Raw genomic sequence first — 57,671 nt, forward strand, 5'->3', positions numbered from 1 at the left:
TACAGACTCTTGATCAGATGCTGGACAGGCTCCGTCCGTTGACGGAAGAACGTTCTTACACTGCGTGGGATGCCGCACTGATTTTGCTGCGTGAGGGTCTGGAGGCCATCCTCGTGCTCGCAGCTCTGCTGGCGTATGCCAAAAAAAGTGGCGAAGCCGTGGCTGGACGGTGGATATGGGCAGGAGCTGGAACGGGGCTGGTGCTGAGCGGAATTCTGGCAGTGCTGTTCACCACACTGGTGGCAGCAGCCGCATCGGGCAGCATGCGTGAGCTGCTGGAAGGTGTCACCGGACTGGTAGCAGTCGTGCTGATGCTGACCGTTGGTAGCTGGCTACATAGCAAATCCAATGCTGCCGCATGGAACCGCTTTGTGGAAAACAGCGTGGGCAACGCATTGGCACGGGGAAGCCTGTGGTCGCTATTTGCGGTTTCTGCGCTCGCAATTCTGCGTGAAGGAGCCGAGACAGCTATCTTTTATGTCGGTATGGCTCCAGCCATCGAAACCTCGCAATTGCTGATCGGCATTAGCTCGGCGATGTTTATTCTGGTCATTCTGGCGTTTGCGATCATTAAATTTAGTGTACGGTTGCCGATTCGCGCCTTTTTCCTGACTGCCACTGCACTGATTTACTATCTCGTATTCCGATTTCTGGGCGAAAGTATTCATTCGCTTCAGGTGGCTGGCAAGCTTTCGGGGCACACTGCCTCCTCGCTTCCGTCCATTAGCTGGCTGGGAATGTATCCAACTTGGGAAACATTTGTCCCACAAATCGCTGTACTGATCTTTATGGTATGGCAGCTTGTGCGTCAGGAAATGCGCAGCTCCAAGCAACATTAAGTCGATACTACCCTACTCATCATGTAAAAAAACGCCAAATCACAGGTCCGATTTGTATCGGTTCCCATGAGTTTGGCGTTTTTTTTATATACTTCAGCATTTTGCATCATTCGATTCCCAACGCTCGTAAGTACAATATATAGACGAACTAAAGCGTTTCGATCTATATATTGCTGATTTAAAAACGCTCTTGGGATTTATGCAAAATGCCCACTTATATCACATCCTCAGGCAACGGAATCATGCGCTGATGACGCAGCAGGTCCGTGCGGTCACCGTGTTCACGAATGACATGTACCTCCCCACGAAAATCGAGCAGCTCCGCCGGGGTAGCATGTCCCAGAAATTGTAGTGGACTATAGCTTAATCCATAGGCTCCTGCATTCGGAAAAGCAATATAATCGCCCTCGTGAATCGGAGGAAGCTGCGCTTTTTTCACAATACAATCCTCGGGTGTACAAAGTGGACCGACAATGCTTACCGTCTCCAGCTCCATGGATGCTTCTTCCAAAGGCCCTCCTGTTCGGCTTGCAATCTCTTCTAATGATTGTTCGACAGCAACAGCCGTTTGAGCAGAAACGTCTCTCTGCCCCATCTGTAGGGTTGCTTCCAACTCTCGTTCTTTGGGTTCTTTCGATTCTCCCACTTGCCTGCGCATAATTCGTACCGGGTAGTTGTCCCTAATGCGGCGTCCTCGAAAAGTAGCTGCGGCGTAGTGATTCATGCCACCATCAGCCACGACAAACTTCTCTCCCTTGGATTCCTTTGTATACAATGCTCGGCAGACATACATGCCCGATTGAGCAACCAGATACCTGCCGCTTTCGATGATTAGTTTAACCCCGGGCATGCGGGTTCGGGTCTGCTCCGCGAGTGCGTTCAGTCCGTCAATGACGTGATCCATATCGAGCGGCTCCTCATGAGCAAAATAAGGTACGCCAAACCCGCCGCCCAAATTGATCGTATGCATTGCCACACCATACTGAGCCTGTACCCGTTCTGCCAACTGCAGCGTATTCGCAAATGAAGCTAAAATCTGATCCGATTTCAACATTTGCGTACCTGTATATACCTGAATACCTTGAAAATGGACGTGTGGGCAATCTTCCAGTACCTTAAAAAAGTGATCCAGCTGTCCTTCATCTACTCCAAAGGGGCGCGGAACGCCGCCCATCTTAATCGTTGCTCCAGACAGATCGTTATCAGGATTGATGCGAACCGCTGCCCTGACAAGCTGGCCCGCTTGGGCCGCAATGTCCTCCAGCAGACGCAGCTCCCTCACCGATTCGACATGAATACAGCCGATTCCATAGGCTATCGCCTCGTTCAGCTCGGCTACTGTTTTTCCCGGTCCGGCGTACAGCACGTCTTCCGCAGCATACCCAGCCTCCATAGCGACGAACATTTCTCCGGCCGAAGCAATCTCAACACCACAACCTAACGAGCGCAGCAACCCAGCCAAGGCTACGTTACCATTAGCCTTGAGCGCGTAATGTACACGCACAGCCGGGTGCAATCGGGACAGCAACGAGCTGACATGAGCATGCAGCGCGTCCCCGTCATAATAGTAAAATGGCGTCGGATGCTCGCCGAATCGTTCCAGTAAGGCTTCGTCCTTTTTATCCATCTACTGAATTCCCCTCCTCTCTTTGCCTTGATACTCCGTATTTTGCATCATTCGCTTCCCACCGCTCGAAAACACAATCATGCTCATACTGCATAGATCGTCTCGCCCGAGCGTGCTGCTTCATGAATGGCTGCCAGCAGTCTGACGCGTTCCGCAGCCTCGCGAAATGGTATGGGCTCCGCTTCTCCCCGGATGATACCGCAAAAGGTATTCAACTGATTGACATAATAGTTCATAGGCTCGAAAACCGTTTTGGTATGCGAAGATGTCTGTGATAACACAGGCAGTGCGTCCGCATCCGTTATATTTGACGCGATATTCTTTTTGATCTCCGTCTTGAGTGTCATTTTATAAAAGCCTAAATTTGCTCGAAAGCAGTCCTTTAAAGTGACTACTGCCGAATCAAAGGTCAGTACATGAGCACAGCGATAAGGGCGCTCGAATGAAAAGAGGGCAGATGCCTCCAATCCACTCGGATAACGGGCTTGCGCACGAAATGTCCAGTCACAACCATGCGGACCATCGAAATCCGATTGACTGTGGAATTCCGCCTGATCTAATCCAACGACGGCCTGGAGCAATTGGAGCCAGTACACGCCTAAATCCCAAAAACATCCCCCACCCTGCTCCGGACGGGATCTGTAATTGTCCGCATGCCCTTCTTTTGCCGGAATACATAAACTCGTCTCTATGGAGCATAAACGACCATAACGCCCCGATTCTACGATCCTCCGCAGCTCACGCTGCCACGGATGGTGCTGCACCATGACACCCTCCAGCAGGTGAACGTTACTCTGCTCGACTATAGCTGCCAAGGGTGCCAGATCAGCCGTATTCAGGCATAACGGCTTTTCCACCAGCACATGCTTATGGGCCCGTAGTGCTTTGCCAATCCACTCGGCATGCAAGTCGTTGCTGAGTGCAATATATACAGTGTCGATCTCCGGGTCCTTTAGCATATCCTCAGCATGCCGATAAACGACACTGACGCCAAAACGATCTGCCATTTCTCCTGCCTTGGCAACCGTGCGGTTCGCAAGCGCGGTCACGCGTGCCCCTGCAACATGTCGGATCGGTTCCAGCAACGCACGGGGAGCAATGGCAGAACAGCCAATGATCCCAAAGCGAATATCTCGCATCGCAGGCTCTTGCGCAGCCGCCGCAGCGTTCATGACCCCTGCTCCATTCCCGGTGAGCCTGCTAACATTTGGATGCTATTCACATAGGACTCTATATAACGCGGCGTTCGACTGCGCAGCTCTACGATCCTGCGATGCATATCCTCCAGTATCTGAGCACTGCCGTCATAGGTTTGTATCCACGTATCGTACCGCATACCAAGTCCCAGCCGTTCCCATAGATCTGCATTATGCTTTTCATGCACACCAAATGGCTCCAGCATGATGAGTGGAGTGGCTGTAGCGAACGAATCGGTTAGGCTGCCACCTCCTGGCTTGCTGACAATGGCCTGGACATGACAGGCTTGGTCCAGCATGCTATGGTAATCCGGTCCGACCTGATACACGGTCTTCTCGCCCTTTTTCACCTCTCCGAAAGGTGGAAATGTATGCTCCCCGGCTTCATTTCGCTGCCATGTCCTCCACTGCGGATCCATCTGAAAATAGCGTATACTGTCCCGCTGTTCATCCGGTTGATCCTGATCATACAACAGCAGATCCAGCTCCCAGCCCGCTTCTTCTAACCGTCCAACCTTGTCACGGTAGGTGCCCATCCCCCAACCGCCGCCATGTACGAATAAGCGGGATTGCCGTTCTTCAAACGGAACATACTCCACAGCCGGAATATCAATATAGTAGCTGACTCTATTGTTATCATTTTCAAAAAAGGTCGTTTCTCCACAGCCATCTGCAAAATGCGGATTATGCTTGGCTAGATTCTTCCAAGATGGGGAAGGCGTCGAATCCATGTACACGATGTCCACATGCACCGACTCAGGTTCTCTGCGCTTGCGATACTCCTCCAACACATACATCCAATGACCGGATAAGCATATAAAATACCGCCGATCCTCCTCCATCCATTGGTTCAACAGCACTTCCATCGCAGCGAGATCCAGTGAATTACGCATATCCTGCGGAACCTTCTGCGACATTAAGGCCACCGCAAAATTGTCATGGTAAGCTTTGCGGCTTTTGTCGACCTTAAGACGAGCCGATTCCGGCAGTACATTTTCAAATACATGAATCGCCGTATCCATGCCCAGCCTGCGAAGACCCGCTTGCAACAACAAGCCAGGGGTATAAAAGCCCAATCCGAAACCGGAACATAAAATCGTTACCTTCATAAGCTTATCGGTACTCCTACGCATGCTCATACGCCTCCCGTTTAATTCAGCACTGTAAAATGATGCTCTGCCAAAAAACGCTCCAGCTTTGTAGTCAATCGCATTTTTTCCTCATCGCTCGCGGCAACCAGTTCCAAATAAAGGCGCCCCTTGCCTCGTGCCCGTTCGCTTCCAGCGGTTTCTTTTTCACCATTCAAGTCCGGCTTAGCCGTGCCAATCCCTTCTGATCCGCCACCGCTGGCCCCAATTCCGCTCACACGAACCTGCTTGGCAGGCGATCTGCCTCCGCGCCCGGTTGCATTTCTGCTTGGCGTGCTTGTATGGCCCACAATCTTGTTCTCGCCATCTCGTCCACCTGTGTTCACATATAACGTATTGGCACCCAGAGGCATGACACCTTCTTCACGTTCACCTGTGAACAGCAATCCTTCACCTTTCAGCCCCTCCAGCAGTTCTTCATAGGATAGACTGCCATCATGGGACAGTGAATAATTCGTCAGCGTGCCACGCATATTTTTTCCGGCCAGAAAAGTATCAAGCTGATGCTTGATCAAGCTCATCGACTTTCTGGCATTAATTTCGATAATAGGCTCCAGCTTCCCACCACGAAGTGTCATGGAATCAATGCAAACATCGCCGTAATAACCATCCTGATACAATTGCCGCCCCACGTCCTGCATTAAGCTAAAATAGCCCTCGCGCTCCAGTCGCTCCAAAAAAGCCCCGTCCGGCGACAAGGATTCCCGATAGGAGAATTGTGTGTTAGCCAGCCATTGTACAGATATGATATCGACACTTCCATTATCACCAATCGTAAATTGGCATGAAAAATCCTGCTCTTTCTCCTGGAAAGGCTCCAAAAGGAAAAGCACCTGTTTGCCTTTGCGCTCCTGTCCACGTAAATACGACACGATCCGGTCCAGCATTTGTGTCGAGGTAATGTGCAGGTTTCCTTTGCCCGATACGCCAAAATCATCCTTGATTAAAAAGCTTCCATCCCGCAGCAGCTTACGCCCCGCCTCAGCGACATCTGCAAACGAAGTCACAATATAACCCGGGTTGCGCAGACCAAGGCTGCGTTTCAGATCAGAGGAATACGTTTTGGCATTTACCTTGCGAATCGTTTCCAGCGGTGGCTGATGTAGTGTTATTCCCCAAGCACGTGCAGCCTCCTCCACATGCGGTAAACCCGCAAACGGGCTAAGCACACAGCCTTCCAGTTGAGGAAATCCCTCTCCGGCATCGGCCTTGCGACTACCCAGCAGTTCAAATACGGAAGCGGTCGATACATTGCCTGCACGCTCCATGCCATCGGTCAAATCCCGTTCGTTGACAGCCGGATGAAAGCCCAACTGCGCGATATACTGACGATGTACGGGCGAAATGGCATAACGGGTCAATAACGCATCTCCCGGCTGGCAAAAGCTGAACAGCAGTTCATCCATGGCTGCTACAATCGCTGAAGAAGCCCGGTCAGGCAGGGCTGGCAGGGAAGCTAACTGGGCATCCCGCCAGTAAGCCTCCGCTTCGAATGTTCCCATATACAAATGACGCTGATTCGGTATCGCATTCATATGATTCGCTTCCTTTCCTGCTTCATTATTGGCCCACTACACGGTAGCGCTACTGACTCGCGCTCGTATAATCACGTAGAGCAAACTGCCATATCAGGCGGATGATCGCCAGCAGCCAGAGAGGTGCGAGAAATGCCCATACCACCAACCCGGGTTCCATTTTGCCGAGAATGAACATGGGCGGAAAATTACAAATGACAAACACCGGAAGCACGAACAAACCGATACGCTGAATCAGATTACTGTACACGGCCATCGGCACATAGTTTGTCTCGAAAATGCTGTTGGACAGCTCCGTAACGCCGTTCGTGCGGATAATCCAGAAGGCCAGCAGTTGGGGGAGCAAAAATACGGAGTATGCCGTAAGCACTCCGCATCCGAGCAGCACAGAGAACCCTCCTGCGGTTTCAAAATTAAACGGCAATCCGAGTCGATACCAGCCGATCCCCGTCATAATTCCGCCGCCAATTACATTTGGCACGGTATAGCCCAGTTCAAATTGACGCAGTGTCACCATAAATTGCAGCGATACGGGTTTGGTCATGAGCACATCCAGTGAGCCGGTACGAATTTTGTCAGGCAGGCTTGTAAAATTACTGTAGAACAATCCACTATAAAATCCGCTCATCATCGTAAACACGCCGATATATAACAATATGGCGTCAGGAGACCAGCCGTTAATGTCCGTCCCGGCGCGGTATGGTACCGATGCGTACAGCAGCTTGATGAGTAAATAAGCCGTTTCAACCAGAAATGCAGTTATAAAATTAATGCGGTATTCCATCTGCGACATGACGGAAAACTGGACAAACTTCCAGTACAGTCTGATGTAGCGCCTAACGTTTCGGAAAACATTTTTCATGTTACCCCCCCACCGAGACAAAGCGTTTGACCCCGGCTTGCCACACCCAGCGTGATAGGGCCGCCAGCGCTACAATCCAGAGCCATTGTACGCCAATGCCTTTAGCGGCTTCCAGTACAGTCAGCTTGCCCGTCAACGCATTCACCGGAAAAAATACGGTGTAGCTGAACGGTAGCAGACTGAACAGACGGGCCAAAACATCTCCAAAAATCGTCAGCGGAAACACGGTACCGCTAGCTACGTAAATGACAAGCGATAGCGTATAAAATAGTCCCGCCGATTCCGTCACCCAAAAGGCTATGCCGCTCAACGCATAATAGACCACAAAATTAAGCACAAGCGCTCCCGGCAACGCCAATATGTAAAGCAAGATGTACGATAGCCCGAAGCTGATTTGTCCTTCCAGGCTAAGACATAACAGCAAAATAGCAGCCGCCAGCAGCACGACCGCGGACTGTATGACTTTGCCTCCGATAAACCGGCAAAAACGGTAAGCGAAATAATGCACAGGCTGTACCATGAATTTTGCCAGTCCACCTTCCTTGATATCTGTAGCAATTTCATATTCAAAGCCCGTAGCAATCAGTTTTCCAGTGACTCCCGCCATGACCACATACACTAGCATTTCTGGCAGAGAATAACCCAGCACTCTTGCTTGTCCCGAAGAACCAAATACAGCTAGCCAGAGAAAAATTTGCGTCATGATGGGCAGCATAAATCCCGCCATTTGGAGCCAATAATTAGCCCGATACTCCATTTCATTTTGCATGCCGAGCTGGAGTACCTTCACATATTTGTTATTTCGCATCGGCCAGCCTGCCCCCATCATACAAATTGGCTATCCCCTCTTCCAGCGGGACGTCCTCAATCGTAAAATCAACGACAGGCAGTGCGTCCAAAATCTTTTTGGACCAAGCCAAGGTATCTTCTGCATCCAGCTCGAATACCGCCTCCAGCTCCGAGTTGGAGCGAAGTTTGCCGAGGCTCGCCAACGTTAGGTTGGATACAGGGGTCTCCAGTCGAACCTTGAGCAATTTACGGGCACCGATGACCTCGTTCACCTTGTGTAAGTCTCCGTCATAGACCAATCTGCCCCCGCTGATAATGATGGATCTACTGCACAAATCCTCAATATCCTTCATATAGTGGCTTGTCAGCAGGATGGTCGTCCGGTGCGTGCGGTTATAGGCTTTGAAAAACTCTCGAATCCGCCGCTGAGAAACAAGGTCCAGTCCGATGGTCGGCTCATCCAGCAAAATGACCCGTGGACGATGCAGCAGCGCAGCGATCAGTTCCATTTTCATACGCTCACCGAGAGACAGCCGCCGAACCTGCACATGAAGCTGCTCCTCCACCCCAAGCAAAGTGACCAGTTCATCCAGTGCCTCTTTATAACGGTTTTCATCGATTTCATAGATAAGCTTGTTCAGCTCGAATGACTCGCTTGCAGGCAAATCCCACCAGAGCTGGTTTTTCTGTCCCATTACAATGGAAAATTGACGTTTAAACTCTTTTTGTCGTTTCCACGGGGTAAAGCCGAGTACCGATGCCTCCCCGTCCGTGGGATGGAGAATGCCAGACAGCATTTTGAGCGTCGTTGTTTTGCCTGCCCCGTTTGGACCGAGAAATCCGACAATTTCCCCCTCCTCAATGCTAAAGCTGACATTTTGCACAGCCTCTTTGGTCAGCTGCTCACGCCTGAACAAGTTTTGCAACGATTTGCGCACGCCCGGCTCCTTTTTGTAGTACGTAAATGTTTTCGACAATTGGTTTAATGTAATGGACGGCAATTAATCCCCCTCCTCTTTCCTCTGTGCAGGACACCTGGATGAACGGTCTGATACGACCGAATGCTTGGACTACTCGGCTGCTTGCTCTGCTAAAATCATCAGTTCCTCCAGCATATGCCGCTGTCTTTCAATTAAATGCAAAGCTCGTTCCGTAATCTCAGGCATCCGATGCTTGCGCAGTTGAAGCCCTGTTTTGTAAATATGCAGATTAAGCTTGTGCCAATCCGCGTACAGCCCCTGTGCCAATTCAATTACATGCTGTGTTTGTGGCCCCAGCGTGGCTTGGTGCAGCAGGCAATAATCAGCTGTATAATCCGTCAAATGAAGAGCACTGCCCAATCGCAGATTGTAATAGATTTCATGACAGTACGTCCGAAAATCCTGATCCTCCATGTCTGCCAACAGACGGAAGTCATCAACAAATGCCCGGTACCCCTCATCTCCCCGCTTGACCTGCTTGCCTGTTACAGCTTTCCCCGTTTGACTGACCGACTCATTAGACGTAGGTACGCCTCTCCAGATGGCTTCGTGTCCAGTCAAATACTGTCGTATATGGTGAGCACACGCAGCATGCATCTCACTTGGCGAAAGCGGGGCAGGCTGCTCCACCAGCCATGCATACTCAATAATGCCCTGCATCAGATCGTCGAGCCGGGCTGAGCCCACATAAGTCATGGCATGTCCCGAGGAATCGAGCAGGAAGCTATCATTCACCTGTGCTGTCCGTTCTTGCAAGTCCAACCCGCACAACTCAATCACGTGGCCCCTTGGGTAATTTTTCACATATACATCGTGATAGGTTAAAGCGGTGCTTGACGTATGCAGCATGGTACCGTAGCCCGATGTAAGTACCCGCAACAAGTCGGTTTCATCACTGACACCAGCGACCCACGGTTCCACCCGAATAACAGGTCCACCACTGGCTGCCATTTCTTGAAGCTGCTCCGGATATTTCTCAGGCCCGAAGCGCTTCAAATCTCCACCATACTCTGCGCACATACTCCCACACAGCATGAATAGCTCGGATTCGGCCATGGTCACCCCGTACCTCCGCAATGAGGTACGCAGGGAAGAATATACACAATGCTTCCCTGGAAGAGCGTTTGCCACTTCTTCTGTACCATAGTCCACAACGGAATTTTGACGAGTCTCCATATCGGATCCCTGCATCAACCTTGTCTTTTCGGCGCCCTTATGCATATTTGCTCAGCAGACGCTCAATGCCTTGCAGTGTAGATAGATGCTCCAGCACTAGATCGTCGTCCTCCATCGTAATATCAAGCTCATTTTCCAACTCTACAATTAATTCCACAGCGGATAAGGAATTCAGCCCCAAGGTTCGCAAATCTTGATCCGGAGTCAACTGTTCCAGCTCGCCCGGAGCCAGCTTCAAAATCTTTTCCAGCAAGGGTACTACATGGTATACATCTGTTTTCATTCTTGATTCCCTCCCATTTATGAGCATCCTAATCCAGCAATGATACCTTCCAATTTGTGCGCATACGCATCAGCTTCCTGCCAGCTGTCTGCCAAAATAAGTGTGAAAATCCGGTTCACATAGCCCCGCTTCACAGGGATACCAGACAATGTACCCGCTGTATACACAAACACCCCTTCTGGACGTTCGGGCGTATAGAGCAAGCCCTCCTCAGCGAGCAGCCCGCACAAGCGGCTGTAGGTGAGAGGTGTGGCGGTAACGTTACGATAATAACGGGATAATGTTTTGTGCTGCTCTCCCAGGACGGATGACAAAAACGAAATATAGGTAGACAACGTAAATCTACCATTTATCTCAATGACTGGAACCAGCAAACCTTCTTCGTCAACAAAACCGTCAATAGAGGCCATTCCCGTATACCCAATGGAATAGAGATACGTACCCAGCTGATAGGCGCAGCGTCTCACTTCTTCCTCCAGCGCATCGCCAATCTCAGCCGGCACTTGAGATCCGATATACACGGTGCCATCCACGTTTTGCCTTTTTAGCGAAAACATCGTCACACCACCGCCCTCGTCAATACAGAGCTGGTAGTTCAGATCCATCTGCTTATTGTGCCAGCGCTCCACCAGCCAGCCGCCGGATGATGGCGACGAGCCGCCAAAGCGCCTCATCACACTCAGCAGCGTGTCCAGCTTGGACAGCTCGTCCAGCATATACATGCCTTGTCCCGAGGCACCGTGCGGCTGCTTGATAATCAGCTTCACAGGTCCATCCGATAAGTCAGCCAGTCTGGCACACTCCCTGCGGATCGCCGATTCGTCTGTACATACAGCGCCTTCGCTGACAGCAAAACCAAGCTTTTGCGCGGTCAGGCGGCTGAATATTTTATCATTCACCTGAGCACTGACCGCGGATGGAGCGCCGATCAACTCCAGCCCGCAAAGCTCCGCAATCGCTTCCTCCTGCGGTGTGACCGCATAGGGGACGAGCCACGCTTTGGCTCCACTGCTGCTGTGGCCTGCATCTGCAACCGTACGCAGTCGTGCCAAAAGCGCCTCATCCGCCAGCACCAGCTCTGAAATCGGCGTTAGCGGATCAGAAGGCTCTGGCACCTCAATACGCGGCAGGCTAAAGCCCAACCGTTGAAGCATGTCCAGAAACGCCTCATCCGGATATTCCCGAAGTACAATGACATCCTGACTTCGACATAGCAGAAGGTTCATTTCCTCCATCCGGTTTACGACCTGCTGTTCATCCCGGTCTACCATGCCCCCCTTGCGGGGGGATGGATGCCATACTTGCTCTGCACCGATATTAAACAGCCAAATCAGGACTCCATGGTCCCGTTCATGCGCAAGCGCTTCCACAAGGTTAATTGTTTTAGTCGTCACGACTTATCATCATCCCTCTCTCTTCCATCCAGTAACAAACAACATTCATAGAAAGCTAAATGTATTTCAGAGAGCCTGCCCCGTGCAGATACAATACGCTGCATTTGGAGCACACCGGAGTCAATCCTTCATGATTAATCTTTTGACGGGTTTTCTCATACGCTTCCGAGTTCCATATCTCCTTCAGACTGTGCTCACGCATGCTTCCAATCGTGAACTCACTGAAAAATTTGCAAGGCATGACCTTCCCGTCTGGTAAAATATCTGTTCTGGAGGTGAGCGCCAAACAATGATTGGAACAACGGCTGACCATTTCCTCACCATGTATAAATTTATCAATTTCCTCATAATCCAAACCGGGCTGATAGCGCACGCGAATGTTCCATACTCGCTCATTGATCCGCTGTAGTTCCTGCATCAGAGGATCGATGTTATCCGGGTTGATTTTATATTTGAAAGCATGCCAGCTACTAATATTTTTTTCTTCGAGTTGTCGGAGCCAAGAAAAATTACGTGTAAAATATTCATCCATTTTGAGGGAGGTCTCTTTGGAAATGTACCAGGGGAACGTCAGCAGCACCAGATCCAGCCTTTTGTCCTCCAGCATTTGCAGAAATTCGTACATCCGTCCGATCATGTTATCGTTAATGACCGCATGGACAGTTACCCGTCCCTTGTACAATCCCTGGTCGCGCAGTTCAATCAGCTTATCCATCTGCCGCATTGTTTTTTGAAAGGTGCCTTTACCGCGAATTAGGTCGTGTTCTCTTTCAAAACCTTCAATCGCTATTAATAACTCCAGATTTTCGGACAAATCCAAAATCCGGTCCAAATATTTATCAATAAGTAATCCATTTGTACAAAAGGTCATTTCGCGCCGATCTTCCGCCAGCACGTCCAAAATTTCATCAAAACGCCGATGAAACATTGGTTCGCCGCCCCACATGTACAGTCTGGACTTGGCTTCCTTGGTTTCGCTCAAAATTTGCCGGAGCATGTCTGGAGCAAGATCCATGTTTTGTTCTTCTTTATCCATTTGGTGATGGTAGCCTTCCTCGTTCCATTCAAAGCAGTGGGTACATCTCAGGTTGCAGCGGTTAGTCAGCTTAATGCCGATCGTCTGGGGCATGTCCGTTTTGAAAGCAGGGTCCTGTGTGGCGTTACGGTAAGATACAGAAGCGTTTTTCAGGTTACGCTTGATGAGCTTGAACGCTTTCTCATCAATCAGCACATTGCTTTTGGGCTGCATGCTAACACCTCGTTTAATGGATTTTCAGGCACATGTACCTAGCTGTACGTCAGACCGTCTCCATTCCCTCCAGATGCGGCGCTTGTTCCGCATCGCTGATCCCCTGAATGTAGCTGCAAAACGCATCTACCGAGCTCAAATGCTCCAGTTCAAAGGAATCAAAATCAATCTCCACATCAAATGCATCCTCCACTTGCAGCATGAAATGAACCAACTGCAACGAATCCAGTCCCGCATCATGAATAATGTCCGAATGTCCATCCAGCTTTGCGACCAGTTCAGGATCTTCCTTGACTGCGCTGATCATTTCAATCACTTGGCTTTGCATAGCAAACTCCTCCTTGTGAATGAGATTCTGTTCGTTCCACCCAACGATGCCCTCTGCAAAGAAAGCTCCTAGAAAAATTCCTTCACTGGAACTTTATTCAATTATACTCCTCCAATGAAGAGACAAGTCAATAGGTTGTTTTGTAAGTAAAACTCGCAATATGTAAATTAATGTATGATAACTTCTACAATTTTCGCTGGCTATTTTTTCGCAAAATTTAATAAAAATTCTTCTCACATCTCTTGCATGAGCGACAGAATTATTTTACAATACACGTGAAAATGTTTTTCTTAATATCATTCTTATAAACGATATTTATTTTCACGCAAATACTCTACAGCCAAAGGAGCACAGCTCATGTCCCCCATTCTTCATACATTAGCCCAAAGACTGGAGCTGCTTCCCGTACAGGAGCGCAAGCTGACGGAATCCATCCTGCAATCCCCGGAAGATGTGTTACATCTGGGTATTCGGGAGCTGTCAGAGCGTTGTGGTGTGAGTGCAGCGACCGTTACGCGGTTTTGCAAATCACTACATTTTAAAGGCTATCCCGATTTCAAAATGAAGCTGGCCGCCGAGTTGTCCCATTCCAACCGTAATGGTGAAGAATCCTATCAGGATATTGTCGCCGGAAATTCACTTCCCCGAATCGTGCAAGCTATTCAGGCGAACCACACCGCATCCATTGCAGACACGACCCGACTGCTGGATTACGACAAGCTGGAGCAGGCTATTGCATGGCTGTCAGCCACGAGCCGCATTGATCTCTATGGGATGGCGACATCGTCGATTGTGGCGCAGGATTTTTACCAGAAGCTCATCCGTATTGGCAAGAACAGCACTGCCTTTGCAGATTCACATATGCAGATTACCTCTGCCTCCTCGCTCGGAGTGGGAGATGTCGCCTTTGCCGTCTCTTATTCAGGAGAAACCCAGGAGACCATTGCGGCTCTACGCTGCGCCAAGGAACAAGGGGCCAAGACACTATCCCTGACCTCCTTCGGAAACAACACGCTGGCAGGCCTTGCGGATATTGCGCTATTTTCCTCCTCATTGGAGGAAGGAATGCGACGTGGGGATATGGCCTCCCGCATCGCCCAGCTTCATATCATAGATATTCTGTTTACAGGTATGGTGAGCGCGGATTTTGACAAATATATTCCGAGATTGGAAGGTTCATATCAACAAGTGAGCAAGCTCAAAAAACAACCGGGAGGTCACTAAGATGAACATACGCATTTTGAACAGCCGTGAAGACCTGAACGCTACTGCCGCCGCTGTGATCGCTAGCTTGCTGCAATCCAAACCACAGGCCATGCTTGGCCTGGCCACCGGTAGTACGCCGATTGGCATTTACCGACATCTTGCAGATATGTACCGCAAGGGACAGGTCAGTTTTGCACGCGCCTATTCCGTGAATCTTGATGAGTATGTTGGTCTTCCCCCAGAACATCCGCAGAGCTATCGAAGCTTTATGAATGAGCACTTGTTCCAACATATCGATATTCCGATATCCCACACACGTGTCCCTGACGGGAATGCACTGGATCTGGCAGCAGAATGTGCAGCGCACGAGCAGGCTATTCTGGATCATGGCCCCGTGGATCTGCAATTGCTTGGCATTGGTCATAATGGACATATCGGCTTTAACGAACCTGGTCACAGCTTGGCTGGAGCTACACATGTTGTAGATTTAAAAGAAAGTACGCGCTCGGCGAATGCTCGATTTTTTGGCGAAATAGATGCTGTACCCAGGCAAGCAGTTACGATGGGAGTAGGCACGATTCTTAAGGCGAAGCAAATTATACTGGTGGCTTTTGGTGCGGATAAGGCTGACATTATAAAGCAGGCTTTAACTGGACCCGTCACGACAGCGTGTCCGGCTTCCCTGCTGCAATGCCATCCCAACGTACTTATTTTATTAGATCAGGAGGCAGGAGAATGGTTCAATTGAAGTCAGATGAAATGAGTGGTACCGTACCCCAGCTACTGTATGGGCAAGTTGTCGTTGGGAATGACATCATTGAAAAAGGGGTTGTCGTCATTGAGGGGCAATCCATTGTATACGCTGGTTCAGAAGCGAATTTGCCCGCCGATTGGACAGCGTTAGTCTTCGCAAATCAGGAAGAAAGCGCAGCGAAAACCGCCAAAATTGTGCGTTTGGAAGGAGGCTATCTGCTGCCAGGCTTTATTGATATTCATGTTCACGGCGGGAACGGTGAGGACTTTATGGACTCCGATCCGAGGGTGCTGGATACGATCACCTCCTTTCACGGTTCACAAGGTACGACAGCTATGCTGGCTACCACGATGACCGCGCCCAAGGAACAGATTGACCGGGTATTGAGTGAAGTTCATGCATACATGGCACTACCTATGCCCTATGCGCAACTGGAGGGCGTACATTTGGAAGGACCGTTCATCAGTCCGAAGTGGCCGGGAGCGCAAAACCCGGAACATATCGTGCCACCGAATCTCTCATGGGTAGCAGAATGGGAGCAGCGCTACCCGGGCCTTGTTCGCCAGCTCACGCTTGCGCCCGAACGGGAAGGAGCGCTGGAACTGATTGCATGGCTGCGCAGCCATGGCATTACCGCAGCTCTCGGTCATACGGATGCTACGTATGAAGAGGTTGAACAGGCAGCGACGGCAGGGCTGAACCATGCGGTGCATGCGTTTAATGCGATGACTCCGTTGCATCATCGCAAGCCGGGAGCCGCCGGAGCCGTACTTGCTGATCCGCGCATTGAAGCAGAAATCATCGCGGACGGCATTCATGTGCATCCCGCCGCCATTTCCCTGCTCGCTAGGTTAAAACAGGATCATAATCTCATTCTCATCACCGATGCCATGTCTGCTACTGGTCTCGAAGACGGGAAATATACACTCGGCGATTTGCCAGTGATTGTGCAGGGCGATGTAGCACGACTGGAGGATGGCGTCACATTGGCCGGAAGCACACTAACGATGATTGAAGGCTTCCGCTATTTGGTTCAACACGTGGGTATGAGTATTCCTGCGGCATCACAAATGGCCAGCCTGAATCCGGCTCGATCCTTGCACATTGCTGATCGTACAGGTTCGCTTGAAGCAGGTAAACAAGCAGATATCCTGTTACTGGATGGAGACTTAAAGCTGCAAGGCGTATGGATTAAAGGATTGCGCAAATAATTCAGTTATAGTTATCATTCTCCCAAAACTAAAGAGCTATCCACCAGCGTATTCGCTGAGATGGATAGCTCTTTCTTTGGCATTGCACAATTATAGGGTTTGAATTAGCGATGATTCATCGGGGCAGGGGTATGATTTTGTGGACGTGTGGGTGCTGTATTATTCATTGGACGGTTTGTATCAGCCGCCGAGGTCGGGAATACACGTTCAATTACATCCATCATACCATTGCTCAAGCCTCTAATCGGATGACCATTTTGCACACTGTGTGTAAAGTCAGTGGCTTGTTTGACAAAGTCCGGGTTAGCGGATACATGTACCTGTTCAATCGAAGGTGCAAATTGCTTCACTTTATTCGCGATACGGCTCTTGACTGCATCACTTGGTTCATATGCAGTTCTTGCTCCCTCGATTGTGGTGTTTCCGTTATCTGTGCGATTGTTGTTGTCCGTTAAGCCACGCAACATACCGTACGATCCTGTACCCATCGTACCAAATAAACCGTCATCACGACGCGCAGGTGTTCCATTCCCGGTAACTCCATTGTCTGTCATTCCAGGCGTTGTAGTATCCGTAGTACGGTTTCCTCTAGTGCCATTAACGCCATTCACACTCGGTACATTCCCGTTACGTCCAGTACTGTTTGCACTTGGAGTACCGTCAATACTTGGAGCACTGACACCTGTTCCGTTGGCTTGGTCTTTCAAGGAAACGGCTACATAGGCATGTCGTTCACCGACCAGCACTGTCGCAGACTTTACATCCGGCATCTCGGATATACGTTTGGACAAATTGCGATCGACTTGCAGATTACGGACTGGATGTCCGGTTCGGTTGCCATTTTCATTCAATGACATCCCGTCCATACCATTCGACTTAACCCCATAACGATTCACACCATCCATACCATTACGGTTCACACCATCCAAGCCATAACGATTCACTCCATCCATATGGTGCGTGCTTTGTGCGTTATAGCGGGTAGCGTTCGTGCGGACGTTATGATTCGCAGTCCCACATCCTGTCAAAGTAGCCATGCTTGCAAGTAAAGCAGCAGAAATCGTCAAACTAATGACCTTCTTAGTTCCTGGCATGAACTCATCCTCCATACATATAAAATGTGTGACGAGATTATCATGCGCCATGGATCATGGGGATATCCTGACTAAAAAATGACTAAAAAAATAAAATTTTAATGTAAATATGAAATACAATTGATGATTTACCACAAGATGGCATGTATAATAAGCTTGAAAAATACTTTATTTTACAAAGGAGGATTTTCAGTTTGAAAAAGATCACTGTTTTAATGCTCATTTTTTTGTTATCAATAACTCTTGTCCCCGTCGGCGCTTTTGCAGGTTCCACTACCCCCCAACCCCCGAAAGATCCCGCTGGAAGCTGGGTAGAAGGCCCACCACCTAATCGCGTTGATCCTACCAAGCCAGCACTTTTGTTCGTACATGGTTTGAACAGTAGTGCTGAAGTCTGGACCAAGAATAATAACGATATGCTTCAGCGTGCACGTGACGCCGGATACCAGACAGCCACCATTAATCTGTACGATACAAATGGCACCTCCCAAGATATGTGGGACAATGGTAAGCTTCTGGCCGACAAAATTAAGGTCATCAGTAATCACTTTGGAAAAAAACTTATCGTTATCGCCCACAGCAAAGGTGGAGTGGATACTCAAACCGCTCTCGTATATAACGGAGCCGCTCCCTATGTACAACGTGTCATCACCCTCAGCAGTCCTCATCATGGCTCACAACTTGCAGATCTCGCCTACAGTAGCTGGGCCGGATGGCTGGCAGATATCGTCGGCTCACAAAATCCCGGTACCTCCACTTTACAAACATCTTATATGAAGTATTTCCGATCCAAGACCGATGCACTCAGTAATGCGACTACAATTCCATTCTTCACGTTTGCTGGTGATAACTGGTCTGGCGGCACTGCTTCCTACATAATGGGCGGACTTTACCTCTCATCCTTTGGTAAGAATGATGGAGTGGTCACAGTCGACAACGCTAAGCTTCCCGGCGGACGTGTAGTTAAAGTCGGATCTTGGGATCATGCCAAGGTTCGTACTGGCTCCTACGTTTTCTCCCTGATCCAACCCTACCTCCAAGCAAACACTCCAGCATTGAATCAGGAAACTGAATCACTTTCAGCATCTTCCCTGACTGCTTCTGCTGTACAAGCCACCTATAGCGAGATCGACAATTCATACTTTATTCGAGGCGGCGATTATAATGGACAAGCCTCAGAAACCCTGACTGTTGAAAATGGTGTCAAATCCATTGATCTGGACTGGATCAGCGATAAACGTGTGAGTCAGCTGGAACTAACCAAGCCTGACGGTACTAGTGAAATTATTAATCTGAAAGCAGGCTATGATGACGATATTTTTGCTGGTGCCTGGCATCATAACGCCGTCATTCAAAATCCAAAACCGGGCACCTATAAACTGAACGTCACAGTTCCTGATCAAGGAGCGTATCTCCTGATTGCACGTTACCAGGCTGTTCAAGTTCCTGAACTGAAATACAATCTGAATGCAGTGGGTCCGAAGCTAAACCTGAAAACACAGGATTCCCCGGACAGCGTGACACAAGTCACCTACCAAGTTCAATATTATGGTGATCCGCAGCAAGGAGTCACTTCTGCACCTAAAGGTTTGACGGCACAGCAAAAAACGGTTAAACCTAATGGGCAAATTGAGCTATCCAAAGCGGACAAGCCCGGCATCTATTCTGTAACCTATGAAATTAGCGGCACCACAGAGGCAGGTTATCCGTACCGCCGTACAGCTCTTCAATCCATTTATATTGATGCAGACGGCAACAAGTATGTCGACTAAATAAATCTACAGCCTAAAAAGCCTGCGAATCCCTATTAAGTTGGGGCATTTGCAGGCTTTTTTTTCATTGTGTTCAATCTGTTGTCTGATTCCTCAGCTTATGAAGCCAATAGTAGCGGTGTAAATCCATAATAAAATGAAAAAGAACAAATGCCAGCATGGAGTATACACTGATCAATACTGTGGCAACTAATTGTTGTGTAGCAAATCCGAGGGAAACATTCGCTATCAGATAACCAGCCCCAGTAAATGTGGTGATCGTCACTAGAGGCGCTCTCTTGTTTTTTTTCTTAACTTTTGGTTTCTTCTTATGTTTTGAAGGATCTTTGAATTTCGCCAAATTATATTTTATAAAGTAATACAAAGCGACTCCATAAAGGGCAAAAGAACCTATAAAATACCATGAAGTATCCAGACCCAACATGCCATAAGCAAACTTTTGTGTCATGATCATGAAGCCCATAGAACAAATCAAACCAAATACACCACGGAATAAAATGTAATTCAATTGCAATTTGCGTGGCATGATGACCAGTACTAGAGCCCAAATGTTTATCAAAACAATCGGTGGCAACAGTACATACACGTAAACTGCAATGTATGGATTTCCCACTAAGGGGATAACCAGAAACAGATCTAACAGTAATAAAACAAGAATGATGACATTGGAACGAATACTGTTGACTGGGTACATCTTCATACTTTTCTCAAAAGAAGCCCTGTTATCAATCATAAACTTATAAGCCCTCCGTTAAATAAGTAAACCTACGGATAAGGATAGCCAAGGCTATATCCATTGTCCACTTTTCACTGTCTTTAACTCTTGTCGCAGTTCTTCTATAAAATCAGTCACAATGCTTTGGACAGCATCTTCACGGGACATACGAATATATCGACTGGTCTTTTGAATGTCTTCCTCGAACAATTGAAGTATCCTATACATGGCCTCCTGATCTCCACTTTGTACTAATTTTAGCAATTGGACGAACTCAGCATCCGAAATAACTCTTTCAGCATTTTCTTTTTCCATTTATTCACCGCCTGTTGGGATAGCTTTAACTCTTTTGCAATCTGTGCTTCGGTTTTATCTAGTATGTAAAGGTCAAAGATGATCATTTTTCCGATCTCAGAAGATAGAGAGTTGATAAGCTGTAATGTGTACATATGAGAGTTTGAAGATTCTGTAAAAGATGGGCCACTGACGGATTCGTTCTTTTCCATTACAAATTCATGATTGGTTTGTACCCGAGCACGATACTGGATTCTCCAGGCAATGCGGTACAGCTTCTTTCGATATTGTTCTACCAATGTTAGCTGAGACTGATCCATTGTAAATCACCCTTTCTCTTTGGATTTGACTTTTTCTAATCCTCATACTATAGGGTAATTTCCAAACCTATTTTACAACCAAAAACAGAACATTTGTTCTTATTTATTATACTATTTTTACAATCGGTTGTATATGGTTCGTTTAATTTACCTTCCTTTATATATGGCTAAAAAGGAGGGAATACATTGCAAATGGATGATGCTCTTTCTCTGGTTACCAACGTAGGCTTTCCGGCTGGACTTTGTTTTATTTTGTTGCGGCACATCCTGCACACGATGGAGGAAAAGCTGGATAAGCTGGACGTCTCACTTCATGAGCTGATTCAAGTAATCCAAGATTTAAACGACACTAACAACTCTTCTTCCAAAAGCAGCAAACCTGACGAATAACAAACACAAAGAAGCTCCAGACGACGATCATCCGCCGTTGGAGCCTCTTTGTGCAGCTAATTTAATTACTAATGGTTATTTTCCAGCCTGAGCTTGGTCGTGGGCATTCTGTTCAGTACGGTTCACGTCAGATACTGACAGACCATAAGCCCAGTTACTTTGTGGCGGTACAACCCATACGGTATCTGGATCATCTTTAAGCGTCCAGCCCTGATAGACCAGCTGGGAATCATCCTTACCCAGCGATACACTTAGCGTAAAGCGGTGGACAGGCTTGCTCAGCTCAGAGGCTTTGCGCAAGGCCTGACTGCTGGCCAGGTTTTTGATCTGCTGCGAGAGGGAAGTCGCCGTGTCGCTGGCTACTGACTTTCCGTTCAGCGTCCAAGATGTGGAGGCACTGTCTCCGGTCCCGCTGTTACCGGAGGATTTGAGCATCCATGAAGCATTTTGGCCTTCCCACTCTATTCCGCTCAGCTTGGTATCGTCCCAATCGAACGGCGTTGTATCTATAAAATCTTCAGCACCCAGCAATAACCCTGAAAGAGTATCTATAGGTACAGAAGCTATCTCTTTTTTGTCTGATAATACATAAACAGCATCTCCGGAAGGCAACGTTTCACCGAAAGCAAAGGTACGAACGTCACCCTGCTTGGTCTTAATCTCAATCTGATCATGGGTAGCGGAGATCCCATATTTGGCTACGTCTGTAGGGGAAGATTCCACCACTTCACCCAACTTTACATTTTGAATCGCCGCTAGCCAATGGTCTATTGTATATTGGTTTAGCGGGTAAGTCCGTGGCTTGCTCATACTCCATTGGCCATCATGTTGTTCAAGTTCCACCGACTTGCCGTCCTTTCCAGTGATTGCGAAAGACGTAATATTCTCTTGCGTAAGCTGAATCAGCTGACGAGCAGCCGGCGCTTGTTCATGAAAAAAGTTTTGGCTCTTTGCATAGATTATACCCGCTCCCAATACAACTAACAGCAGCACTGTGGGTATCCATTTTCTCATGCTCTTCTTCGCCTCCACCATAATAAGATTCCGATGACCGCGAACAGCAACGGCAATCCGATGACAGATATGGTCAATATCGTTTTCGCTTGTGCAGGAGTCAAGTAAGCTACCTTATAATCCTGCTCCTGACGAGGACGAATAGTGAGCCCATCAGAATGCTCCTGCACATAATTCAGACTGTTCAGCACAAAGTCTCGATTGCCTCCTGTGCCGATCTCAGTGTCGCTTAAGAGGGCAGACGTTCCGAGAATAACGGCTTTGGGCTTGCCGTCTTTCCCTTCTACCGCATAACCGAGATCCAGCGGCCCCTGCGGGTCCTTGTCATCCTTCTGTGTTTCGTTGTTCAGCAGACCTTGGATATTCGTTTCACCATAGCTAGCTCCAGAAGATTTCATCAAAAGCGTCGTCTTCCAATCCTTCTGCTCTCCTGCCTGCAAAGCAATAGACAATGAAAGAACAGGGTACAGATTGGAAGCCGCCAACTTATCGGTGATCGCATGACTGCCGAAGGTAGGAACCGTCCATAGCGGTCCAAGTGTATTCGTCTGTTCTTGATCCACCACGATGGCATGAGTGTCCTTCACTCCATAATCAGCCGCTAATGCATCAAGGTTTTTCCAATCGGACCCCATGTTCGGGTGAAAGCCTAGTGCCATAAAAAGCTTTCCGCCACCATTCAGATACGTACGAATACTCTTCAGTTCTGTTGCACTGATATCACGTTCTGGTCCAACAATAGCCAATACAGACGCATCTTTGGGTACACTACCCGCCTGATTGAGCTGAACTTCCTCTGTTTTCACATTATCTTGTGACAGTGAGCTACTTAATTCAGTCATTTGGGACAATGGGATTTCCTCATGTCCAGTTAGAAAGGCCACTTTTCCTTGACGGGTAGATGATAATCCCAACAATCCACTCGTCAGCTTTTCTTCCCCCGTAAATTGGTATGCCCCTTCACCACTCCCCTGAGCTTGCGTAAATAGACTCCCAATATCTATAACCCGTTTCTTCTCCCCCTGCACCAACACAATAGACGCTGCAGTAACACCATATTGCTTGGCCAGTATCGGTTCCTGATTCAGATCGTATTGCTCGACCTTGAGCTTGCTGTTACGCTTGGCGTATTCATTCAGCATATCCGTAACATCCCGGTTCAGCTTCTGATTTTGCGAGGTGGATACGGTAAAGGCAATCAATCGTACGTCTTCCTTTACATCCTGGATGGTCGTCAACGTTTGGTCAGACAGCGTATACTGCTTCCCTGCCGTCAGATCCAGTTGAAAGCCACCCAGCGAACGCAGAAATAACGTCAATAAAATAAAAATCCCTACAGCAGCAATCGATAGTACCACACTATTGGTATGACCCAGCCATTTTTTCATATTCATTACCTCCACCGTTTCCGTTCAACCACTTGGATGCTGAATAGCAAAAAGAGTACCGCCACCGTCACGTAGTACATCACATCGGCTCCATTCAGCAATCCTTTGGTGAAACTGTCAAACCGTGCGGTTAGTGAAAAAGGTTCCAGCCATTGCTGTACCGCCGCAGATGCACCCGTCTGTCCACCAAACGAATCCAGCATCCAGAACACAAGTAAAATAATAAAACTGACGACCGCTGACATCATCTGATGCTGTGAAAGCGTCGAAGCGAATAAGCCGATCGCCATCATGGCTGCGCCAAGCATAAACAGACCGATCACAGATGTTAATACCAGCGTCCAATCCAGCGACCCATAAAAGGACATCACGACCGGATACGCTAGACTGCACAGCACTAATATGAGCAACATGCCCAACGACGCTAAAAATTTACCCACGATCATTTCCGTCACACTCACAGGTGAGGTAAGCAGCAGTTCATCCGTACCTTGCCTGAATTCCTCCGCAACCAGCCTCATCGTGAGCAATGGGACGACGAACACCAGCATGGACAAGGTGTCACCGAGTACCAGCCGATAGTCCAGAATGCTTGGCTGATACATAACAAAATTGGTATAAAAAAGTAACCCCGTCAGCAGCATGTACACTGCAAGCGCAAAATAGGTCGTTGGTGTCCACAGATAGGCTTGCAGCTCTTTTTGACAAACCGCGAACAAACGCCTCATGACCGATTACCTCCTGTATCCTTATCTTCTTCGGCCTTATCGTCCCCGGACGCAGCATCTCCATGCTCCACCGTGATAGCCGTAGGGGCTGCATTCTTCGAGGAATGTAGGTCTTGTACTGCTGGATCGTCGACCTGACCTTCTTCCGTCTCGCGTGTCGTTAACTGCTGGAAGATATTTTCCAAGCTAAGGCTTTCTTTTTTCATCTCCAAAATCGGAAGCTTCGCATCAGACAGCACATAAAATAGTTCTTCGCGAAAATCCTCACCGGAGGCTCCTGTGAGTAGCAATCCAGTCATATCTGACTCTGCGGCACTTAGCTCCGTGTTCGCTGAAGGCAGCGTGGTCGCCATAGATTCAACCTCTACTTTTCCCCAAGTACGAAGGACATCCATCACCTGCTCACGCTTGCCTTTAACCTCTACCTTCACCTTGAATCCATCTTCCATCGAACCGCCGAGCGTGTCAGGGCGCCCATCCATGACCAGTTTCCCTTCATGAATGATGAGAACACGATTGCATAACGCATCCACCTCAGGCAATATATGTGTGCTAAGCAATACCGTATGATTTTCGCCAATCTCCTGAATGAGCTGACGAATCTCCAAAATCTGATTGGGGTCCAAACCCGAGGTCGGTTCATCGAGCACCAGTAAATCCGGGTTATGAATAATCGCACCTGCCAGTCCCAAGCGCTGTTTATACCCTTTGGACAAACTGCGGACTAATTGTTTTTCCCGCCCATTCAGTCCTAGCCTGGAAATCATCTCCGAAATACGCAGCTTCTGCTCTCTCGCAGGCACGTCACGAATACTAGCTACAAACTTTAAATAGGATCTTACGGACATATCCTCATACAAAGGGGGCGTCTCCGGCAGATAACCGATTTTGGAACGAGCTTGTCTGCCCTTATCCTGAATCGGGATACCATCAATCGTAATCACTCCCTCGTTGGGTTGAAGATACCCTGTAATCATGCGCATGGTTGTCGTTTTACCCGCACCATTCGGCCCCAGGAAACCAACAATTTCACCGCGCTGCATTTCAAAATCCAGCTTATGTACACCCCGGTTGCCCTCATACCACTTGCTCACCTGCTGTACTTTGAGCACATGTTCCACCCTTTCCTTTATCGTATTGACAAATCATATCGAACTACACACACATATCAAAAAAACTCCATAGCGATAGATTTGGACGACCAAATCAATCTTTGGGCGAGCGCTCTCATCCTACTACTCTCCCACCTAAAATGTTGCATGAGTAGCGGGTAGCAGTGGAGCGGAGGGTTTGGAGCTGGAGAAGCACCAGCGATCGGAAGCCCAAAGCCTTCGCGAAACGGTCTCTCCTCGCCTCATGCTACACTTTTAAACTCTAATGATACCCCCCCACATATAACTCCAGCTTAACGTCACTTAAATAGAAGCTTAAAATAATGTGTCTAAAATGTGAACATGGAAATGCGCATCTGCCCTCGTAAACTTGTACGGTTCGCCACGGCGTGGATTCGCATCTACTATCATTACAACGTGTGAAGGGAGTGTATAAAAAACGATGACCGTACTATTTACCAATCTAGTTAATAACGGCGACTTCGAGACTGGATCTACCCTTTTTTGGAACGCTGCAAATGTGACCGTCACTAACTTATCCGTAAAAAAGACAAACTTTTATAGTGCGATCCTGACAGGAGGCGCAGTAGATGCATCTCTTTCCCAGGTCGTTTTTGCTGCACCAGGCGAAAGCTATACATTAAGCCTCTCAGCTGCAAAAATAGGAAGCCTGTCCAGTCCTCAAGTTAACATTTTTCTGTATTACTATGACGCAACCTTTAGCTTCCTTAGCACGGGGCTGACTACCTATTTGAGCGCAGGCACATTGCCAGACGCTGTGAACGGAACATGGCAAAGCCTGTATGAAGTAACAGCTCCTGTTCCAGCCAACGCAGCCTTTGCCTTTTTGGTTATTAGTAAAAATGCCTTGGCTAACACTGCTGATGTAGCCATTGATTCTATTGCTCTTGTTAAAGCAAGTGCAGCTGGAGCTGTGGGCCCAGCCGGACCTGCCGGGCCTACGGGTGCTACAGGGCCTGCGGGTGCCACAGGCGCTACAGGCGTTAGCGGACCTGTCGGACCTACGGGTGCCACGGGTGACACTGGTGTTACCGGACCTGTTGGGCCTACGGGTGCCACGGGCGATACAGGTGCTACTGGACCTGTCGGACCTACAGGCGCCACGGGTGACACTGGTGTTACCGGACCTGTCGGGCCTACGGGTGCCACGGGTGATACAGGTGCTACTGGACCTGTCGGACCTACAGGCGCCACGGGTGACACTGGTGTTACCGGACCTGTCGGGTCTACGGGTGCCACCGGCTTTACCGGACCTGCTGGACCTATCGGGCCTGTCGGACCTATTGGCGACACAGGCGCTACGGGACCCGCTGGACCAACAGGGCCGACTGGACCTACCGGACCGTTTGGCCTTGGATTTACTGGCCCGATTGGACCAACAGGAGACACTGGTCCACAAGGACCGATTGGACCTACCGGACCTACGGGGCCGACTGGACCTACAGGGCCTACCGGACTCTAACGTTCTTTTTTCTACCACATTATATTTAAGCGACGTACCATACCTTATCGACAAAGCCGCACAGCCCGTTTAGGCTTTGTCATCCTTGCCCTGCCGCGATTGCGGCAGGGCTTCTATAATCAGACCTCTTGATAAATAAAGCTTTATGTTCGACCTGAATCCTTAGAAGGTTCCCAAAGGAGTGGTACTCAATTGATCAGTATCAGCCTGTGCATGATCGTCAAAAATGATCAAAATACTATTGGCCGTTGCCTGGAATCGATCCATCCTATTATGGATGAAATCAACATCGTGGACACGGGTTCACAGGATCAGACCATTGACATATGTCGCAACTTTACAGATCGAATTTTTCCATTTGAATGGGTAGATCATTTTGCCCTTGCACGTAACTATTCGTTTGAACAAGCTACGCAGGAATACATTCTCTGGCTGGATGCCGATGATATTTTGAAGGAACAGGACGCCGTCAAGCTGCTTGAGCTGAAGCAAACCCTTGATTCCTCAGCCACACCAATCGTGGATTCCGTGTCTATGAATTATCACTATGCCTTTGATGATCATGGCAATGTCACCCTACATTTTCGTCGAAACCGCTTAGTTAGAAGGTCAGCCGGGTTCCGTTGGCACGGAGCCGTGCATGAGTACCTCGCCGTAAACGGGAATATTCAACATGCCGATATCGCCATAACTCACACTAGAACACACACGGTCTCTCCAGGACGAAACCTGCGAATCTATGAGAAATTGCTCGCCCAAGGTCATGCCTTCTCTCCTCGTGACCTCTACTATTACGCTAACGAGTTAAGAGACAATAAAAGATATGAGCAGGCTGTGCAGGTTTACCAGGATTTTCTGTATACTGGACAATGCTGGGCAGAGGACGCGATTAGTGCATGTAGCAAAATGGCTGATTGTCTACAACAGCTTGGCAAGCTGGAGCAAAGCATTACGGCGGCTCTCCATAGTTTGACCTTCGATACGCCCAGGGCTGATCTGTGCTGTCGGATGGGTCATTATTTTTTGCATAAAAATGAGATCTCCAAAGCTATTTACTGGTACGACATGGCTACCACTCTGAATCCTCCCGACACGATGGGCCCGGTACAAGACGCGTACCAAACGTGGTTTCCTCATATCCAGCTATGCATTTGCCATTTTCGGATGAAGGATTACACACGTGCGAATTGGCACAACGAGCAAGCTGCCATTTACATTCCCAACGACCCGTACGTCCTGCATAATCGACAGTTCTTCAGCTCAATCCTGAATCCTCCCCAATAAAAATGTCCCCCACACTCACCCCTTAATCTTTGAGTAAGTCAAAGGAGGAGCAAGCGGAATGCAACAATCGAATCGGTACAAAATAGCTGTCTATGCCATTAGCAAAAATGAAGCCCGATTCGCCAAACGCTGGATGCACACCATGCGTGAAGCCGATGTTGTCATTGTAGCGGACACCGGCTCTACAGACGATACTGTTTCCCTGCTACACGAAGCGGGTGCAGAGGTGCATCGTATAGAGGTAACTCCTTGGCGTTTTGACAAAGCTCGCAATGAGTCCCTACGGCTGGTCCCTGATGATATAGATATTTGTGTCTGTACGGATCTGGACGAAGTCTGGGAGGAGGGTTGGCGGTCGCGGCTGGAACGCTACTGGAAGGAAGGAACTACCCGGATGCTATATGCCTTTACACATGGACAGCCTGGGCAAGATACCGTTTATACATGGTTCTGGAAAGAAAAAATACACACTCGTCACGGGTACCGCTGGGTACGCCCAGTTCACGAGGTGCTTGAATATATCGGAGAGGGTAAAGAACGCAACATCCGATCAGACCAGCTCCGCTTGTATCATGATCCCGATCCGCACAAGTCCCGCAGCCAATACCTTCCACTGCTGGAGCAGTCTGTGCGCGAGTTTCCCGAGGATGACCGCAACATGCATTACTTGGGGCGGGAATATATGTATCATGGCCGTTGGGACGAGTGCATTGCTACGCTGCAACAACATCTTGCCATGCCGCAGGCACGCTGGGCAGATGAACGCAGTGCTTCGATGCGCTTTATTTCTAGAGCCTATAAAGCAAGTGAACAATGGCAAGAGGCAACACGTTGGTTATACCGGGCTATTGCGGAAGCACCGTATTTACGTGAACCTTACACGGAAATGGCTCAGCTGGCCTATCATACGCGGAACTGGCCCGCCGTCTATCATATGGTTGAAGAAGCGCTGCAAATTTCTACACGACCGGATACGTACATGCAAGAGGATTTTTGCTGGGACGCCACGCTGTATGATCTTGGTGCCCTCGCTTGCTACGAGTTAGGCCTTTTACACAAAGCATGTGAATTTGCGAAAGAAGCAACAGAACGCTCCCCGGAAGATTCTCGCCTCAGTCATAATTATGCGCTAATTCAATCCAGGCTTCCATAGAAACCCACACCCCGTCCTGTTGGTTGAATAACTTGGTATTAAAGCTTGTGGTTGGCAAAGGAGGTTATTGAGATCAAAGTTCTATTTACTTTTTATATACCCAGCGGCGGCGTAGAAACCTTGAACCGCCAGCGTTGTAAAGCGCTCATTCAGGACGGGATCGAATGTCATCTTCTCTATTATCAGCAGGGTACAGGGATGCAAAACCTGCACGGCGATATTCCAGTGTTCACGACTTCCTCTGAAGAAGAAATTCGAAAGCTGGTGGAGACTCATCGCTACGATGCAATTATCGTCTCTTCGGACTACCCTATGCTCCCCAGATTGCGAATGTTGGGCTATCAGGGGATATTGATCTATGAATCGCAGGGCTTTGGCCCTCACGAAGAAGCGGCTTGGGTTGTTGCAGATGCAGTTCCGTATCTTCAAAATTACGCCGATGCAGTGCTCCTACCAGATACGACTCATTTAGTGAATCTTTTCTCCACCATGTGTCCATGGCTTAATCGCTATGTGTTTCCAAACGTGCTGGATACCAGCGTATTTAATTATGTACCTAACACTCCTCCAACTAATCCGGTTATTGCCTGGGTTGGACGGCTAGAGCCCAACAAGAACTGGAGGCATTTTGTCGATATTTCTTACTGGATGCTACAAAACCGTGCGGATCTTCGAATCTGGATGTTTTATGATGAAACATTGTCACAGCCGGAGGATAAAATACAATTCGAAAAAATGCTTACTCAGCTTGGCATGTCCTCCATTATCGAGCGTTTTAAAAGCGTACCTCATGCCAATATGCCCCTGTATTACTCCATGATTGGCGACTCAGGCGGCTACTTGCTATCGACCTCATTGGTGGAGGGATTCGGCTATGCAGTTGCTGAGGCGATGGCCTGTCGTTGCCCGGTATTAAGCTCTGATTCAGACGGAGTACGAGCATTCATTGACCACAACGAAACCGGTAAATTTTATCAGCAGGGGGACATCTTGCAGGCGATACTGCAAGGACTAGACCTGATGAACAACGTACCTCAACGCGAATCTATCCGCAAGAAAGGACTGGCGCGAATCGTTAACCTGTTGGCACCGGATAAATATGTGCGTTCCTTCAGACAGATGATGAACACGCTAGGTGTGAGGTAATTAAAAAAAAGCTGACGACAACCCTTTTTATATACGGGGCATCGTCAGCTTTATCTTGCCTTTTTTATTATTGAATATTGGAATTGGAATCTATCTAATCTTTAGTAAGCGGTCTCCTGCATGAATATCCTTGGAATCTTCAACTAAAATATCCGTGTACACGGCTGTATTGGTTACAATGACGGATGTGGTAATATCATATCCGTCATCCTCTATAGCTTTGGGATCGAATTCAACCAGCTTGTCCCCTTTTTGAATCGTATCTCCTTCAGACACAAAGGAAGTGAAATGTTTTCCCTTCAAGCTGACCGTATTAATTCCAATGTGAATGAGCAGTTCAACTCCATCCTCAGAGATCAGTCCAATCGCATGTTTTGTTTTGAAAACGGTAACAACAGTTCCGTTAAAAGGTGCGTAAGCTACTCCTTCTCGGGGGATAATTGCGGCTCCCTGACCCATCGCACCACTGGAGAAAGCTTCATCTTTCACTGTGGTTAAAGGAATCAATTGACCATGTAGAGGACTGAATATCGTTTTTTCTTCTTCTTTGTTTTCATCTGCAACCTTAATTTCAGACGCAGATTGTGCATTTTTATAACCGAAAAGATAGGTCAGAATAAATGCGACTACAAAAGCTACAACCAAAGATATAATAAAGCCGATGAAGCCTGCATCCATGCCTTTTGGATTAATGAATAGAGGTATACCAAAAATACCGCCTGAGGCAAATCCATATGCCGTTGAGCCGAGTAAGCCTGCTGCAGCTCCTCCTATACCTCCAGCAATCGAGGCTAAAATAAACGGTTTTTTGGTGGGGAGCGTAACCCCGTAAATAGCTGGTTCAGTAACCCCCATCAAACCCGCAATTGTGGCAGAAGTGGCGATGGGTTTTAATTTAGGGTCCCGTGATTTCAAAGCAATGGCAAAAGCTGCACCTGTTTGGGCAAACGTAGTACAGAACAACATACCGTTAATCGGATCAAACCCGTTCGTAACTACATTATTCAAGAGAATTGGAATAAACGCCCAATGGAGACCAAAGATAATAATAGCCTGCCAGAATCCGGCCAGAATGAGACCAGCTACAGCCGGACTTAACTGGTAAATCCACATAGAGCCTTTGGCTAACCCATCGCTGATAATAGTTGCGATCGGTCCGACAACCAGAAAAACAATCGGTGATATGATGACCAAGGTCAGAAAAGGAACAATGAACATTTTAATGGAAGCAGGTGCAAACTTGCTTATCATTTTTTCGACCTTAGCTGCCAAGAACGCCCCAATAATGATAGGTATAACAGAAGAAGTATAATTAATTAGAACGACAGGTATGGTCAAAAAGGACAGCGCCGTTTTATCCGTAAAGGCCGAAGTAATGGTCGGATACACCAAGGCGGCCCCCAAAACAGCGGACAGGTACGGGTTTCCTCCAAACTTTTTACCTGCTGAAAACCCTAGAATAACCGGAAAGAAATAAAACATAGCGTCCGCTGTCGCATATAAAATTTTATACGTGCCCATCTGATCCGTCATCCAGCCCAGGGATGTGCATAAGGCCAATAGTCCTTTTAGAATCCCCACAGCAGCGAGCACACCCACAACGGGCATGAACACACCTGAAATGACATCGACAAATCGACTGAATAGGCTCGCTTTTTCATTTTTTTGATCGTCTTCAACCATCTGATCTCCATGCTTTACTCCCATTGTATCCAAAAGAGCTTCGTATACTTTGGGAACCTCATTCCCGATGACCACCTGAAATTGGCCACCACTTTCTACAACGGTAATGACACCGTCAATCTGCTTGATCTTTTCTTTATCTGGCAATTGATTATCCTTCAGTTTGAATCTCAATCGAGTGACACAGTGAATGACACTGTTCACATTTTCATTTCCGCCCACGGCTCTCAACACTTCTTTGGCTGTTTTTTTATGATCCATCATGTTCACTCCTTCTTGGATGCGCTTTCTATTTTTCTATTCGTAGTAGCTGGATGTGCAATAACTGCGACAATTACGGCACTAATCCCGCCTGTAAGTTTTCCCACGATCATGGCAATCACCATATTCTTGTCCATTCCAGCTACAAAGCCAAGATGTCCTCCGAGAACGAAAGATCCACTGACAGCAAAGGCAATACTGATCACTTTTCCTCTGGGCTCCATCTCTTTAACTAAAGTAAAGGTAGGAATATTATGAGCAAGACTAGCCACAAGACCCGCAGTAGCCGATGGATCTATGTTTAGCAAACGTCCTGCCCGTTGAAGCGGATTTTTAAATATTTTTGTAATCCAAGCAACCAACGGAAACGCACCAGCCAATACAATAGCAATCGTTCCAACCGTTTGCACACCGACAGACAACGGAGCCATATTGGGAATAATCACAAATCCAGTTAAGGTTTCGACCCCAATCGCTGCCAAACCGACAAGGGATAGAAGCCTAATGCCGTTACCAAACCACTTGAACCATCGGATCGTATACTCCGTAAATAGACGTAAACCCAGCATAATGATTATTGAAAGAAGCATGGGAATGATCAGATTTTTTAAAATCATAATCACGTCAAATCCGGCGATCATTCCCCCTATGAAACAGCCAACGGGAATGGTACTAATACCGATCAAGATACCTTTTGCAAAATATGGATGATCCCCTTTTTCCAAAATGCCGAGGGCAACCGGAATCGTAAATACGAGCGTTGGGCCAAACATGGTCCCTAGAAAAACCCATGAAAACACGCCCGCTTGCTGGCTGTGCGCCATTTCTGCCGCAAGTGCGTATCCCCCCATATCTACCGCCAATATCGTATTAGCAAAGGATGCCGGATCGGCACCCATTGCCACATATAACGGTGAAACAATGGGGATCAACCACGCGGCCAGTACAGGGGCCAAGGAAACAATCCCTATCATGACCAGAGCAAGAGAGCCCATGGTCATAAACCCATTGTTGAAGGCTTGTCCCAAACCCCAGCGATTTCCCAAACATTGATCCAATGCACCCAACACTAAAAAAAGAGCGATAACATACATCACAATATCGTTAATGGACATCCTGTTGCCTCTTAATACACATGAACTTTATGATTTTCTGCGCTGTCATAGGTGTCGAATACAAGCTGAAGGGTCTTGATATTGTCGTGACCACTCGTTTGAAATTCTTTTCCCGTGTTGAGGCAATCTATAAAATGAGCCTGTAGCTTTTTATGGCTTTCCTCATAGTTTAATTCAGTCTTTTCAACCAATACTTTTTCGACTCCCTGATTATTAATGAGACATAATTTACCTGTGTTGTACAGTTTTAGGGTAGCCTCATCGCCTTCAATCACCAGTTGTTCTTTATGATCGGGAAGAACCTGTTCCGACAGCTGCCCATCCAGTTCCCTGCGAGTCGCCCAGCTCATGTCCATAAGACCGAAATAATGTTCATAACCTAACATGATAATGCCCGTGTCTTCTCCTTGTGTGTATGGACTGACCCGCTTGGTTTCCGCATACAAACGCCGAGGTTCACCGAATAAGAAACGCCAAGTATCCAGCCAATGAACTCCCATTTCATAAAACAAAAGCTTGGGCATATCTCTGAAAAATGGCTGCGGCAGCTCTTTTTCCGGAGCAAACCTCGGTGAATAAAAATCGGTATGCGTATAACGTATAACATTCATATTTCCAACGATATTCTCTGCCAGCAATTTTTTTATAATTTGAAAAGGTTCAAGCCAACGCCAATTTTCTGTCACCATAAGTCTGACTCCTGCTGCTTCAGCAATACTTACTATCTGCTCAGCTTCCTCAACAGAACGGGCAAAAGGTTTTTGGCACATAATATGTTTTCCGGCTGCGGCCGCCAGTCGAACCAGTTCCAGATGTGTCTCAGGAGGTGTAATGATGTCCACGACATCAATATCCGCTTCGCTTAGCATCTCCTCCAGGCTGGTATAACAATATTCAGTAGGGACATGGAATTGATCTGCTTTTTCAAAAAGTAAGCCTTTATTTCGATCACAAAATCCTTTGATTTCTGCATCCGAGATAAACTGCCATGCTTTGATATGTTTCTCCGACCAATATCCCGTTCCAATAACGCCGATTTTCCACATGTTGCTTCACTCCATCCACATTCTTCTCTGTTTTTATTTCGTTCCGATGATTACAACATCACTTTCAAAGCTGTGCATGTCTAGCACCGATTGATCCTTTTGGACGGACACGTCGGTTTGAGCAAACCGCTTCCCGGCTAAATCAATCGTTGTAAACTTGTATTCCTGCACGTTGATACTTAGTCGTACCTTTGTGTTAACCGGGACATACAACACAATGGTATTCTCGTTCCCCGCAGCTCTGATTTCCTCTGTCTTGTTTAAAACAATATCCAACGGCTTTACGCCAATCAGGTTGTACATTTCAAACAGATATTTAATAAAGGAATAATCCCATGCGCCCTCAAATTGCAATGCAGTTCTCCAATCATAGGGACTATCGAATCCTTCCCCTTCTACAATGCCGAATTTCTTTCCTTTCTTGTGCCAGCTCCAAATGCCATGCGCTCCGTAGGTAATGCCCGCACCCCCGCCTGCAAGGAGGCTTTGCCATGCCGCTTTTCTGGCATCCAGTGCTGTGTATCTGCCATACACATTGCGGCTGTAACTAATTTGTTCATAACATGGCTCTCCATTAATGACAGGCCGTATATCCGGCTTATAATAGAAATGTTGAGCAATCTCATGGGCTACATGTTGGAACTCGGAATTATGTCCTGATTGATACATATAGAATCCAAGACCCTGGTGTTTCTCAAAGGCTGGAGGAATTTCTCTCAATCTTCCTTGAATATGCAGCGTAGTTAAGCTTGCAGGGCTTAATTGTTGTACAATATCCAGTGCTTTTAAATAATAGGAATTGGCACGTTCGGTCGGAAAATCACTATCCCCGCTAATCAGAAAAATAGGATCAAATGGAGAAAAACGGTTTACCACGTACGTTACATAGGGTTCAACGCATTCAAACGGCATTTTATTACCTTTTTGGAACATCTCAGCCCATGTATCCGGCACATAGTTACACCACAACAGAACCAGTGCTGGAACAAATCCACGCTCTGTAGCCATCTTCAACATGATTTCTGCCCGGTCAAAATAAGCTTCGTTTAATATATGGTAGTCGAAATCCCCATTTTCCATTAATGCAAACGGCTGTAGATTCAGATCCGATTCACTTGCGTCCCATTGTCGGAGCATGTTGATTTGCAACACATTGAAACCTTGCATCTTCCGATAGTCAAGATAATCGCTCCACTCCTCTATCGTCGCGTTGGTAAATACACTCCACACCGTATCTGCCAAATAAAAAAAAGGTTTTTCCTCTTTGGTAAAACTTCTTTGATTTTCAGCCATGTTTAAACTCAAATGAATCACCGTTCCTCTCTTGCTGTATGCGCAAAATTATCTAAACAAAACTAAATAAGAAACTAAACTTATGTGTTTTTTACGTGAAATAAACTAAATTAGAGCGCTTTACACTTGAATATTAACATTATAAATTATAAAAGGTCAACGAATTTTTACTTTTAGTTATTTAGTTTAGTTTAGTTTATGATCTAAACTTTCTTGCTGAGTAATGATATAATTTATGTAGTTTAGTTCAATAGGGGGTTCCACATTGAAAATTGATGATATTGCAAGGCTTGCAGGTGTTTCTAAATCTGCTGTTTCTCTTGCTTTTAATAACAAACCCGGAGTCAGTGAAGAAACCAAGGAGCACATTCTAAAAATAGCCCAAGAGCATGGATATAAACCACGCACCATGAAGACAAACAAGGAAGCCATTAAAAATCATCATGTGATTCGTTTTGTGGCCTGTAAAAATACAGACATCGTAACAGAGCACTATGATTCACTTCCATTTTTTAACGAATTAATTCATCATATTACCAATCAGGTGAGAGAACATGGAAACACCTTGATTTTTTCGTCTTTTGATAGCCATAGCCTCGAAGAAGAATTATCTGCTTTGGAAAAAGATCAGCCCTCTTCAGGCATACTTCTACTTGGCACCAATTTAACTTCCGAGATTATTCATTCCATACAATCCATTCATTCCAATATTGTTATTTTGGATACTTGCTTTGAACACGTCGATGCCAGTTTCGTATCTATTAATAACTATCTCGGTGGGTATCAGGCAGGCCAATATTTAATTCAGTCAGGACACAGAAAGATAGGATACGTACAATCCAGTACCAGAATTCTGAACTTTAAAAAACGAAAGGAAGGGTTTATGGCGGCTTTAGAGGAGCACAATCTTTCCATAGAAAATGGGCTTACATTTGATATGCATCCCATGCTTGTGATGTCACAGGACGCATTTAGAACAGCTATTCATGAATTGGACGAGCTACCTTCGGCCCTATTTTGCGAAAATGATTATATGGCGATCAGTGCCATTAAAACGTTTCAGGAAATGAACATTCGAGTGCCTGAACAAATTTCCATCATGGGCTTTGATAATATACATGAAGCGAAGGTCATTAGCCCGGAACTCACAACCATTCATGTGAAAAAGGATATTTTGGCCCGAACGGCTGTAAACTTGCTTATGGAGAGGCTTAACCATCATCAGGGGCATCATACTCAGGTTCTTGTGAATACAGAGGTTATTGAAAGAAGGTCTTGTTTAGTCACAGAATGACCTATGATATGGTGCACGAAATGGAGTAATAGAGAAGATAAGAATGGGGGGATCATCATGATATATGATTATTTATGGTGGGCAGGTGCCGCATGCATAATACTGGCTATTATATTAAGTGGAACAGGGGTCAGCGGTGACCGCATGCGGGCTAACTTTTATGTTGAACAGGCAGCTGATCCCGAGGGGAAAGATAGAAAAAACAGATGGAAATGGTCCTTTATTTTTATGATCATTGGTTTATTATTGCTTGCTCTCTCTATGATTTTAGAATAAAGCCGCCATATTGGCGGCCTTTTCTATTATCGGATTCCATATTGGACATTTCCAATTTCTCGTCATTCGTTGAAATCTTCCTCTGTCAAATCCATATTTACGCTCGCAGCAGTTCGACTGCCGTCGGCCGCGGCAAAAATCAACTGAGAAGGCATGAAGTACGATGAATCCCCAGCAGCATATACACCAGGTATGGAGGTTCTCCCCGCTTCATCCGTCTTGATCCCGCCCGACTCCGTTCTTTCACAGCCCAAATGTTCTCCAAACGGTGCACTTTGTACAAACTGGGGAGTCACGAAGCCGCCGATCCTCGGGACTTGAGTGCCATCCGTAAAGCGCACGTGCTCAAGCTTTCCATTGTGGCCGATGAACGCCGCAACAGGTTGCTCTATTACTACTATCCCCTTGGATTGAAGCCGTTCTTTTTGCTCGTCCGACAGGGATGCATGACCGTTCGTACAGACGATCAAATCCTTGCTCCAATTAAGGAGTAGTTTGGCTGTATGAAATATAGCCGCCGATTCAGAGACAAGGACAAGCGGTTGATCCCGCAGCTCCCAACCGTCGCAATAAGGGCAATTAAACAAACTTTTCCCGTATAACGGATAAAAACCTTCGATCTTGGGGAATATCTCCTTCACGCCCGTCGCTAATATCAATTTTCGCGCTTGAACGCGAAGGCCTGACGAATCAAACCCCTCAAATCCGGATACGTTTTTCATAATCGAAACAACCTCGGTTTGCAAATGATGAACAGACGGATAACGCAGCACTTCCTCATAAGCTACACGGCGGAACTCAGATGGCGTTACGCCGTCCCTTGTAATAAAACCATGCGACGCATGCGTAACCGCATTTCTGGGCCGATTATTATCAATCAAGGCCACACTTCTCCTTGCCCTGCCAAGCACGAGGGCTGCATTCAATCCGGCGGGCCCTCCCCCAATAATAGCGCAATCGTACATCACAACACCCAACTCCTTTTAAAAGATATTAAAGACTCTTTATATCTCCAATAAAACAAAAAAAAACGCTTTACATAACTGGCAACCACCCTCTTTCTATATAAAATCGCTCACTTTACACTTGTGCTTGCTTTTGCGCCAAATCGACCAATTTCGTATTTTTTAGATGTCGTTCCATTTTCTCCTCTGCTTCCCTCATTACAGCTTGAATCAGGCACTCAGAACCGTGGACGAAATCACATTCAAACAAAGAATTCGTACCTTCAATGGCATGGATAATATCCAAAAAAGTAATATCATCTTTATGACGGGATAGGCGATAACCTCCATTGGCTCCAGAAACGGATTCGATCATTCCAGCCTTCACAAGCCTCGTCAAAATTTTTGAAAGATAAGTTGGTGAAACATTTTGGGATTCAGCCAGTTGCTGAACACCTACCGGCTTAACCGACGAATCAGTAACGAGCATGAGCATAGTGTGCAGAGCATAATTCGTTGCTTTTGTAAATTTCATAACTACACCTCAATCAAAGACTTATTGTATCTACTATATCGCCGAATCTGCGAGTGTGTCAAGATCATCTAGGATTCACGCTGTTGTCAACCCTTCTTTTGGTTACGCTCTAACCGTTGTATACTGTTCATCAGAAACAGCTAAGAGAGGGGGCTCGTTGTGCGTATTTTTGATATTCTTCGTATATTGGTTGCTGAACAGATGGTCAAAGGAGCACACTTGGCAAATGCATTGAAGGTATCTTCTCGAACGATACGAACGGATTTAAAGGAATTGGGTGCGCTGTTGTCAAAGCATGGAGCAGCAGTTAAACCCCTTAAAGGAACAGGCTACAAGTTAGAGATTCGGGACGAACAAGCATTTCATCATCTGCTGAAGCAATTAAAGGATGATGAAAATAATGGGCCCTATCCATTAGCGAGTTCTTCTGAAGCTAGAAATCGTTTTTTAATGAAAAAGCTATTGCTTACCAATGCATATGTCAAACTTGATGATTTAGCCGAGATCCTGTATGTTAGTCGATCCACTTTACAGAATGACCTCAAAGAACTGCGCAAGCTGCTGGCAACTTACGGACTATCTCTGGAGAATAAACCCTATCATGGTATTCGAGTCAAAGGGAATGAGGCCAAGCTGCGTTATTGCATTTCCGACTATATATTCAGTAGGACAGATGAAATAGGCGAGCAGCAGATGTCCCACCCTCCTCTGATCTCTAACGAAGAGATGGAATTCATAAGAGAAGTGATTCTGGATCGTATTGAGATCCATGATATTCAGTTATCGGACATTGCCCTGAACAATCTGGTCATTCATATTGCTATAGCATGTAAGCGAATTCGTGAAGAAAGGTATGTGTCGTATTATCCGCAAGAGATGAAAAAAATCGAAGCGCAAAAAGAGTTTAGGGTGGCGACTGAGATCGTATCCGCCTTGGAACAAAACATGAAGCCCTCCTTTCCACTTGTTGAAGTTGCGTACATTGCTGTTCACCTGTTGGGTGTAAGGACCGTCGTTAGTGCACGTATGGATGAAGTGGAGATTAAAAAGATCATTGATAAAGATATCTACGAACTGACTATCGAAATACTAGACCAAATTGATCAGCAGTTGAAGATGAACATTCAACACGATCAAGAATTGCTGATTGCATTTTGCCTTCACCTCAAACCAGTGATCAACCGTTATCAATACGGAATGAATTTGCGTAATCCTATGCTGGATGAAATCAAAGCCAATTACCCGCTTGCCTTTGAAGCAGGTATCATTGCTGCGGAGGTCATCAAGCAGCGGCTTCATATACACATCGAGGAAAATGAAATTGGATATTTAGCCATTCATATCGGAGTCGCGATGGAAAGAAAGAAAATGGAGGATGCACCCAAAAGATGTATGATCGTATGTGCTTCTGGACTCGGCAGTGCTAAGCTGCTGTATTATAAGCTTCAATCGGTCTTCGGTTCAAGGTTGGATATCGTGGGAACCACTGAACTTTATAAGCTGAAACAAATGCCGTTGGATACACTGGACTTTGTCATTAGCACGATCCCCATTTCAGAACCGCTTTCTATCCCTATGATCCATGTGAATACATTTTTGGGCAGTTCTGATATTACTAAAATTGAACAAGCCATTTCTGAGGTCAGACTTCCTGCTGTGCAGTATGTACGAAAAAAATTGGTCTTCCTTCAGCAGAAGTTTGAGAACAAACTCCAAGTGCTTGAATTTATAGCCGAAAAAATACACGAAGCAGATCTTGTAAAAGGCCCTCTACTGCAATCCGTGATAGAGCGTGAAGCCGTTTCCCCCACTTCATTTGGCAACTTTGTCGCGATCCCGCATCCGATGGAACCTTTCGCAGATTCCACATTTTGGGCCATCTGTACATTACAAAAAGCAATCGATTGGGATGGCAAGCCGGTACAGTTTATTTGTATGCTCTGTATACAGCGTACGAAATCAGAAGATTTACAGACTATGTATCATATCTTGCTTGAAATTTTAAATAATGAACAGCTCGTCCAGCAGCTTATTCGCTGCAAAACGTATACAGAATTCATAGAAGTGTTGCATAAAAATAGTTGAACATAAGGAGTATGAAGAACGATTGATTTCCGTTAAGAAGAGGAAATAATGTGTGTTATGTTGAAAGCGATTCCAAATCATAATAGCCATACGAAGAGAGGATTGAAAGGAGAGAGGATCACGTGAATCATGATGAATCTACAGAGCACGACGTGAACATGGAGGACATGGATGATACAGAGATTGTATTCCAAATTATATTATACGCAGGGAATGCACGCAGCTCCGCCATGGAGGCGATTGAGCTTGCAAAGGCGGGGAAATTTCGTGAAGCCAAAGAAGAATTAGCCTCAGCAAAAAAAGAACTGGTGTCCTCCCACAAGATTCAAACCAGAATCATCCGTAAGGAAGCAGCGGGTGAAAAAACAGAGATGTCTGTCATGATGGTACATGCTCAAGATCATTTGATGAATGCACTCACCATTCGCGATATGGCCTCAGAGTTTGTAGACCTGTATGAACGCATGGATCAATTCGTACCGAAATCGTAGAGGGAGGGACGCTATCCCATGGCATTCAAAGACAAACTGGTTGACGGCCTCACATCGGTAGCAAATGCAATCAACAATTTTAAATATATTATAGCGATCAAATCAGCTTTTATCACATTGATGCCCGTTATTATTGTCGGGGCCTTTGCTGTACTGATTTCCAATATGGTCATGGACCCAGTCAATGGTTTGGCCCATTTTAGGCCATTCTCATTCCTGGCTGAGTACAAACCGATTTTCTCAGGCATTAACTATGCCAGCTTGAATATCCTTACCATTCTGGCTGTTTTCATGATTGGTCTGGAGCTAGGAAAAATTAATGGTGAGAAAAATCTTTTCCCCGGTTTGCTTGCTTTAATCTGTTTTATCTCTGTGACACCAACCACGATAGAGTTGATGGTTAACGGTGACATGCAAAAAGTAACAGACGTCATAGCCCGTCAATTTACGGATACCAAGAGCTTGTTCTTAGGGATTTTCATAAGCATCCTGTCCGTCGAGCTATACAGCAAACTGGGTAAGTCCGACAAGCTAAAAATCAAAATGCCTGAAAGTGTTCCCAGCAATGTGGCCGTTTCATTCTCCGCACTCATTCCTACCATTATTACGGTGACTGTCTTCTCCATGTTTGGATTCTTTTTTCATAAGTTTACGGGACTCTATCTGTACGATGCTGTCTATAATGTGGTGCAAAAACCTCTGGAGGCCGTAGTACAGGGACTGCCAGGTATACTGGTGCTGATGCTGGTTGCGCAAATCTTCTGGGTGATCGGTATTCACGGAAACCAAATGGTAAAGCCCATTCGTGAACCCCTGCTGCTTGGCGCGATTACTGTCAACATGACTGCTTATGAGCAAGGACTGCCCATTCCGAACATTATTACGATGCCTTTCTGGGACGTATATATGAGTATCGGTGGTTCAGGGATTACGCTAGCCCTCTTGATTTGTATTATGATCGCTTCCAAGCGTGAAGATATGAAGGAAATAACAAAGCTTTCGCTCGGCCCAGGTCTGTTTAATATTAATGAGCCTGTCATTTTCGGACTTCCGATTATGTTGAATCCATTGATGGCTATCCCTTTCATTATTACTCCGCTCATCACAGGAACGATTGGTTACTTCTCGACGTTGCTTGGATTTGCAGGTAAAGCCGTCGTCATGGTTCCATGGACTACTCCGCCTATTATTAATGCCTACCTGTCTACAGGTGGAAGCATTGGAGCCGTCGTCACTCAGATCGTTTGCATTGTGGTAGCGATTATCATTTATTTCCCGTTCGTCAAAATTGCCAACAAGCGAACGACTGAATAATGCGCTACTATAGAAATACACTAATTAATTGAAAACGCATTCTTTATACAATGAAAAGGAGAAACATGTCATGGCTAAACATACGATACAAATTCCATCGAATTTCATCATGGGTGCAGCGGCTTCCGCCTGGCAGACAGAGGGATGGAGCGGTAAAAAAGAAGGCCAGGACTCATTCCTGGACCAATGGTACAAAAATGGCCGCTATGTCTGGCACAATGGATATGGACCCGCGGTTGCAACCGACTTTTATAATCGCTATACCGAAGATATTGCGCTGATGAAGCAGATTGGCTTAACCCATTATCGTACTTCTATTAATTGGTCCCGCTTCTTAACGGATTATGAGAATGTAGTGGTGGATGAAACGTATGCGGATTATATGGGCCGGGTCATTGATGAGCTGATTGCAAGCGGAGTCGAGCCGATGATTTGTCTGGAACACTATGAGGTCCCTGCCTACCTGCTGGATAAATATGAAGGCTGGTCTTCCAAGCATGTAGTGGAGTTATTTGTAAAATATGCGGAAAAAGTGTTTGAACGGTACGGCGATCGGGTCAAGCACTGGTTTACGTTTAATGAGCCCATTGTTGTACAGACTCGTGTCTATCTAGATGCCCTTCGCTATCCCTATGAACAAAATACGCGGAAGTGGATGCAATGGAACTATAATAAAACGCTGGCAACCGCAAAGTGCGTACAGCTTTTCAAAGCAAAAAACTATAGTCAGCACGGGGCTAAAATAGGCGTTATTCTGAATCCTGAAGTCACTTATGCCCGATCAAGCGCCCCTCATGACCAGTATGCGGCACATGTGTATGATTTATTTTACAATCGAGTATTTCTGGACCCGCTTATTAAAGGCGAATACCCACAAGAATTGTTCGATCTCATGGGCAAGCATGATATTGCATTTGAAGCTACAACGGAAGATCTGGCCGTGATTAAGGAAAATACCGTTAACTACGTCGGAATCAATCTCTATTATCCCCATCGGGTCAAAGCGCAGAGTAAAGCGTGGAACGAAAACACCCCCTTCCACCCCTCTTACTACTATGAGCATTTTGATCTTCCGGGTAAAAGAATGAACAAGTCACGAGGCTGGGAGATTTATCCTAAAATCATTTACGATATGGGAATGCGCATTAAGAACGAATATCACAATATCGAGTGGTTTGTCGCAGAAAATGGTATGGGTATTGAGAATGAAGCTGCTTTCAAAAATGAGGAACACATCATTCAGGACGACTATCGTATTGACTTTATAACAGAGCATTTGTACTACACATTACAAGCTGTAGAAGCGGGCTCCAACTGTACAGGTTATATGCTGTGGGCCTTTACAGACAACGTTTCTCCCATGAATGCTTTTAAAAATCGCTATGGACTGGTAGAAATTAACCTGGACAATGATCGAAGTCGACATTTGAAGAAATCCGGCTACTGGTATCAGGCCGCGATCAAAGAACGCTCATTTATTGCTGATCTGGATGAAGAGTACAAGTAGTTAAAAATGAATTCTGGAGGCGCTCAAATATGAAAAAAATTATTTTGGCATGTGCTGCGGGTATGTCCACATCCATTTTGGTTTCTAAAATGAAAAAAGAAGCAGCAGCAAGATCCATAGAGCTGAACATCGAAGCCATCCCCGAAAGCACCATCAAGGAAGAGCTGGAAGGCATTACAGATTCCGTGATTGTTATTTTGCTCGGACCTCAAGTGCGGATGCGTAAAAAGGCAGTCACCGAAATTGCAGCTCCCTATGGTATCCCAGTAGATGTCATTGACACGTTGGCTTATGGTAGAGGGAACGGTGCAGCTGTCCTAGATCAAGCCTTTAAGCTGGCTGGCGAGAACATCTAATTGCTATTCAAATGAAAAAGAGGCTGAGAATTCCCTCAGTCTCTTTCTTGAGTTGCGCGCTCTTTATCACGACATATCTTCTTTGCCTGAGCCCATACTACTCACATACGTTTCCTGTAAACCGGCAGAAATGCCGTATAGCGGTTCCCAACGAAGCCAATGTCTGGCGACTGCGTTACTAAGACAGCTATGGTGAATGTCTCCAGCTCGCGCTGGTGAATACACAGGGCGGACAGACGAACCATGCAGCTTCAGTAAATCGTAGGCCAGTCGATTGATGGACGTCGTTCGTCCCGTACTTACATGTACTGTGCGTTGATCCGCTGCATGAATAGCCGCCATATTCGCTCGAACTACATCCTTGACGTACACAAAGTCACGAGTTTGCGTCCCATCGCCGTGAATGAGCAAGGGGCTTCCTTTTTTCAGCCGCTCCATAAAAAGAGCGACAACACCACCCTCTCCCTTCGCGGCCTGACCGGGACCGTACACATTTCCATAACGCAAAATCGTGTAGTTCATACCGTACAGCCGATAAAAAAGTCGAATATACGATTCTGCGGTCAGCTTGGACAGTCCGTAGCCTGAAATGGGCTCCACGGGATCGTCTTCCTGTATACATTGCTTTTGCAGCTCTCCGTATACGCCAGATGTGGAAGCAAATATGAATTTTGACACACCAGCTTCATGACAAGCCTGCAACAAATGAATCGTCCCCAGCACGTTCACATCCGCGTCCTCATCGGGTTGATGGATGGATTGCTGCACATCAGCCTGTGCGGCCAAGTGAAACACAATATCCGGGCTTTCCCGAATCAGCAACGTCCTAGCTTCAGAGCTGCGAATATCCGCAATATGCATGACCGCGCGCGGGTCCACATTTGCCATATTTCCGGTCGTCAGATTATCCAGCACATGTACTCTGATGTCCGAATCAGCAAGCGCACGTACCAGCTGAGAACCAATAAATCCAGCTCCCCCGGTGACCAAAGCCTTCACTAGCTCACCCTCCTTTTGAACCGAAGCATATGACTTCCCTTCGCATCATGTTATGCGACTCCCTATAGCTTGGCGCAGGCACACGCACAGTCCGAAGACAATCTATAGTGTGTCTCTAGAATCTCAGCACCTCAGACGTGCAGTCTCACATTTTCCAGCATATAACGCCACATCCCATCCTGACCGTTCCATATATCCTCAGGCGGCAGCTCCACTGAAACCAGCCGCTCCAATCCCCAATCCAACTCCGTCACACCATCAGTCCCTGTATAATCCACGTATAACAAGCGAAAATCATGTGTAATCCTCTGTAATAACACATCATGTAGTTCCACCGCTTGCTCCCGATTGCCTCCAAGACGAACCAGTAGCAGACGGGACGCAAGCGTGAATTGATCCAGTAGACGTGCGATGCGGCGATCAAGCGTCGTTTTGAATGCAGGGTAGGAAGTCAGCTGCTCCGATGTATTTTGGCTAACCGGAAAATGGTGTGCCGCTATAATCTCATAGTTTGCATCCTCGACCATGAAGTTATGTTCTCCGTAATCATGTCCCGTGACACGTAGACTGTCAACATCCATAAAATCGGCAAAACGGGCGTCCAGCAAGCGACTGATCTGTGACAAGTTACCGGAAATCATCCAGTCCAGCGGACCCGCATAGGGACGCAGTCCGTTTTTATCCAGCTGAATGGAAGGCAAGCAATGTCCACCCAGACTGAATACAGCATCATAATCCCCCTGCAACCGCTCAAGCACGACGTCCTCCCCTTTCCGAAGACAAGGTCATCCCTTTAAAAAGAGTACGCCAATGCGGATCACTCTTGTAATTCCATACATCGGCAAAAGGCATTTCCACCGCGCATACATGCGGAAGCTGCCAATCCACCTCCGTCAACTCCGTTACGCCGGAACAATTCACTACCAACAAACAAAATTCATTCGCTACCATGCCTGACAAAATACGTTCCAGTTCCTCTACTTCTTCATAGGTTCCCAGCATACGGACGAACAAGCTGCGCTTCGCCATCTGTGTTTTTGCAAAAAAACGTTCAATACGACGGTCTATCTTTTCCTTGAACTCGGGATAGGTCACCAGATCTGAGGACGTATTGCGCTCCTGCGGAAAATCATGTACCGAGATCACATTATAAGCGATATCTCTGACCATATAATTCAGTTGGCTCGTACCAACGACACTCAAATTGGGCAATTCCATAAATCCGGCAAACCGATTTTCAAGCAAGCGGTTCACATCGGACAGCGTGTCAGACATCATCCAATCCAGTACCCCGGCAAACGGCCGCAAACGGTTCTTTTCCAATTGAATGGCAGGTGTACAGTTTTGCCCCAGACTGAAGACCGCTTCATATTCCCCTGCCAGCTGTGCGAGTCTCATAGCCGTGCCTCCTTTTTTAATACGACCCTTCTCTCAGTTCCTACTCTATCCTTCTTCTGTAGTCGAAAAAGGGACTTCGGGCCGTAGTTTGTTCCACTCTACATTACATGCACAGCACGGCGAAAAGGGTTGGACACCGATGCGCTTTTTGTCAAAGAGGCGTACAACTATCCAGTCCAATCCCGGTTATTTTTCATATCATATTAAGGCTGGTAACCTAACGGAATTCAAGGAGGCATCATCATATGTCCGTGTTTCTTTTAACCATCGATCACCATCTCGCTTACCACAGCGCCCATATACAAAGCTGCCATGTGACCTTTTTCAATCGTGAAAAGAGGGCCGTCGATGTGTTGCTGGAAATGGGGAATGACAGTGGTGTTTTTAGGCGGCAACTTCTTCGACTGGGCCCTTCTCCCGAAGCTGACTCCGTGCTAGAACTCAAGGATATGGAGGCAGCCCAAAATCCGTTTTATCTGCGAGTGATCACGAATATTTACAATCCAGAAACGCTGTTTATCCTGGCTGAATTTTTGGAAAACGGGAACGTTGTCGCTAAGCGTACAGCCAGTCATTTTACCGTGACACCCTAATGAACGGGCAGAGGAGGAAGAAGGTATGTTGAAATATTCAGTTCAAAACAAAGCTGAGCCAGGCACATATGCACTGCCTTTTCAGGTCACCGAACAGGAGAGCGTGCTCTCTACATTGATCATTCCTGCAAGTGAAGCTGAAGGACGTATTGTCATTGAAGTCTCTTTGGCATGGGAAAATCCGCTGCTCAACTGGGATATCGGGGAGCTAGACATTCGATTGCGCCGCAACGATGAGCAGGGACCTATGCTGGATTGGCTGCAGGACTCCTGTTATCAGGAGGGATTTGCCGAGTTAATCTATGAGGAAACGGGAACACAGGGAGAGCCTTATGTATACTGCCTAACCGTACAATCAGCCGACCGCCGTGCTGTTGTTACAGGACCACTCATGGTTCGAGGCTCTGTGTATGTAGATTCGATGGACGAAAACCCGGATGGACAATGAGCTGAAATAACTAAAGGCAGGTGGGAGTTTTAAGCCCAACCTGCCTTTTTATAGGGTCTGTATTCTCATGGCGCGGATTGCTTCAGACATTCTAAAATGTCAGCGTCCGGCAGCGTATAATCTTCTGGCAACGAAGTGTTAATTCGGTTCCATATGGCGTAATCGACCTTCAGATCCGGGTGTGATTGCTGGATTTCAAAAATACGGTTGTACAAGTCTCCAACGACAGGAAAAGTCATGCTCTCCCTCCTAACTATTGAATCAACGTATTCAACGTACTTGATTCAGCGCTTGACCATAAATATTCACGAGTCGTTCAATCATAACATCCAGAGACCAATGCGCGGTCCCCCATGCTTTGGCACGATTCCCCATGACTATCCGCACTTTATCCTGAGCCAGCAAATGCTGCAAATGAGCTGCCAGTGCCTCCACATCGCCAACAGGGGAGACCAGTCCGGTGTATTCATGCTTCACCATTTCCGGCAGTCCGCCTGCATCCGATACCACTGCCGGAAGCCCCATAATCTGCGCCTCCATGACCGAAAACGGCTGATTGTCCTGTATGCTTGGATGAACAAAAAGGTCCGCCAGTTGTAAAAGAGCAGGTACATCTTCACGATGCCCCAGAAAAACCACGTCTTCTTCCAGCCCTAGCTCCTTCGCCTGTGTTTGAAGCTCTTCCCTTTTATCTCCCTCCCCGACAATCCAGCAAACCCAATCCGTACGACTTGCTTTCAGCAAGCCAAGAGCGCTCATTAAATAATGCAGCCCTTTGATATAGACCAGCCGTGAAGGACAAATGATAACTTTTTTCCCCTCAGGTCGTATCATGTCCGTTCCCCGGGCGTGGACTTCCCAGAAGTGCTCGGTATCCAATCCGTATTGGAAAGTAGCAATCTGCTGCTCAGGCACTTCGAACTCACGCACAAGCGTCTGTTTCATCCATTCTGTAGACGTAATGGTAATATCCGCGGATAGAGCGCCATAGTGCTCTAGCGCCCAATAATACTTCCACATCAGCGTCTCACGGTAACCCTCCTCATGATCCCGCTCCAAAGCCATCATAACTTCACGAGCCAGCGAGCCATGAATATTCGCTACCAACGCGCTATCTTTGCGTTTGACCCGACTTAGCGCACGCGTCGCAATGACATCTTGCGTGTGAATCACATCATACTGCTCGACCCCGAAATACGCCGCTGCCAGCTCCATACAGTATCGATCCTTTTCCACCGTCTGCACCCATGAATCCAAATGTAATACAGGGACAGCCGATTCATTCAGCTTCGTATCCAGCAGGGGCAGCAGTTGACCCTTCAGTAGCTCCCTATCTTCAAAAACAATATGGTATTTAGGTGTATCCGGTCCGTTTCCCATCAAGTCTACCGTGTGACCCAGTAGCTCCAGTCTCCGTTTAATTTGCATCATAAAGGGCCATACGCCACCCAAATGAGGAATCGGCCAGTACGTAGCCAACAAAATTTTCAAAACAGCCTCACCTCCTCTGTCTCGTACGCTGAGCTACATTCCGTTGCTTCCGTAAATTTGCTGGAAACCCGATAACGCATCTGTCCAGACCGCAAAAAACCCATTATTCGGCACGATCGTTACATCAATAAAATTACCGATTGTAACGACTGGAACCGGACTAATCCCGTTAGGATTAAAGGAGCTGTCTGTTACTCTGAGGTTCGTAAATGTACTTCCTCCGTCCGTTGATTCGGCCACAAATACGTCTAATAAAGAGGTCGTTATTTGATTGGTATAATATACGATCTTGATCACGCCGGTCACAGGCGAAACATCAATAGCCGGGAAAAAATGCTGTGCCCCTGCACTGGCCCCTGTCACCGATTGCGGTGCAGTCCAGCTTAATCCACCATTCACCGACCTGGCAAGCAGCACATCCGCATACTCTGCCCGATTATCCTGCCAGACCGCATAAAGTGTTCCCTGATTCGGGCTCGTAGAGCGATCCACGGCAATGTTAGCTGCCGGCAGCACATTGAAACCAAAGCCGGCCACGGGCAACGGACTCGGAACCGGGACCACAGAAGATACAGGTAGCGAGGAACTAAATGCTGTCCCTCCATTGAAGGACACAATGACCTGATATTGGTTAACCGGATTTGTGACAATGTACCCGACATAAATCACCCCTGTAATGCTCACAGTGATTTCCCCCCGCGTAATCTGATTGGAGCCAGCGGTGAGCACCACGGGTGTCCCCCATGTGATCCCTCCATCCTGCGAACGTTGGAAGAACATGACTGATCCGCCGAAAAAGTCAGGATTGTACTGATGCGTATAACATAAATAGATATTTCCGGTATAGGAGCTGACCTGAGAAGTATCGAATTTCACGCTGACCTCAACATTATTGACAAATGTCCCATACCCTCGCTGGGCAATCACAGGCGGATCAAATGTATTACCGTTGTCTCTCGACACATAAGTGGCGATGGTACCGCTCAAACCGTCTGCGGTAAATACGTGACAGGCTATGACAAACAAGTTGGGAAAACCGTAGCTGACGCTATGGGATTCCGCCCCTACATAGCCGGCTGGTAGCGGTAAAATCTGCTGTGTGAAAGAGGCACCGCCGTTACCTGAACGGTATACCGCCGTCAACGGCGGCCCTGTCGTAAAATCGATAGCCGCAGACACAATGGTACCGTCGAGCAGGTTGAAAGCTACACTCGGCTCCTGGGCCAGCCTTCCGTTAGGCGTAAGCTGTACGTTCGGCATCAGGCTCCACCCCCCGGTACACCCGCAAATATCGTCAAACTGCCTGTGCGCGTATCTGTCCAGACGGAAATATAGCTGTTCGGCGGTACAATGGCGACATCAATATAATCACCGATCAGCTCTGATTCGCCTCCACCGACATTCGGGTTAAAGGAGGTCGTCGTGAGACGACTGTTCGTAAAGGTGTTACCTCCATCGGACGACTCTGCGGCGAACACATCCAGATTAAAGCCGTCCACGCGATTGGTATAGTACACGACAACGACCAGTCCCGTCTTGGGCGACACTGAAATTGCAGGGAAAAAATTTTGCGAGCCGGGCGGGCTGTCTGTCACAATGACCGGAGCACTCCAGGTACCGCCAAAATCGCTTGATTTGGACAACAAAATATTGCTGTATCCCTGACCAAAGTCCTGCCACACGGCATATAGCGTATTTGTTGTGGAAGGCACACCCGAGCAGTCCGCGGCCAAGCTGGGGAAATTCAATATCCGAAAGTCATAACCAGGAACGGGCAAAGGATTGGGCACAAGCGTTATATTGGATACGAGAATATCCCCGCTGAAGGTTGCCCCGCCATCAAAGGAGCGTCGGATAAAAAAAGCTGGTGTTTGCGGTCCCGTACGAATCCAACTGACATATACGCTTCCATATTTGTCGACCGCAGGCTCAGGCCGCTCCGTTGAGGATTGGATATTGGAGAGCATTAACGGTCGGTCCCAAGTTAGTCCTCCATCGGTGGAACGCTGGTAGAAGGCCGCAGATTGAGCATTAAAATCCACATTATATTGGCGGTTATACGTGACATAGACGTGCCCGAGATAGGGACTTGCCCCCGCATTATCCGTCGTAATATTAGTCCAGTCATTATTAATGTAATCTCCATAGCCCGGGTTAATGACCACGGGAGGAGCAAAAGAGGCTCCATCGTCCGTAGAGCGATAGATCACGATAGCCCCGTTTTCATTGCCCGGAAATACATGCGCGGATACGATAAAAATATTGGGGAACAGATAGGCTACCATTCCTGCCTCGGCTCCTGTATAACCCGGCGGAATCGGCAATAAAGTATCCGTCCAGTTCGCTCCGGCATCCAATGAGCGATACAGTCCAATCAAGGGAGGCCCACTGCTAAAATCAACAGCTACAGCTATAACAATATTCGGATTCAGTAAATTAACAGCAACACTAGGCTCAAATTTGGGCAGGCCGCTGGGTGTCACCTGAAAATTCAAAGGCATCGCGAGCATTCCCTTCATTATATAAATAGATACGCCTGAAGTATTTCTATCAAAATGTACTTTTTTCAGCACAGCCTAGAGACAACCATACAAGCTTTCTTTTCAATAGATTCATAGTATAAAAGCATCCCTTCAAGGGTTATCCAATATTCTGTTTTTTGAGAGGATGATTCGATTGGCTTTTACAACCGGTTATATGACGAACACTAGAGATTTTGGTACTGCCTGCTCCAATGTTGTTGTGAACTTGGTCAATGAGGACACAGTAAATGCGGCAACCGTGACCATCCAAATTTTTTTCTCGCTTGTACCGGATACCAAGACACCACTGTATGTGACATCGGTTAACTTGCCTGCAAACTCCATTGCCCGCCGTACCTTCTTTATACAAGGGGTTCTTGCCTATGAGGTACAATACAACGTGGCCTCCGCTGCTCCAGCGAATGTCGTGCTCTCCAACTTTGGACTGGATCAGTTTGGTAATGTTGTACAGGAGCACCGTGTTCTCCAGTCCGAGCTGACCACAATCCCTGCACTGTCCCCTGTTATTTAAAAGCCACCCTGTTCCAGTGCCTGATGCAATCTGTGGGTGTAATACACGTAATTCCATTCTGGCGGTACGGACTGAACCCCTCGTCCGCTGCCGATGGTGGAATGGTCATCTGTATAGTAGGAAAAGGCATGTGTATCCTGTAATGGGCGCAACAAATCCGTGAGATACAGTAGATCCGTCACGGCAATATAAGGTTTGACACCGAAGCATACAACAAAGCGAGTCGTGGTTTCACCAATAGCCTGAACCAGTGCTTCCTGGATCGAATAATGCTGCCGTGATGTTACGATTAACCGAGGGTCGAGCATCATCGACAGGAAAGCGCTAGCTTCCTGTTCTGGCGTTAAATCCAGCAGCCGTACCACGCAATTGCTGTAGTGCTGCTCCAGCAGATTATCCAGCAATGATTCAGCTTGAGCCATATCCGTGACAGGCATTAAAATCGTCATTTCAAGTGGGATGCCCCGGCGTGCTCTCGCCTCATACTTGGCGATTTGGAATGCGCGCCGCCAGCGTCGGTGCTCCTTTTGGCTGTGTAGGCCGGCCGATACACTAAATGTGGAATTCACCCGGTAATCCATCAGGATCTCCGGGATGAATTTCATATTGCACGTCTCGGTCAGCCGCAGCCAGTAATCATAATCCTCAACGGGTTGCAGCCGATAGCCGCCAATCTGGAGGGCATATTTGCTTTTGTACATAAATGAAACCCCAACAATGCTGGCGTTCAGCAATTCGTGATGTGGCTGACTTTGGTACCGGATCAACGCCTGTTGATGCTGCTCGTCATACAACGGGTTCCCATATGCGTCAACCTGGCGGAAGGTAGAAAACACAAGACCGAGTGAGTCTGGCCCCTGCTTCAGCTCTTGCCGCAATCGTTCAATAAAGGAAGCATTATAAACATTGTCGCTGGAGACCCAGGTCACATACTTGATCCCAGGATCTTTAAACAACTCATCGAATCCCCGGTTTAGGGCGTGGGATACTCCTTGGTTCTGAGGGAGTGTAACCAACTGAACGCGCGGGTCTCCCATTGCTGCATAGAGCGCTGGCCCCACCATTTCCGGCGCTCCGTCAATAACAATGATGAAGCGAAATCCCCTGTAGCTCTGGGCTAGTACGGATGAGATTGCAGCTTGCAGATAGCCGATATCCTGTTTGTACAGTGGCATAACAATCCCCGTATCTACCATATCAATCCCCCCTGACAGACTTTCGGCTTCATGAGGATAAACCACTCAATACCTGACTGAAGCGATCTCGATAACGTGCTTGGGTGATGTTGTACTCCCGCTCCACAGCGGGCCAATATTTTTTGGTTCCCATTTCATCATGCCAACGGTAGTTAACCAAGGACTCGTTCAGAAAAGGAAATGGATATCCCGCCAGCATCACGCGGTACCACATATCCAGATCATGTGTGTACGGCAGCAATTCATCAAACAAACCGATATGTGCAAACAGCTCCTTTTTAAACATAACCGTGCATCCATTGACCGGATTTCCTTGTTGAAAAAAACGGTAAAACTCCGTCATAGACGGAAACACGGCGGCTGCCTGGTAGCTTGTGACTTGGCTGTATTGATTGATGAAATTGAAGTTGGTATGGGAGATGTACGCACCGTTTTCCACCATAAAAGAAACCTGATTGTTAATTTTATCCCTATGATAGGTATCGTCGGAACTGAGCCACGCAATATAATCGCCACTGGCATGTCGGATACCATGATTCAGAGCGCTGGCTGTTCCACCATTGGATTTACCTAAATAATGTATATAAGGAAGATAGGCCTGAAGCATATCAACATGTTCCGTGGAGCCGTCATCGACGACAATAATCTCGAGTGGGCCATAAGTTTGCTCTAGTGCACTTTGCAAAGCCTGATCCACATATGCACAGTTATAAAAGGGAATGACGATCGTTACTTTCGGTCTCATATCGTTCCTTCCTTTCCGGCTCGGCGGTATTGAATCATATCCTCCAGAGATTGCCTCAGCTGTATGGTCGGCTTCCAGCCCATGTCCTCCAGCTCTTTCGCACGGTATGCCTCGGTAGATGCTGACTCTGCCACATCCCCCCATTGTATGGGAATAGATGTTTTGGCCAGCGCAACCATACGTTCCACGATATTGCCCAGTTCCACAATGCGGCCTGTGCAGACCGAGTACACTCGGCCTGGCACACCCTGTTCCAATAGCACACCGTATGCGCGAACGGCATCACGAACGTCGAGAAAATCACGTTGCGCATGTCGGGAAGATACCCGGAACGGGACAGTTTCAGTTGCGGACTGCCCCTCCCTACGTTCCGTCTGAACGATATACCCCGCGAGTAATGCACAAAATCCGGTAGATGGACCCGGACCGATCAAGTTGCAAGGCTCTGCCAGCATGACGGATTGTTCGAACAGCGCGCCCCACGAGAGCGCGACTGCCTCTTGAAGGCTTTTGCTAAGGCTGTATGGATGTGTTGGATGATACGGAGCCTGCAAAGCCGTCTTTAGCCGAGAACCCGCCACGACAATTCTGGCTTTGGGGAAAGGTCGCAGTACATCGAGCAGATACAGGGTGGACAGTACATTGGATTCCATGTATAGCAGGGGACTCTCCCAAGATTCAGGGACGGAATTTTTACCACCCAGGTGAAGCACATAATCCGGAGCAATCTGTCTAATTACTTCGCCCAGACGTTTCTTGTCGAGCAAGTCACACACATAAGGCGTAATACAGTTGCGAGTCTCCGCCTCTGGGCTGTTATTTTCATCATCGCGATCCAGTAAGATCAGTTCTGAGACGGAAGCGGCAGTGCGAGTCAGCGCCGCTACCTCCCAGCCGAGCTTTGCAAAATGGCGGCAGGCATGCATCCCGGTATAGCCCGCCGCTCCGGTAATGACTATGACAGGCCGACGTTGTTCCGCTGTGCTTCCGTCCATTCCAGCAGCTCCTTCAGCATGATGCTGTAGTGAGGAACATCGTAGAGCAGATCGGCCCGGGTAGAACGAAGCGTCCGGTCCTGCACCGGCTCATCTTTCGGCACGATCCGAATATCCTCCCTATTCCAGATGTCTTTGAACAGCAGCAGCAAATCGTGCTTGCTGATCGGTTCAGGGTGAACCAGATGAATGAGTCCGTCCAGCGGCTCATTCATCTGCACCTGTATCGCCTTTGCTAATTCCAGCGTCGTAACCCCGTTCCAAAAGACCCGGCGATACCCGTTAACGTCTCCGCTCTGCTGCAAGAACCAGTGCAGCAGACCAATGCCACTGGGCCGAATTTCCGGCCCGATAATGGAGGTACGGATAGTCAGATGCCCTGCGGCCTTTACTTCTCCGAGTATTTTCGTCAAAGCATAGGCACTTGTCCCATCGGGTTGATCCGTCTCCTTATATAAACCAGGTACCCGATTTCCCTCGAATACGCAATCCGTGCTGATATGAACCAATCGGGCACCGATACTGTCCGCTGTCCGCCGGAGAAGATGTGGCAGCAACCCATTAATTTGGTATGCTGCAATTTGATCCTCCCCGGCATGCTGATTCAGTACACCTACCGCGTTAATAATAACGTCTGGCCGTACACTCCGTACCAGCTGCTCCACCATAAAGCTGTCCTTTACATCCAGCAGCAGACCACCTTTATTTTCGGGATCACGGGTGGTGTAGAACACGTTATACCCGCTCTGGTTTTGGAAATACTTCACCAGAACATGGCCCGCCATGCCGTTACCACCCAAAATAAGCAGCTTCATTTGATGAACCCCCCGCTTTGGAGAATGCTGCGAATCTCCTCTTTCGACATCAAATTAAACTCCGAACTAAAGCTGCTGAATGACACGGGAGGGCACTGATTATAGCGGTCCTTTAATTGAGGAATATTCAGCGTTGGGAGAATGACCAAATATTGCTCGTCATAGACTACCGTCGTCAGGCTTTCAAAATCGCTCATCAAAATCTCATGAATTTTCTCACCGGGACGCACACCTTTTTCTACAATTTCTACGTTTTCCACACCTGAATCCTCAATGAGCACCTCAGCCAAGTCCAAAATACGGCAGGTTGGCATGGTCATGATAAAAATTTCCCCGCCAACACTTTCCACCGAGGCTTTGAACAGGAGACTGATCGCATCACGCAAGGTTAGGAAGAAGCGCGTCATGTTCATATCTGTGATCGAAACCTTGCCCTTTTGGCGAATCTGACTTTGGAACAGATGCACCACGCTTCCATTTGTGCCCAAAACATTACCGCCGCGCACCGTCACGAAACGTGTATCGCTATTCAGCAGATTGGCGTAAACAATCAGTTTTTCTCCTATTGCCTTCGTCATGCCGTAAAAATTGGACGGATTCGCGGCCTTGTCGGTCGATATATAAATGACTTTCTTGACCTGATTAACGACAGCGGCCTCGATTACGTTTTGAGTGCCTACGACATTGGTTTTGAGTGCCTCGTAGGGCTGATCCTCACAGACGGGCACGTGCTTGAGCGCTGCCAAATGAAATACATAGTCCACTCCTTGACAAGCGGTAGTCAGCGCATCCTTATCCCGAATATCTCCAATACAGAAGCTGAGTCGTTCATCCTCAAACTGCCTGTTCATGGCAACCTGACTGGATTCTCCGCGTGAAAAGATAATGACCTCTTTGGGGTTACGCGGCAGTAACTGGGCAACCAGCTCATGCCCCCAGGAGCCGGTACCGCCGGTAACCAAGATACGTTGGTTTTCAAACATGCCGTTTCCCTCCAAGCAGAAATTTAACTACCTTATCCGACACATCTTCCACCAGATAGCCCGCGGGACATTGCCACTTATGGGTCATCCCGGTCATTATGGCTACCGCGTTTGCTATAACCTCGCCATCAAGGCCGGACACGATATTGCTGCCGCAATCTACCGTTTCCGGCCGTTCAGTCGTCCGGCGCATCGTAACCGTCGGCACCCCCATGACACAGCATTCTTCCTGTACGGTACCACTGTCCGTCAAAGCGCAGCGGGCATGCCGCTCCAGCAGAACG

General features: G+C 47.4%; 59 protein-coding genes (2 of these 59 running past the window's edge). 20 read left to right on the forward strand and 39 right to left on the reverse strand.

Features of this window, described 5'->3' with window-relative positions:
- Positions 1-839, forward strand: partial view of an FTR1 family protein gene (locus NSQ57_RS19315; protein ID WP_342425177.1) — the final stretch only. It extends 991 nt beyond the left edge of the window; 839 of the gene's 1,830 nt are visible here — the last part of the coding sequence; its start codon lies beyond the left edge, outside the window; its stop codon occupies positions 837-839.
- A 214-nt stretch (positions 840-1,053) separates the two neighbouring features.
- Here the strand turns inward: NSQ57_RS19315 and NSQ57_RS19320 are convergent, their stop codons facing one another.
- From NSQ57_RS19320 to NSQ57_RS19375, 12 genes are all read right to left on the reverse strand, one after another.
- Positions 1,054-2,466, reverse strand: coding sequence for an alanine racemase (locus NSQ57_RS19320; RefSeq protein WP_029518336.1), 1,413 nt, complete (start codon positions 2,464-2,466; stop codon positions 1,054-1,056).
- Positions 2,467-2,549: 83 nt separating this feature from the next.
- Positions 2,550-3,638 (reverse strand): Gfo/Idh/MocA family oxidoreductase, encoded by a 1,089-nt coding sequence (locus NSQ57_RS19325; protein WP_342425178.1) that lies wholly within the window; start codon positions 3,636-3,638, stop codon positions 2,550-2,552.
- Positions 3,635-4,795 (reverse strand): hypothetical protein, encoded by a 1,161-nt coding sequence (locus NSQ57_RS19330; protein WP_029518334.1) that lies wholly within the window; start codon positions 4,793-4,795, stop codon positions 3,635-3,637. The genes NSQ57_RS19325 and NSQ57_RS19330 overlap by 4 nt, the downstream gene beginning before the upstream one ends.
- Before the next feature lie 17 nt (positions 4,796-4,812).
- On the reverse strand, positions 4,813-6,345 hold the full coding sequence (locus NSQ57_RS19335) for a hypothetical protein (protein ID WP_342425179.1): 1,533 nt from the start codon (positions 6,343-6,345) through the stop codon (positions 4,813-4,815).
- A 49-nt stretch (positions 6,346-6,394) separates the two neighbouring features.
- Entirely contained in the window at positions 6,395-7,207 is an 813-nt protein-coding gene (locus NSQ57_RS19340) for an ABC-2 family transporter protein (protein WP_029518332.1), read from the reverse strand.
- A gap of 1 nt (position 7,208) precedes the next feature.
- Complete coding sequence (locus NSQ57_RS19345) at positions 7,209-8,015, reverse strand: ABC-2 family transporter protein (RefSeq protein ID WP_029518331.1); 807 nt, start codon at positions 8,013-8,015, stop codon at positions 7,209-7,211.
- Entirely contained in the window at positions 8,005-8,997 is a 993-nt protein-coding gene (locus NSQ57_RS19350; RefSeq protein WP_029518330.1) for an ATP-binding cassette domain-containing protein, read from the reverse strand. Before NSQ57_RS19350 ends, NSQ57_RS19345 begins: the two co-directional genes overlap by 11 nt.
- 69 nt (positions 8,998-9,066) lie before the next feature.
- Complete coding sequence (locus NSQ57_RS19355) at positions 9,067-10,152, reverse strand: hypothetical protein (protein ID WP_245249076.1); 1,086 nt, start codon at positions 10,150-10,152, stop codon at positions 9,067-9,069.
- Between the two features lie 37 nt (positions 10,153-10,189).
- The gene (locus tag NSQ57_RS19360; protein WP_029518328.1) at positions 10,190-10,435 is read right to left on the reverse strand and encodes an acyl carrier protein; all 246 of its coding nucleotides are present in this window, start codon (positions 10,433-10,435) and stop codon (positions 10,190-10,192) included.
- 17 nt (positions 10,436-10,452) lie between these two features.
- Positions 10,453-11,829 (reverse strand): peptide ligase PGM1-related protein, encoded by a 1,377-nt coding sequence (locus NSQ57_RS19365; RefSeq protein WP_029518327.1) that lies wholly within the window; start codon positions 11,827-11,829, stop codon positions 10,453-10,455.
- A 55-nt stretch (positions 11,830-11,884) separates the two neighbouring features.
- Entirely contained in the window at positions 11,885-13,078 is a 1,194-nt protein-coding gene (locus tag NSQ57_RS19370; protein WP_069011016.1) for a radical SAM protein, read from the reverse strand.
- A 49-nt stretch (positions 13,079-13,127) separates the two neighbouring features.
- Positions 13,128-13,406 (reverse strand): phosphopantetheine-binding protein, encoded by a 279-nt coding sequence (locus NSQ57_RS19375; protein ID WP_013311713.1) that lies wholly within the window; start codon positions 13,404-13,406, stop codon positions 13,128-13,130.
- Positions 13,407-13,763: 357 nt separating this feature from the next.
- On the opposite strand from NSQ57_RS19375, the gene NSQ57_RS19380 reads away from it, so the two are divergent.
- Genes NSQ57_RS19380 through nagA form a run of 3 tightly spaced genes read left to right on the forward strand, consistent with a single transcriptional unit; the run spans position 13,764 to position 16,577 of the window.
- Complete coding sequence (locus tag NSQ57_RS19380; RefSeq protein ID WP_069011015.1) at positions 13,764-14,630, forward strand: MurR/RpiR family transcriptional regulator; 867 nt, start codon at positions 13,764-13,766, stop codon at positions 14,628-14,630.
- 1 nt (position 14,631) lies between these two features.
- The gene (gene nagB, locus NSQ57_RS19385) at positions 14,632-15,360 is read left to right on the forward strand and encodes a glucosamine-6-phosphate deaminase (RefSeq protein ID WP_340956678.1); all 729 of its coding nucleotides are present in this window, start codon (positions 14,632-14,634) and stop codon (positions 15,358-15,360) included.
- A complete protein-coding gene (nagA, locus tag NSQ57_RS19390; RefSeq protein WP_081317555.1) occupies positions 15,357-16,577 on the forward strand; it encodes an N-acetylglucosamine-6-phosphate deacetylase in 1,221 nt (406 codons plus the stop codon). The genes nagB and nagA overlap by 4 nt, the downstream gene beginning before the upstream one ends.
- Positions 16,578-16,681: 104 nt before the next feature.
- On the opposite strand, the gene NSQ57_RS19395 is transcribed toward nagA, so the two are convergent.
- On the reverse strand, positions 16,682-17,671 hold the full coding sequence (locus NSQ57_RS19395; protein ID WP_342425180.1) for a YhcN/YlaJ family sporulation lipoprotein: 990 nt from the start codon (positions 17,669-17,671) through the stop codon (positions 16,682-16,684).
- A 194-nt stretch (positions 17,672-17,865) separates the two neighbouring features.
- On the opposite strand from NSQ57_RS19395, the gene NSQ57_RS19400 reads away from it, so the two are divergent.
- Positions 17,866-19,443 carry an alpha/beta fold hydrolase gene (locus NSQ57_RS19400; protein ID WP_342425181.1) on the forward strand — a complete coding sequence of 526 codons (1,578 nt, stop codon included), beginning with the start codon at positions 17,866-17,868 and terminating at the stop codon, positions 19,441-19,443.
- A 73-nt stretch (positions 19,444-19,516) separates the two neighbouring features.
- Here the strand turns inward: NSQ57_RS19400 and NSQ57_RS19405 are convergent, their stop codons facing one another.
- The 3 genes from NSQ57_RS19405 to NSQ57_RS19415 are packed head-to-tail and all read right to left on the reverse strand — an operon-like array spanning position 19,517 to position 20,772.
- Positions 19,517-20,176 carry a hypothetical protein gene (locus NSQ57_RS19405; protein ID WP_340933027.1) on the reverse strand — a complete coding sequence of 220 codons (660 nt, stop codon included), beginning with the start codon at positions 20,174-20,176 and terminating at the stop codon, positions 19,517-19,519.
- 54 nt (positions 20,177-20,230) lie between these two features.
- The gene (locus NSQ57_RS19410; RefSeq protein WP_080658658.1) at positions 20,231-20,473 is read right to left on the reverse strand and encodes a helix-turn-helix domain-containing protein; all 243 of its coding nucleotides are present in this window, start codon (positions 20,471-20,473) and stop codon (positions 20,231-20,233) included.
- The gene (locus tag NSQ57_RS19415; RefSeq protein ID WP_341071210.1) at positions 20,416-20,772 is read right to left on the reverse strand and encodes a sigma-70 family RNA polymerase sigma factor; all 357 of its coding nucleotides are present in this window, start codon (positions 20,770-20,772) and stop codon (positions 20,416-20,418) included. The genes NSQ57_RS19410 and NSQ57_RS19415 overlap by 58 nt, the downstream gene beginning before the upstream one ends.
- 186 nt (positions 20,773-20,958) lie before the next feature.
- Between NSQ57_RS19415 and NSQ57_RS19420 the strand changes: the two genes are divergently transcribed.
- Positions 20,959-21,162 (forward strand): hypothetical protein, encoded by a 204-nt coding sequence (locus NSQ57_RS19420; protein ID WP_029518318.1) that lies wholly within the window; start codon positions 20,959-20,961, stop codon positions 21,160-21,162.
- A 75-nt stretch (positions 21,163-21,237) separates the two neighbouring features.
- Here NSQ57_RS19420 and NSQ57_RS19425 read toward each other — a convergent pair whose 3' ends face one another.
- Genes NSQ57_RS19425 through NSQ57_RS19440 form a run of 4 tightly spaced genes read right to left on the reverse strand, consistent with a single transcriptional unit; the run spans position 21,238 to position 25,404 of the window.
- Positions 21,238-22,176 (reverse strand): DUF4340 domain-containing protein, encoded by a 939-nt coding sequence (locus tag NSQ57_RS19425; RefSeq protein WP_165148670.1) that lies wholly within the window; start codon positions 22,174-22,176, stop codon positions 21,238-21,240.
- Positions 22,173-23,564, reverse strand: coding sequence for a GldG family protein (locus NSQ57_RS19430; protein WP_029518316.1), 1,392 nt, complete (start codon positions 23,562-23,564; stop codon positions 22,173-22,175). Before NSQ57_RS19430 ends, NSQ57_RS19425 begins: the two co-directional genes overlap by 4 nt.
- A gap of 5 nt (positions 23,565-23,569) precedes the next feature.
- Positions 23,570-24,292, reverse strand: coding sequence for an ABC transporter permease (locus NSQ57_RS19435; protein ID WP_029518315.1), 723 nt, complete (start codon positions 24,290-24,292; stop codon positions 23,570-23,572).
- Entirely contained in the window at positions 24,289-25,404 is a 1,116-nt protein-coding gene (locus tag NSQ57_RS19440) for an ATP-binding cassette domain-containing protein (protein WP_029518314.1), read from the reverse strand. Before NSQ57_RS19440 ends, NSQ57_RS19435 begins: the two co-directional genes overlap by 4 nt.
- Before the next feature lie 442 nt (positions 25,405-25,846).
- Between NSQ57_RS19440 and NSQ57_RS19445 the strand changes: the two genes are divergently transcribed.
- From NSQ57_RS19445 to NSQ57_RS19460, 4 genes are all read left to right on the forward strand, one after another.
- The gene (locus NSQ57_RS19445; protein ID WP_342425182.1) at positions 25,847-26,887 is read left to right on the forward strand and encodes an NTTRR-F1 domain; all 1,041 of its coding nucleotides are present in this window, start codon (positions 25,847-25,849) and stop codon (positions 26,885-26,887) included.
- A 192-nt stretch (positions 26,888-27,079) separates the two neighbouring features.
- A complete protein-coding gene (locus tag NSQ57_RS19450; protein WP_342425183.1) occupies positions 27,080-28,171 on the forward strand; it encodes a glycosyltransferase in 1,092 nt (363 codons plus the stop codon).
- A gap of 58 nt (positions 28,172-28,229) precedes the next feature.
- Entirely contained in the window at positions 28,230-29,324 is a 1,095-nt protein-coding gene (locus NSQ57_RS19455) for a glycosyltransferase (protein ID WP_029518311.1), read from the forward strand.
- Positions 29,325-29,375: 51 nt separating this feature from the next.
- Positions 29,376-30,470: a glycosyltransferase family 4 protein gene (locus tag NSQ57_RS19460; protein ID WP_029518310.1), complete on the forward strand. Its 1,095-nt coding sequence runs from the start codon at positions 29,376-29,378 to the stop codon at positions 30,468-30,470.
- Between the two features lie 90 nt (positions 30,471-30,560).
- On the opposite strand, the gene NSQ57_RS19465 is transcribed toward NSQ57_RS19460, so the two are convergent.
- The 4 genes from NSQ57_RS19465 to NSQ57_RS19480 are packed head-to-tail and all read right to left on the reverse strand — an operon-like array spanning position 30,561 to position 35,889.
- Positions 30,561-32,414 (reverse strand): beta-glucoside-specific PTS transporter subunit IIABC, encoded by a 1,854-nt coding sequence (locus NSQ57_RS19465; RefSeq protein WP_342426136.1) that lies wholly within the window; start codon positions 32,412-32,414, stop codon positions 30,561-30,563.
- Between the two features lie 5 nt (positions 32,415-32,419).
- Positions 32,420-33,529 (reverse strand): ethanolamine utilization protein EutH, encoded by a 1,110-nt coding sequence (gene eutH, locus NSQ57_RS19470; RefSeq protein WP_029518308.1) that lies wholly within the window; start codon positions 33,527-33,529, stop codon positions 32,420-32,422.
- A gap of 11 nt (positions 33,530-33,540) precedes the next feature.
- Positions 33,541-34,575: a Gfo/Idh/MocA family oxidoreductase gene (locus NSQ57_RS19475; RefSeq protein ID WP_029518307.1), complete on the reverse strand. Its 1,035-nt coding sequence runs from the start codon at positions 34,573-34,575 to the stop codon at positions 33,541-33,543.
- A 33-nt stretch (positions 34,576-34,608) separates the two neighbouring features.
- The gene (locus NSQ57_RS19480) at positions 34,609-35,889 is read right to left on the reverse strand and encodes a DUF4038 domain-containing protein (protein ID WP_165148618.1); all 1,281 of its coding nucleotides are present in this window, start codon (positions 35,887-35,889) and stop codon (positions 34,609-34,611) included.
- 244 nt (positions 35,890-36,133) lie between these two features.
- On the opposite strand from NSQ57_RS19480, the gene NSQ57_RS19485 reads away from it, so the two are divergent.
- Complete coding sequence (locus NSQ57_RS19485; RefSeq protein ID WP_069012656.1) at positions 36,134-37,162, forward strand: LacI family DNA-binding transcriptional regulator; 1,029 nt, start codon at positions 36,134-36,136, stop codon at positions 37,160-37,162.
- 57 nt (positions 37,163-37,219) lie between these two features.
- The gene (locus NSQ57_RS19490) at positions 37,220-37,438 is read left to right on the forward strand and encodes a DUF5316 family protein (protein ID WP_318628028.1); all 219 of its coding nucleotides are present in this window, start codon (positions 37,220-37,222) and stop codon (positions 37,436-37,438) included.
- A 62-nt stretch (positions 37,439-37,500) separates the two neighbouring features.
- Here NSQ57_RS19490 and NSQ57_RS19495 read toward each other — a convergent pair whose 3' ends face one another.
- On the reverse strand, positions 37,501-38,406 hold the full coding sequence (locus NSQ57_RS19495) for an NAD(P)/FAD-dependent oxidoreductase (RefSeq protein WP_342425184.1): 906 nt from the start codon (positions 38,404-38,406) through the stop codon (positions 37,501-37,503).
- Between the two features lie 112 nt (positions 38,407-38,518).
- Positions 38,519-38,917: an RrF2 family transcriptional regulator gene (locus tag NSQ57_RS19500; protein WP_029518303.1), complete on the reverse strand. Its 399-nt coding sequence runs from the start codon at positions 38,915-38,917 to the stop codon at positions 38,519-38,521.
- A gap of 159 nt (positions 38,918-39,076) precedes the next feature.
- Between NSQ57_RS19500 and NSQ57_RS19505 the strand changes: the two genes are divergently transcribed.
- From NSQ57_RS19505 to NSQ57_RS19525, 5 genes are all read left to right on the forward strand, one after another.
- Positions 39,077-41,002: a BglG family transcription antiterminator gene (locus NSQ57_RS19505; RefSeq protein WP_342425185.1), complete on the forward strand. Its 1,926-nt coding sequence runs from the start codon at positions 39,077-39,079 to the stop codon at positions 41,000-41,002.
- 122 nt (positions 41,003-41,124) lie between these two features.
- A complete protein-coding gene (locus tag NSQ57_RS19510) occupies positions 41,125-41,493 on the forward strand; it encodes a PTS lactose/cellobiose transporter subunit IIA (protein WP_029518301.1) in 369 nt (122 codons plus the stop codon).
- Between the two features lie 18 nt (positions 41,494-41,511).
- Positions 41,512-42,807 (forward strand): PTS transporter subunit EIIC, encoded by a 1,296-nt coding sequence (locus NSQ57_RS19515; protein WP_029518300.1) that lies wholly within the window; start codon positions 41,512-41,514, stop codon positions 42,805-42,807.
- Between the two features lie 70 nt (positions 42,808-42,877).
- Positions 42,878-44,314, forward strand: a complete 1,437-nt coding sequence (locus NSQ57_RS19520) for a glycoside hydrolase family 1 protein (RefSeq protein WP_342425186.1) — start codon at positions 42,878-42,880, stop codon at positions 44,312-44,314.
- A gap of 29 nt (positions 44,315-44,343) precedes the next feature.
- Positions 44,344-44,670: a PTS sugar transporter subunit IIB gene (locus NSQ57_RS19525; protein ID WP_340933038.1), complete on the forward strand. Its 327-nt coding sequence runs from the start codon at positions 44,344-44,346 to the stop codon at positions 44,668-44,670.
- A 66-nt stretch (positions 44,671-44,736) separates the two neighbouring features.
- On the opposite strand, the gene NSQ57_RS19530 is transcribed toward NSQ57_RS19525, so the two are convergent.
- From NSQ57_RS19530 to NSQ57_RS19540, 3 genes are all read right to left on the reverse strand, one after another.
- Positions 44,737-45,669, reverse strand: coding sequence for an NAD-dependent epimerase/dehydratase family protein (locus NSQ57_RS19530; protein WP_340933040.1), 933 nt, complete (start codon positions 45,667-45,669; stop codon positions 44,737-44,739).
- 131 nt (positions 45,670-45,800) lie between these two features.
- Positions 45,801-46,427, reverse strand: coding sequence for a DUF1796 family putative cysteine peptidase (locus tag NSQ57_RS19535; RefSeq protein WP_340886304.1), 627 nt, complete (start codon positions 46,425-46,427; stop codon positions 45,801-45,803).
- Complete coding sequence (locus NSQ57_RS19540; RefSeq protein ID WP_029518295.1) at positions 46,420-47,067, reverse strand: DUF1796 family putative cysteine peptidase; 648 nt, start codon at positions 47,065-47,067, stop codon at positions 46,420-46,422. Before NSQ57_RS19540 ends, NSQ57_RS19535 begins: the two co-directional genes overlap by 8 nt.
- Before the next feature lie 245 nt (positions 47,068-47,312).
- Between NSQ57_RS19540 and NSQ57_RS19545 the strand changes: the two genes are divergently transcribed.
- Positions 47,313-47,660 carry a hypothetical protein gene (locus NSQ57_RS19545; RefSeq protein ID WP_029518294.1) on the forward strand — a complete coding sequence of 116 codons (348 nt, stop codon included), beginning with the start codon at positions 47,313-47,315 and terminating at the stop codon, positions 47,658-47,660.
- A 25-nt stretch (positions 47,661-47,685) separates the two neighbouring features.
- Positions 47,686-48,108: a hypothetical protein gene (locus NSQ57_RS19550; RefSeq protein ID WP_340933042.1), complete on the forward strand. Its 423-nt coding sequence runs from the start codon at positions 47,686-47,688 to the stop codon at positions 48,106-48,108.
- Positions 48,109-48,173: 65 nt separating this feature from the next.
- Here NSQ57_RS19550 and NSQ57_RS19555 read toward each other — a convergent pair whose 3' ends face one another.
- The 4 genes from NSQ57_RS19555 to NSQ57_RS19570 are packed head-to-tail and all read right to left on the reverse strand — an operon-like array spanning position 48,174 to position 52,100.
- The gene (locus NSQ57_RS19555; RefSeq protein WP_165148594.1) at positions 48,174-48,347 is read right to left on the reverse strand and encodes a hypothetical protein; all 174 of its coding nucleotides are present in this window, start codon (positions 48,345-48,347) and stop codon (positions 48,174-48,176) included.
- A gap of 31 nt (positions 48,348-48,378) precedes the next feature.
- Positions 48,379-49,599 carry a glycosyltransferase family 4 protein gene (locus NSQ57_RS19560; RefSeq protein ID WP_340933045.1) on the reverse strand — a complete coding sequence of 407 codons (1,221 nt, stop codon included), beginning with the start codon at positions 49,597-49,599 and terminating at the stop codon, positions 48,379-48,381.
- A 33-nt stretch (positions 49,600-49,632) separates the two neighbouring features.
- The gene (locus NSQ57_RS19565) at positions 49,633-50,859 is read right to left on the reverse strand and encodes a sialidase family protein (RefSeq protein WP_340933046.1); all 1,227 of its coding nucleotides are present in this window, start codon (positions 50,857-50,859) and stop codon (positions 49,633-49,635) included.
- A complete protein-coding gene (locus tag NSQ57_RS19570; protein WP_029518290.1) occupies positions 50,859-52,100 on the reverse strand; it encodes a sialidase family protein in 1,242 nt (413 codons plus the stop codon). Before NSQ57_RS19570 ends, NSQ57_RS19565 begins: the two co-directional genes overlap by 1 nt.
- A 166-nt stretch (positions 52,101-52,266) precedes the next feature.
- Here NSQ57_RS19570 and NSQ57_RS19575 point away from each other — a divergent pair, with 166 nt between their 5' ends.
- Entirely contained in the window at positions 52,267-52,653 is a 387-nt protein-coding gene (locus tag NSQ57_RS19575) for a hypothetical protein (protein ID WP_231109445.1), read from the forward strand.
- Here the strand turns inward: NSQ57_RS19575 and NSQ57_RS19580 are convergent.
- The 6 genes in view from NSQ57_RS19580 to wecB are tightly spaced (at most 28 nt apart) and all read right to left on the reverse strand, a layout consistent with a single transcriptional unit that may run on beyond the window.
- Positions 52,650-53,849: a glycosyltransferase gene (locus NSQ57_RS19580; protein WP_069012648.1), complete on the reverse strand. Its 1,200-nt coding sequence runs from the start codon at positions 53,847-53,849 to the stop codon at positions 52,650-52,652. The genes NSQ57_RS19575 and NSQ57_RS19580 overlap by 4 nt on opposite strands.
- 28 nt (positions 53,850-53,877) lie before the next feature.
- Positions 53,878-54,594 (reverse strand): glycosyltransferase, encoded by a 717-nt coding sequence (locus tag NSQ57_RS19585; protein ID WP_029518287.1) that lies wholly within the window; start codon positions 54,592-54,594, stop codon positions 53,878-53,880.
- The gene (locus tag NSQ57_RS19590) at positions 54,591-55,589 is read right to left on the reverse strand and encodes an NAD-dependent epimerase/dehydratase family protein (RefSeq protein ID WP_340933050.1); all 999 of its coding nucleotides are present in this window, start codon (positions 55,587-55,589) and stop codon (positions 54,591-54,593) included. The genes NSQ57_RS19585 and NSQ57_RS19590 overlap by 4 nt, the downstream gene beginning before the upstream one ends.
- Complete coding sequence (locus tag NSQ57_RS19595; RefSeq protein WP_069012647.1) at positions 55,550-56,404, reverse strand: SDR family oxidoreductase; 855 nt, start codon at positions 56,402-56,404, stop codon at positions 55,550-55,552. The genes NSQ57_RS19590 and NSQ57_RS19595 overlap by 40 nt, the downstream gene beginning before the upstream one ends.
- Positions 56,401-57,387 carry a polysaccharide biosynthesis protein gene (locus tag NSQ57_RS19600; protein ID WP_029518284.1) on the reverse strand — a complete coding sequence of 329 codons (987 nt, stop codon included), beginning with the start codon at positions 57,385-57,387 and terminating at the stop codon, positions 56,401-56,403. Before NSQ57_RS19600 ends, NSQ57_RS19595 begins: the two co-directional genes overlap by 4 nt.
- A protein-coding gene (gene wecB / locus NSQ57_RS19605) for a UDP-N-acetylglucosamine 2-epimerase (non-hydrolyzing) (protein WP_340933052.1) crosses the window boundary here: on the reverse strand, positions 57,380-57,671 show its end. 800 nt of this gene lie beyond the right edge of the window; 292 of the gene's 1,092 nt are visible here — the last part of the coding sequence; its start codon lies off the right edge, out of view; its stop codon occupies positions 57,380-57,382. Before wecB ends, NSQ57_RS19600 begins: the two co-directional genes overlap by 8 nt.

The sequence above is a fragment of the Paenibacillus sp. FSL L8-0502 genome, assembly GCF_038593055.1.
GTDB lineage: Bacteria > Bacillota > Bacilli > Paenibacillales > Paenibacillaceae > Paenibacillus > Paenibacillus polymyxa_D.

Bases quoted from the DNA above. Each gene is read 5' to 3' on its own strand.
- NSQ57_RS19320 (WP_029518336.1), bottom strand. From the start codon at position 2,466: ATGGATAAAAAGGACGAAGCCTTACTGGAACGATTCGGCGAGCATCCG.
- NSQ57_RS19325 (WP_342425178.1), bottom strand. From the start codon at position 3,638: ATGAACGCTGCGGCGGCTGCGCAAGAGCCTGCGATGCGAGATATTCGC.
- NSQ57_RS19330 (WP_029518334.1), bottom strand. From the start codon at position 4,795: ATGCGTAGGAGTACCGATAAGCTTATGAAGGTAACGATTTTATGTTCC.
- NSQ57_RS19335 (WP_342425179.1), bottom strand. From the start codon at position 6,345: ATGAATGCGATACCGAATCAGCGTCATTTGTATATGGGAACATTCGAA.
- NSQ57_RS19340 (WP_029518332.1), bottom strand. From the start codon at position 7,207: ATGAAAAATGTTTTCCGAAACGTTAGGCGCTACATCAGACTGTACTGG.
- NSQ57_RS19345 (WP_029518331.1), bottom strand. From the start codon at position 8,015: ATGCGAAATAACAAATATGTGAAGGTACTCCAGCTCGGCATGCAAAAT.
- NSQ57_RS19355 (WP_245249076.1), bottom strand. From the start codon at position 10,152: ATGGAGACTCGTCAAAATTCCGTTGTGGACTATGGTACAGAAGAAGTG.
- NSQ57_RS19360 (WP_029518328.1), bottom strand. From the start codon at position 10,435: ATGAAAACAGATGTATACCATGTAGTACCCTTGCTGGAAAAGATTTTG.
- NSQ57_RS19370 (WP_069011016.1), bottom strand. From the start codon at position 13,078: ATGCAGCCCAAAAGCAATGTGCTGATTGATGAGAAAGCGTTCAAGCTC.
- NSQ57_RS19375 (WP_013311713.1), bottom strand. From the start codon at position 13,406: ATGCAAAGCCAAGTGATTGAAATGATCAGCGCAGTCAAGGAAGATCCT.
- NSQ57_RS19380 (WP_069011015.1), top strand. From the start codon at position 13,764: ATGTCCCCCATTCTTCATACATTAGCCCAAAGACTGGAGCTGCTTCCC.
- nagB (WP_340956678.1), top strand. From the start codon at position 14,632: ATGAACATACGCATTTTGAACAGCCGTGAAGACCTGAACGCTACTGCC.
- NSQ57_RS19395 (WP_342425180.1), bottom strand. From the start codon at position 17,671: ATGCCAGGAACTAAGAAGGTCATTAGTTTGACGATTTCTGCTGCTTTA.
- NSQ57_RS19405 (WP_340933027.1), bottom strand. From the start codon at position 20,176: ATGATTGATAACAGGGCTTCTTTTGAGAAAAGTATGAAGATGTACCCA.
- NSQ57_RS19410 (WP_080658658.1), bottom strand. From the start codon at position 20,473: ATGGAAAAAGAAAATGCTGAAAGAGTTATTTCGGATGCTGAGTTCGTC.
- NSQ57_RS19415 (WP_341071210.1), bottom strand. From the start codon at position 20,772: ATGGATCAGTCTCAGCTAACATTGGTAGAACAATATCGAAAGAAGCTG.
- NSQ57_RS19425 (WP_165148670.1), bottom strand. From the start codon at position 22,176: ATGAGAAAATGGATACCCACAGTGCTGCTGTTAGTTGTATTGGGAGCG.
- NSQ57_RS19430 (WP_029518316.1), bottom strand. From the start codon at position 23,564: ATGAAAAAATGGCTGGGTCATACCAATAGTGTGGTACTATCGATTGCT.
- NSQ57_RS19435 (WP_029518315.1), bottom strand. From the start codon at position 24,292: ATGAGGCGTTTGTTCGCGGTTTGTCAAAAAGAGCTGCAAGCCTATCTG.
- NSQ57_RS19445 (WP_342425182.1), top strand. From the start codon at position 25,847: ATGACCGTACTATTTACCAATCTAGTTAATAACGGCGACTTCGAGACT.
- NSQ57_RS19455 (WP_029518311.1), top strand. From the start codon at position 28,230: ATGCAACAATCGAATCGGTACAAAATAGCTGTCTATGCCATTAGCAAA.
- NSQ57_RS19465 (WP_342426136.1), bottom strand. From the start codon at position 32,414: ATGGATCATAAAAAAACAGCCAAAGAAGTGTTGAGAGCCGTGGGCGGA.
- eutH (WP_029518308.1), bottom strand. From the start codon at position 33,529: ATGTCCATTAACGATATTGTGATGTATGTTATCGCTCTTTTTTTAGTG.
- NSQ57_RS19475 (WP_029518307.1), bottom strand. From the start codon at position 34,575: ATGTGGAAAATCGGCGTTATTGGAACGGGATATTGGTCGGAGAAACAT.
- NSQ57_RS19490 (WP_318628028.1), top strand. From the start codon at position 37,220: ATGATATATGATTATTTATGGTGGGCAGGTGCCGCATGCATAATACTG.
- NSQ57_RS19500 (WP_029518303.1), bottom strand. From the start codon at position 38,917: ATGAAATTTACAAAAGCAACGAATTATGCTCTGCACACTATGCTCATG.
- NSQ57_RS19515 (WP_029518300.1), top strand. From the start codon at position 41,512: ATGGCATTCAAAGACAAACTGGTTGACGGCCTCACATCGGTAGCAAAT.
- NSQ57_RS19520 (WP_342425186.1), top strand. From the start codon at position 42,878: ATGGCTAAACATACGATACAAATTCCATCGAATTTCATCATGGGTGCA.
- NSQ57_RS19525 (WP_340933038.1), top strand. From the start codon at position 44,344: ATGAAAAAAATTATTTTGGCATGTGCTGCGGGTATGTCCACATCCATT.
- NSQ57_RS19540 (WP_029518295.1), bottom strand. From the start codon at position 47,067: ATGAGACTCGCACAGCTGGCAGGGGAATATGAAGCGGTCTTCAGTCTG.
- NSQ57_RS19545 (WP_029518294.1), top strand. From the start codon at position 47,313: ATGTCCGTGTTTCTTTTAACCATCGATCACCATCTCGCTTACCACAGC.
- NSQ57_RS19550 (WP_340933042.1), top strand. From the start codon at position 47,686: ATGTTGAAATATTCAGTTCAAAACAAAGCTGAGCCAGGCACATATGCA.
- NSQ57_RS19555 (WP_165148594.1), bottom strand. From the start codon at position 48,347: ATGACTTTTCCTGTCGTTGGAGACTTGTACAACCGTATTTTTGAAATC.
- NSQ57_RS19565 (WP_340933046.1), bottom strand. From the start codon at position 50,859: ATGCCGAACGTACAGCTTACGCCTAACGGAAGGCTGGCCCAGGAGCCG.
- NSQ57_RS19570 (WP_029518290.1), bottom strand. From the start codon at position 52,100: ATGCCTTTGAATTTTCAGGTGACACCCAGCGGCCTGCCCAAATTTGAG.
- NSQ57_RS19575 (WP_231109445.1), top strand. From the start codon at position 52,267: ATGATTCGATTGGCTTTTACAACCGGTTATATGACGAACACTAGAGAT.
- NSQ57_RS19580 (WP_069012648.1), bottom strand. From the start codon at position 53,849: ATGGTAGATACGGGGATTGTTATGCCACTGTACAAACAGGATATCGGC.
- NSQ57_RS19585 (WP_029518287.1), bottom strand. From the start codon at position 54,594: ATGAGACCGAAAGTAACGATCGTCATTCCCTTTTATAACTGTGCATAT.
- NSQ57_RS19590 (WP_340933050.1), bottom strand. From the start codon at position 55,589: ATGGACGGAAGCACAGCGGAACAACGTCGGCCTGTCATAGTCATTACC.
- NSQ57_RS19595 (WP_069012647.1), bottom strand. From the start codon at position 56,404: ATGAAGCTGCTTATTTTGGGTGGTAACGGCATGGCGGGCCATGTTCTG.
- NSQ57_RS19600 (WP_029518284.1), bottom strand. From the start codon at position 57,387: ATGTTTGAAAACCAACGTATCTTGGTTACCGGCGGTACCGGCTCCTGG.